Origin of the sequence: Phenylobacterium koreense, from assembly GCF_040545335.1 — a bacterium.
Taxonomy (GTDB): domain Bacteria; phylum Pseudomonadota; class Alphaproteobacteria; order Caulobacterales; family Caulobacteraceae; genus Phenylobacterium; species Phenylobacterium koreense.
Window position 1 is genome coordinate 2,279,173 of record NZ_JBEPLU010000001.1, and the last position, 56,860, is coordinate 2,336,032.

The following is a 56,860-nucleotide window of genomic DNA, read 5'->3' on the forward strand; positions in this document are numbered from 1 at the left end:
TCGAGGTTTGCCGCCGTCTGCGCCAGCGCTCGGAAAGCCGCAACGTCCCGATCATCATGCTGACCGCCCGCGGCGAAGAGAGCGACCGCATCCGGGGCCTGGACACCGGCGCCGACGACTACATCGTCAAGCCGTTCGCCATGAGCGAGCTGTCGGCGCGTATCCGCGCGGTGCTGCGGCGGATCCGGCCGGGCCTGGCCGAGGATCGCGTCCACATCGGCGATCTGACCATCGACCGCGTCGCTCACCGGGTGAAGCGCGGCGGCAAGGAAATCCATCTCGGCCCGACCGAATTCCGCCTGCTGGACTACCTGATGCAGCACCCCGGCCGGGTGTTCTCGCGCGAGCAACTGCTGGACGCGGTCTGGGGCTCGGATGTCTATGTCGAGGCGCGCACCGTGGACGTCCACGTCGGCCGCCTGCGCAAGGCGCTGAACAAGGACGACACCACGGTCGACCCGATCCGCACCGTGCGATCCGCCGGCTACTCCCTGGACATGGACGCCTGACGATCCGGCGGCCGCTCGACGAACCGGCCGAACGTGTGCGGCGGCGCATCGACGGGGGCCGATCCCTCCAGTTCGACCGCCGCTCCGCCCCAGGCGCAGGCGTGCTCCAGAGCGCGCTGAATCGGCGCGCCTGCCAGGAGAGCATCGAGCAGTCCCGCGGCGAAGATGTCGCCTGCGCCCGTCGCGTCGCGCATGGTCCTGGGCTGGCCGGCCACCGTGATGGCGTTGGCAGGGCCGTGGGCGACCGCACCGGCTGCGCCGTGCGTGACCACCAGCCATTGCAGTCTCGGGCCAAGCCTCGCCCTCGCCGCCTCGTAGGTTAGGGCGCTCGCTTCAAGGTCGTCGGCGGAGGCCACGACCACGTCCGCTTGGCCATTGTAGGCCCGCGTGGGCCAGTGCAGGACCACCGGCCCTTGAGTCGCTTGCGCCCAATCGGCGGCGCCACCGTAGGCGGCGCGGATGAACAGGCCGTCTGGCCGTACGTCGGGCCACGCCGAGGGGGCGGCGATTGGCGACGGTCCACCTTGCGCCGGTTCGTCGAGCCCGATGATGGTTCGCTCGCCGCCCGGGTCGATGAAGATGAGGGTCCTGGAACTGGCGCCCGGCCGCAGACTGGTGAAGCGGAGATCGAGGCCGGCGGCTTCCGCGAGGCGGCGCGCCTCCAAACCGTCCGCGTCGTCGCTCAAGCTCGAGGCCACCAGCACCTGGTGGCCCGCCGAGCGCAGGGCGCAGCCGGCGTTCGAGCCGCTGCCGCCGAGCCTTCCGCCTAGCATCCTGCCCTGCGAAACGCCCCGCGCGCGGCCGCCCGAGCGGACCGGTCGGTCGAGCCGGATCGGACGATCGAGCGCCACCGCGCCAATGACGAGAACGAGAGCCATGGGATGCTTTTCACAGGATAGCGAGGCGGCGTGACGGTCAGGCCGCATGCGATGTGGACTGCGGGGCGACAAATCCGCTGCTTGTGCCGGGAGCCGCTTCGTCCCGGTTGTTTTCGCGGCCCCGTGCGATCAAGCAAAGAGAAGGCGACGACGACGCTTGGCCCCGGCCAAGGACCCGTCTATGTTCCGCGCCCGGCCGCGTCGTGCGCAGGCCGTTTGCGGGCGTAGCTCAGGGGTAGAGCGTCAGCTTCCCAAGCTGAATGTCGTGGGTTCGAATCCCATCGCCCGCTCCAATTTTTCAATGACTTAGCCGACCACCAGGCACTCCATTTTGGAGCATTTGGGAGTCCGTTTTGCAAAACGGTTCGCGGGGCGTTCTGGGGCGATGTGCGATCCGCGAGCCAGGCGCATGTGCGTGCAGGTCTCCTCGTGGCGTCCAGGTATCTGCCTTAATCCTGGGGGCAGCCTGGATTGGGCTCGGAGAGCTTCCGGGCATCTAGCCCGGCAGCGGTGGCTCCAGCGTCGACGACGCTCCGGCCCCACGATCAGCATCGAGTACGCCATGCTGCTAGCATCGCTCCTAACCATGGTGCTAGCACTGAAGCCTCAACGACAGCTCCGGAACGGCCCCCTCACCGGAGGGACACGATATATCGCGGAGAGATCGATCTGCTGGTTCGGCGGATCGACGTCTGTGATCGGTTTCAGATTGATGCTAACGCGCCGGGCCGGCACAACGATTGACCGCGCTGTCACTACTGGCTGTTACTACTGCGCTGCAGCTCGCACGGCGCTCACAAGGCTCGCGGTGCCCTTACCTGCGGCATAGACGGGATCGCGACCGTCCAGCGCGTCCTTGACGCAGAAGAACGCCTGGTGACTGCTGCTACGCCAAGCAAAAACGAAGATGTCCGATGTTCGGGCGAGGTTCGTGAGCGCTGATGTGCAGACCGTGTCGGAATTGACCTCGACTGTGCAGGTCGGGAACAGCTCTTCTAATGCCGCCTTCGCGCGCGCTCCCGCCGCTCCGGTCAATGTGTAGATGCCAATGGTCTTGCCGCTGAGTGTGGCGACGGCGTCGCCGGGGGCCGCCGTTGTCGCGGCCGGGCGAAGGTCAGCGATCGCAGATGGATCGACACCGTAGTCCTGCGCCAGGAACTCGATCGGCAGGAAGTCATGGTCGCCGAGCCGATGGGCAAACGCCCGAGACTGGCTGATGACTTTGAGGAAGAATCTCAACCTGGCGGCCCCCGCCTCCTCTGACGGGCTCGGGGAAATCGCCAGCAGTTCGCAAACATCCAATGCCCACGCGAGGTTGGCGTAGGACGTCACGCGGTCTTGGACTGCCTCGACGTCAGCGATGGTGGTTAGATAGTCGTGGGTACTGAGGCCGAGATCGAGAAGCACGGAGACGACCGCGCTCAAGATATCGAGATCCTCCCGGGCGATGGCTTCGTCCATCGCGATCAAGAGCACGATCACGTTGGCCACGGGTCGAACCGCTTGGGTCGGTGGCTCTTCCTCAGGGAAAAGAGCCGCCACGATCAAGGGCAAGCAGCGCCGGGCGACGTCCGCGGCCGCGCCCGTCAGGTTCCCGATGAGGTCTGCAAATTCCGCGCAGGCCTGGGTGTTCCGACGTAATGCCGCAGCATCCCAGGTCGAACGATCATTGAGCACCTCGGTTTCGGCGTCTTCGACTGAGGACCCTTCCGCTAGTCGTCTCGCCCACCGCATCCACCCAGGCGGGTCGTCTGCTGTTTCATCGGACCTAGGCGCGAGGGGCACGGTTTCGCGCAGCGCTTCCAGCCGGCCGATCAGGGCTCCAGGCAGGGTAGGGTGGGTGGACGAGCAGCCGTCGAAGGCGTCGATGAGGCGTGATCGGGCCTCGGTCGTCCCGATGAACTGGGCGCACGACAGGAGCGCGCTCAACGATTTTTTGCTCAGAGGCCGAGTGAGGTAGAGTTCGAATGCGCGGTCGTATTGACCGTCTTCGAACGCCTCCTGGGCCGCATCCTCGTCCTCGACTGAGCCGTCGACCGGCGTCGGAGCGGCGGGGGTCGCGGGCGCGACGGGAGGCGCAACCGGCGGAGCATCAGGCCTCGTCAGGAAGGCCTCAGCCCAGGCTGCGTCTTCAGCCGGGAGGAGACTCAACAATCCGTCGAGGATCTCGGCGTTGGGCTTGGGTTGTTGGCTCTCGTAAAGGCAGAAGGCCTTGATCACCCGCGGGGTGCGCACGCCGTGACGCGAGGCGAACAAGCGCGGGAAGGGCTGGGCGATGCGATCGGCAAAGACCCGCTGAACCGAGGCGGCATCGCCTGAGGCCTCAGCCGCGTCGAGATAGACCCGGTAGAGCGCCTCGACGAGGTCCGCCAGGGTCTGAGGCGGCAAGGGCAAGTCGGCCAGGGTTTTGATCGTCCAGTGGTCTCGGGCGATCTGCTCCCACTGTCCGAGGCCAGCCTTCAACCGGATGTCGAGGAACCGCAGGTTCTCTTCGTTCAAACGGCCGGAAGCGCGCAACTCGCCGATAAGCGCCAACGCGCCGGCTTCGTCCCGAGCCAGCAAAGCCCGTTCCAATTCAAATCGAAGTCGACCGACGGGCCGCGGTTCGGAGGGTCCTATCTGAGGACGCGCACTCGCCAATCTCGCAAAAAGGGCAAGGCGTTCGGCGATCTTCGCGCGGTCCGGACCTCGGAATGCCAAGACCTGCCGCCCGAAGCGCGCCCGCATGGCCTCCGCCGTGGCGTTTCCTGGGTCGGCGCTCTGCAGGTGCGACAGGTACGAGGGGCCAAACCAGGCGCGAATGGTCGCGCGCAGCCGATGCTCACCTTCGGCGGTCGAGGCAGTGGCGTACCAGCCGGCGACCACGCCGTTGCGGTAGTAGGGCAGGATGATGGGCGCATCCGATGCGAGGTCCCGTAGGCGGGACAACCAGGGCGCTAGGGCTTCAAGCCTGTCGGCGGCGGCAGCGCCCGACTCGATATCGGCCCACGCGAGTTCATTCGGAGCCCCGAAGAACCGCTCAAGCCACGGCCTCTCCGTCTCGGGCAGGTCGGCGATCATGCGTCCAACCGTCCGTAGGACTCAAAGTTCAGGCGCGCTTCGGCGATCGTCTGTGTCGCCGTGTCGTACACCACCGTTTCGTCATTGAGTTCGAGACCGCGGTAGGTGAGGTTCATGGATCCCGTGAGGAGCCCGCGTTTGAGCAGGATACCCTTCACGTGGAGATGCTGGCGTCGAACGATCTGCAGCCGGTCCGAGAGTCCAGCCTCCTCAGCGCCGACTTTCAGGGCACCGAGAAAAACGTCGTTGTGCTCGTCGAAGTTGGTGGCCACGCCAAGGCGGGTTCCGCGCGCCATGAGGTACAGCGCGACTTCGATCAGCCGCACTTCACGGGCGCCCCACTCCGGATTGACGGCGCTGAAGCCGCCGGCGCGATTGTCGAAGAGGACGACGTTGCTGATCCATGGGCTGACCAGCCAAGCGCGCTGTCCACCCGGTGACGTCAACTCCCCCAACATCATCATCTGGAGCAGTTCACGCACCAGGTTCTGGCTGGTCGCCAAGCTTTTGAAGATGCGACGGCTCTGGAACGTCACTGCACGGCCTCCGCGATGTCGAGATCAACCTCGAAGGCGTTTTCGACACGGCGCACTGCCTGTACGCGCGCGTAGACGGACAGATAGCCGGTCTGGACCGGGTTGGTCGCCAGGAAGCTAAACGCATCGGCGAGGTCAGACGCGGCGCTCATGGGGCAGGCCAGGGTCGCGGCGCCGTCGCGGGCGAGTCGGTCCAGGCAACGGTCCTGCCAACCCGGCGACTCAATGCTGATGACTTCAAGCCCTCGGCCTAAGTGAGGTTTGAGCAGAAGCGGTTCGGGGAGCGGGAAGTCCAAGAACGGCGAGTAGAGGTTGAGGCCGGACCTACGGATGTGGGCGCCTCGAGGCCACAGTAAGCTGTAGATGACCGCGAAGCGCCACTGATCCGGATTGATCGTCGGCACGTCGATACCCGCGCCCAGGAGCGCCGCGTCGATGTCGTCCCGTCGCGACAGTCGATAGGCGATGACCCGCGCGTCCAACTCGACGCCCAGACGCGCTTCCTCCGCCGACCATCGCGTCAACCCGTCTAGCAGGAAGCTGTCGCTGGCCGGCCCAGACCCCGGCCGCAAGATCCTGTTCGCGATGGCTACGATGAAGGCGTGGAAGGTGACATAGCCATCTTCAGCAAGCGCCTGCCTCAGCGCGGTGAACCGGTGATGGCTCTCCAAGGCGCCGTAGGCAGCGCGGTATTGTGCTGTCGCTTCGGCGATATCCCCGCTGGGGCGGGCGTCCAGTTCTTCCAGGAATCGGACCATCTGGAAGTCGCTCAGGAGGAAGTCGTTATCGCGGAGCGCCGCGGTCATCAGGCTGAAAAACCGCCTTGGGTCGTCGGCATACTGCTTCAGAACCTCCTCGATCAGGCCGTTGCCGCCGGGAGAAAGCTCGCTGATCCAGACCTCGAGTGCAGGTGCCTCCGCGATTTCATCAACAGCTTCGCGGGGCCCGGGATCGATGTCAGCGACCAAGCTGTCGACGTCGATTTCCGGGCAGAGACTGGCGATCGCATTGGTCGCCGCTGCGGCGACCGTCGCTGCAAAGCGCCGCTGGAGCCAGGGCTCCCAATCCTCAGTCACCGGGTTCCAAAGGATGGCCGCCAAGCGGTGCAAGTCGGATACGACGGCGGTGTCGGCGAGGTGGTTCGAGAGAGCCTGGCGCAGTTTGTCCTGCGTGTTGCCGTGGGCGTCGGCGTCATCGACGATGGCCGACTGAAACAGGATAGTGAGTGTCTGGTCGAGCGACAGATCAGCCCGGCCGGAGGCGAGATTGTCGGCGGCCTCGCGTAGGGAGATCGACTTCGCCATCGCCTCGTTCGACAGCGCCGCGAGCAGGAGATGGGCGAGCCACTCACGAGCAAACGCGTTATCGACGTTGGCCAGATACGGGCCGCTCCTGGCCTGGTCGTGGAAGCGCGCCGTGCGAACTGCGCGATGAAGGGCGCTGTCTTCGGGCCCCAGCGCAGCCCACAGCGCCTCGGGAAGAGCGAGCTTCAGGCAAAGCGCATCGGTGCTCAGGCTGAACCCGATCGCCGCCGGCCTGCCGGCCTCGTCAAAGGTGAAGGTCTTTTGGGTCGCGCTGCCGTCCTTGAACCGTATTTCGGCGGCGCTCGCGACGGCAAAGCGCCGAACCTCGACGGGGGCTAGGTTCTGGTGGGTGAAGAACCGCACTTCGGAAAACAGATCGGCCCACGGGTCCCGCTGAGGCATCTCCAAGGCTAAGCCGGCCGCTCGCGCCACAATCTGGGACCGCCAGTCCAAGCGCGCCTGCGACGTGTCGAGGACATTGAAGGGCGTCTGGTCGGTGTTGATGCGCAACGGGCGATAGACGGGGTAGCGGTAGACGCCTGCCGGCGTGTTCACGGCCCAGTCGCCGAGCAGGTCCGTTTCCATGATCGCGGCAAGGCTAATGGCCTGCCGCGGATTGGCGTCCAAGGCTGGGCAAACCCAGTGGCGTTCAGCGGCATGGCTCAAGGCGAACCGTCGCGAGACGCGCCCAGGCGCGAAATCGCGCATCGCCTGGAGGATAGGCATGACCTGCGGTGGCGGTGTCTGGCCGCCGCGGGCTGGTAGGCCGATGAAGACCTCCGGCAGGTTCAAGTCGCTGAATAGATTGGCGGGCGCGAACTCCGGCAGCGGTGAGTTGGCGACCACGGTGTCGCCGGCCGCGCCTTGGCTCCCCCAGCCTGTCTCAAGCCGCCTAAGCGCTGTCGGCAGCACTTCCGTCAGCAAAGGTCGGGGGTAGTCCCAGAGGAGGAGCTCAATTTCCCGTTCTTCAAGTCGCAGCACGCGGCCCAAGAACGTGGCATACCGATCGCGTTCTGCCGGTTCGCTAAGAATCCGCATGATGGCCCGGGCCATTCGGCTTTGGCGATCTTGGTCCGGACGCCAATCGGTCGGACCGCTGAGATTTCTCCACACGCTGCCGTCGGGGGCGGCGTTAAGTTGCTGACCTAGGTAGTCGAGGGTGGCGTAAACGGACTGGATCCGGCGGACGTATCGGTTCCCCGTCGGAAGGCTCCGCACCGCTAGTTCCGGGTCGAAGAGTAGATCGTAGCCTTGATAGGCGATGCGATCGCGGCCGTAGTCCGAGAGCACCACGATTGTCCAAGGGCGCATTTTGCGGGACCGTCCAGCGCGCCCCTTCCGTTGCAGGAATTGGGCGACGTCGCGAGGCGCCTTGTGCTGGATCACCGCGCCCACGAGAGGATCGTTGAACCCGACCTCGAGGGTGGCCGTCGCCACCACGATGTCGAGGTTTTGCCCAACCCCCGGATCTGAGGACATGACCCTCCCAACCGCCTTGCGGTCTGTGCTGTCGAGGGGGTGGCCGATGTCCAGCGGGGCCTGCCAGTCCTGTCCGTGCAGCTTGCGCAGAAGGCTGGCCGACGGCCTGCGCAGTATGGCTAGGCCTCCTTGGGGGTGGTTTTGGGCGTCGAAGTTCCCCCACGAGTTTCGACCCTCGGCGTCCAACATCGCAAAATACATGCGATTGGTGACGTCGAGGTCGTCCGTGAACAGGAACAGCCGCTCGCCGAAGGCACCGCGGCTCTTGCGCTCACGGGGGCTGTCCAATAGTCGCGAGATGAGCATCGCGGCCTGGATCGTCGTCGACATTAGCGCGGTTTGCGAAACCGGGTCACCGCGCAAGGCGAGCATGTACTCCGCCCCTTCGTCGATCATGTCCGAGTTCGCCGGGGTGACCTCGACGGCGCTCTGCTCAGGCAGGCCGGTTAGCTGAGCCAGGAACTTGGCGCCGTCGCGAAGCGTCGCCGACAGCCCAACGAAACTCACGGACTTCTTCAACAACGTGCGCCAGCGCCGCAGGAGGAAGGCGACCTGGGCACCCGATCGCCCGGCGTAGGTGTGGACCTCGTCCAACAGCATGATTTCGACTGGACGCTCGGCCTTGGCCCCGAGACCGAAGAGATGTTGCGTCTCGGAGTCCGACATCCGTTGGTTCAACATCTCCGTCGTGGTGAACAGGATGTCCGGGGCGTTGGACTTCAGGCGCTCGCGGGTAAGAACGACTTCGTCTTCGAGGATGCGATGCCCACACGCGTCGCACCGCAGCCGTTCTACGTTCCGCTGCCGATCCTCGTGCAACCACACCAGGTTGCCTTGGCAGTCTTCGGTCGGGCAGCGGATGGACTCACAGATGATCCCGTCTCGGTGATCAGGCCATTTCCCACGCTTCTCATCGCCAAAACCCTGTTCTGCGGCCCTCGCGTTCGCCGGGGTCGGCCCGAAAAACGTGGCGATCAGGATTTTGCGTCTGCCCTGCGCCGCCAGGGTCGCATCGAGCGCACGCGCTTGGGCGTAAACCTCGGCGAATTGATCTTTCAGAAGTTCATTGCGCGGGTAGAGGGCGAGCACCTTCACCCAGCGGCTGCTGGGCTTGTCGCGACGGATGTGGGCGGCGATCCGCGCCATCGCCGGCAGGTAGAAGGCCAAGGTCTTGCCGCTGCCGGTTCCCGCGCTCACCAGGGTGGCTTGCGACGTGCCGCGGCCGAGCCCGGTCAGAATCCGTTTCGTTGCCGCGACCTGGAACTTCGCAAGCGTGAATGTAGGCCCGAAACCCCGCACGAGGACCTCCAGGGCGTTTCTCGCGTCGAGATCGCTGACGGCTTCGCCAATATCCTGGATCGCCGCATCGGCGGAGATGGACCGCCGCGGATACCGGCGGCGGCGCCAGATGAACCGAAAATCGGCGACGAGCGTGGGGGCATCCTGCCAGCCGATCGGGCCGGCATGCTTGGGGAAAAGTTGGCGCAGGCGAAACATCAACCTGACGCCTTCGGCCATTCTTGACCGGAAGCGTTCTCCCGGCTGGTCGCCGACTTCGAAAATCAAGGTCCGATCCAGGAGCGCGTGAACGACATCCTGTGCGTGGAGCAGGGTCAACCCGTCGAAGGAGGGGACCGCGTTCAGTGCATCATCGACGATTTCGTGGAGTTCAGCATGGGTCAGAAAAGCGTCGACAAGACCCCACGACAGTAGGCGCGCCTCACGCTGCTCGACCTGGTCGAGGACTTGGATCAGCAAAGCGTCATCTGGACTCATGGGCGGCCCAAGGCACGGATCGAATAGCCATCCATAGCCTTGTTATCGGCCAGCCAGGTCAAGACTTCCGCGGTCAGAAGGGTAAGAGGCGCGCCGCCACCTTGCACGGCGGCCAGGAAGCGCTTCACCTCGTCGCTGACGGCAAAGTCGAACTTCCCGGAGATCGTCGCCAACTCCCGCGCAAGCGTCTTCGCTTCCACCACAGCCGACCCGCCGGTCGGCAGAGTCTGGAAAAGCGCTGAAAACTGGGCGTAGGCTCGTTGATACTCCGCCAGCGCTTGGAGGTTTTGCGGCGTTCGCGCGATGCGTTTTTCGATCGTCGTTGGTGCGTCGCCCGCATAGACGGCCGCCCGAAACTCCTTCCAGCCTGTCAGTAGTGCGGTCTCGACATCCTTGGCGGCGTTCCCGCCTTCGGTGATCAGATTAGTCCAACCAGTTCCCTTTGTGAGCGTGGCGGACTTCCTATCGACCCGGAACCTGTCCCTCAGCGTGGTGGCGCGCTTGCGAACCTGCCCAAAGCTGGCCGGAGGTCTCACGTCGACCCCCTGTTGGGCGAAGGCGGCCCGCTGCTTCTCGAGCGATGCGAGGGTCTGGGCCAGGGGCGCCAACTCGCGCTGCAGCGCGGCCAAGGCGCTGGCCTCCTTGGCGTTGGCGGCCAGACCTTGGAGCCGCTCAAGCTTTTCCCGAAGGCCTTTGACGCGGACGGGTAGCGCGTCTTTCATTGGATCGCGCCTTCCACCACAGCGGGCGAGCCCTCGTCGGCCAACGCAGTCAACAAGGCGTCGATCTCTCCGGCGATTTTGCCCGGGTTGGCCTGCTCGTGATTGGAATAGACCCGATCGACCGTCTGCTCCGCACCGGTGATAATCTGATCCACCATACTGAGGAATGACACCGTCCGCTCGACCGACGAGAGGTCCAGCGCGCCCAGGGCGTTCAGAACCTTTGGCAGCTGTTCCGCGTTGGCTTCGTCCACCAGCGACGCCTTTTTCACTAGGTCTATAATCGGCGTTGCTCTGAAATCGACGAGACGCCGCTCGAACTCTTTCAGGCTGATATCGCTTCGAGTCCAATTTCCGGTCGAAGACAACAGTGAGGCGACGGCCTCGAGTTCAGCGATGAACGCCGTCTTGTCGAAATCAGCGTCGATGTAGTCACTCAGTTCAGTGCGGAACGTCCGTAACTTCGCGATGACGCCCTGGATCTGCGCCCACAACCGCTTGGCGTTGAGCGGGTTGAGGTAGCCGCGCGTCTCGGCGCCAAGCTCATCCGGCAGCGACGTCTCGCTCTCGTCGTCCTTGTCGCCAGCGGCCAAGGCGTCGAGCAGCCGAACGCCATCGAGGCCAAAGAGCACGGAGCCGGCGCCCTGGAATGCGCCCAATAAGTCCCGCAAATCGTCCTGAAGCGTCTTGCGCGCCGCCACACCGCCGGTCTCCGCCCAGACCGAGGCACGAACCTTTTCCCACCCGTCGTCGAAGGCCTGGTTCTCCATCGCCGGCAACGGCGAAAATGCGGCGGACAACGCCGTCTGCACGTTGCTCAACTTCACCGGCGGCGCGAGGCCGGCGATGCGGGCCTGCGTCACGAGCCCCCGTGCAATGGCATTGATCTGGCGATTGGCCTCATCGAGCAGCATGGGCGTTAGTTGCGCGATCAGGCGATCGACCAGGTTGGTCGCCGCGACGTAATCGTCGGCGGCTTGGTCGTAGGTCCAACGTTGTTGGTTTCGCGCGAACCGCAGAGCGCCGAGCATGCCCGCCCGGATGCGCCCGTCGCTGTCTTCGTGACTCTCACATACCTGGATCACGCGTTTGGCCGGCGTGTTGCCTTTGGCGTTGGCGATGTGAATGGCGCCGGGGCGAATGGGCTGGGGGCGAAGGCGCAAGGCTGGCCAATTGATCGCGTCTTTGATCATGCCGGCCAGCGCAGAGCGGATGGCGTTGGCTTCGGCCTGCCCCAGCGGAGTCCCACCCGTCCAGGCCTCCAGCTTCGCTTGCTGCTCGGCGAACCAAGGGTCCGGAGCCGAAGGTTCAGGCGTCACGGGCGAGGGCGCGCGCTCCGCGCTCGGGGCGGATGGCTTCGTCGGCGCGACAGGCGCGATCGGCTGCGCCGGTGGAACGAACGTAATATTGGCCAGGTCCGCGGGCGTCGGCAGTCCGAAACCGGTGAAGATGCCCGGCGCGACGTTCGCGATTCCTTCCTCGGTGGTCGGGTTGCCGCCCCAGATCGCGAGCAAGGGGCCAAGACGCCGGCGATTGGCTTCAGACTGCCCGGCGCGCCTCACCCAACCGGCCAGCCACGCATTGGGGAGCACGGCTCTCTGGTCTGCCGATGGGAAGGCGTTGGTCGTGTAATCCCCCCGCAAAAGCAACGTGTTCCGCAGGATGGAATTGATGACCTTCCGCGGATTAAGGACTAGCTGGCCGTTCTTGACGAGATGCGCGTCCACCATCGCAGCGATGGCCGCACGGTTGAAAGGGAAGAGGGGATGGCCGGCGTTCGACGAGCCGAAGGCGCGCAACATCCCCTGCGCGTCATCATCGTCCTCGTCTCTCCAGCTCTCAAGCCAGGCGCTGGACGGTCGTCCTTCGGATCCGGCGAATTTCCGCTTTAAGGCGTCGTCGCCCCAACGGGCGGCGTTGAGGTAGGCGCCGACCATTTCCACGGCCGACGTCCTGATTTCGTCGTCTGACAACGCTCTTCCGCCGACCACCCATTCGCGCTGCGCGCGGGTGTAGATCGTCTCGCGGAACGACAGGACCCCATCGGTGAGGGCGATAGCGGTCCGCATCGTCGCGCGCACGCGCTGGCCGTCGCGTTCCCCTTCCTGGATGCAGACCTTCAGCAGGACATCTTGAATGCCTGAGAGGGCCGCAAAATCCTCGACGAGCAGGACCAGGTCCTTGCCCTCGTCGAGGAGCGTCTTGCGGACTGCCAGGATGATGTCCTGCAGCGTGATGCCGCCGGTGGATTGCTGGAGTTGGAAGACGTTTCCGATCGCGGGATCGATTGCTTGGTTCAATATCTCGACAGCGGGTGCGACGCGCGCCCGGTCGCTGCTGGCGATCACGGTCGTGTAGTACTGGCGAACCGGCATTGAGGCGTCCGCAAGGTTCACCGTAGGCGGCAACACCAGATCGTCGGTGGTGAACTGGGTCTGGTCGTCCTCCTCCTCATCGGTCTCGGATCGCCCACGCAGCGCGCGCGACACGACCCTCGACAGGACCGTGTCGATGAAGTGCTGGGACAGGGCAGGGTCGGAAAAAAGCTTCGGCAGGTCCCGCGCATGCCCGATCTTCGGTCGTAAGGCGGCCGCCCGCTCAGGGTGTTGCTGAACCTCGACTTCCAGTTTCTTGCGGATCTCCGCGAGGGCGTTCTCGAGGTGCGCGCGGAATGTAACCGCGGCTGTCCCGACGTCGACTTCGGCAACGGCCCTTTTGAGGTCTTCGGTAGCGTCCTTGTAGCGCGGGTTGTCTTTCAGCGGCTCGAGGATCAACTCGACGACCGTCCGTAGGCTGGCACTCTTCGGGATTCGGATGATGTGCAGTTGTTCGCGCTTCGCCGAGCGCTGCAGTTGTGCGTCGAGCCAGCGGATGATGTGCGACTTCCCGGCGCCCGATGCGCCGGTGATCGGGAAAAGCAACGTTCCGCCAGGAACGTTGTCGGTCAGAAAGGCCTCGAGAAGATCGTCCTCGCTGACGGGCGTTGCCGCGCCCGAGCCAACGTCGATGGTTGTGAGCGCCGACGGCTGGTGGACCGCCAGGAGGACGGCGACATCGGCCGTCTCCGCCTCATTCTTGATGCAGGCGTTTACCTGCGCTTCCTTGGGCCAATAGTTCTGCAGCATCAGACGACGTCCAGCCGAACAGGGCCACGGCGGATGTAGGGGAAGCTCCGCCAGCGGCGGCCACCCACGCCGGTCATCTGCAACCCTTCCTCGTTGTCGTCACGCTGGTCGAATTCGAGCTCGCCTGTGTCCACCAACCGCTCGATCGCTCTGGATAGCGAGGAAGACAAAACGCCTTCGGCTGCAGGCTCCCACGCTGAGTCCTTCAAGGTGTCCTCGACCCGGACACGATAGAGCCCAGTATCCAGCACCGGCAGTCGCTCCGACAGCTTGGATAGGAACACCCGCGCCGGCAACGACGCTCCGCTATCGAACAGATCGTCGATGACGCCGCGTAGGGCGACCGTTGGGTCGACGACGAAGAGCGCGCCCTCGCGGCCGAAGCCGAGGTATGACATCCACGACTTGAGCGTATTGTAGCGCGTGTCGTTCTGGAGCATCCGCTTCGTCAGGTCTTTCACCTGAAGCGCTTCCAAGTCCTCGATGGCCTTATGGTTGGACGTGTCTAGCGTATAGACGTCCTGCGCCAGCATCCACGAGAGCCCACGGCTCAGGTCGGCGCTCTTCGAGTTCTTCTGTTCCCAGAACCGGGCATTATTCTCCGGCAACAAGGCGATCTCGCGGGCAATCCCCGGTAGTCGCGCTTCAGCCTTGGCGACATCGTTGCCCAGGCGCGACCGATAAGGTTCGCTCAACGCTGTGAGGTCGCCGATCGTCTCGAACAGACCCAAGTCGGACCAGGTCAGGAATGAGCCATTTAGCTTCGCCTTGTCGACGGCCTCCAGGTCGGCGCCGCACATGCCAAGAAGGTCGGCACGAGATCGTGGTCCAAACCGAACCGAGGTCCTCACGAGCATGATCAAGGTGTTCACTTGGCCGTCGCTCGCCTGGTTCAATACCGTCATTGGCGCGCTCCCGATCGAAACTGCTCCAAGCTGAGCGTGTTTGTGCCGACGTCGCCCAGGCGGCGACCCGGATGGTATGGATCGGCGAGGGAGGCGCGCGCAACGATCAGATGGAGCGGTCGCGCGAGTTCAAACACGTGCGCCGGCGCCGCTTGCTCCGACAGGATGCTGAGGCGGAGTAGGGGCGTGTTGGTCGGGCTTCGCGCTTCGTCCTCCAGCGTCTCCAGCAGGACGATGCCGCTGCTCGATCTCTTGTGCAGCTGATTTAGCGTCGGGGATGCCGTCCGCAATCGACGCGACACGGCGACCTCGCTGAAGTTGAACGCGGCGACCGCGTCGGCCGCGACGGAGAGGGCTGTCCCATCGTCCCACGCCTCCGGCAGGGTCAAGACGATCGGGGCCGCAAGCGAAAGGTGGGGAAACCGAGCCGTCCAAGCTGACAGATCTTGGGGCACGATCCTGTCGATCCCCGTCACGGCCGGCTGGGAATATTCCGTGCTCGCGCCACCATCTCGACGGTGAACAGGGCAACCGCCGCACGCTCGCGACACGATCATCGCGCGGCCCGGCTCGTAGCTCTGATAAAGTCCGTGAAGCAGTTCTCCGACTTCATAGCTGCCCGTGATCAGCGACTTCAGCAGGCGGCTGTTTTCCTCAGCCGCGACGAAAGCGCGCGACCGCTCAGCCGAAATCACCTTGGAGAACGCGTCGTTGTCGGAATGACCCCCAAAATTCACGTCGACAACACATTGGGTGTAGTACGTCGACCAGAACTCTTCGGCGCGCTGATCGAACGCTTCCTCAGTTTCCTCTGGGCTTTGCTCTAGGGTTGGCGGCGCCTCCGCATCGAGGTCCAAGAGGCCGGCCCTGGCCATCATGATCAGGGTCCGCATATTCCATGCCTGATTGTAATCGGTTTGCCGGCGCAGTTTTGGCGGCACGGTCGCTATATCGAGGCGAAAGCGGCGCCCCAGCGCGTCCAATTGCGTCGCGCCGCTGTACATGGCCTTCCATCGATCGAACGCCAGTTCATCGCTGATAAGCGATGGCGAGGCGATGGCTTCGGCGACATCGACGTCCGCGGCTCCATACACCAGGAGCGAGCCGGCTGGCGCGCCGTCGCGACCGCCTCGGCCGACCTCCTGGTAGAATCGGTCGACGGTTTCAGGGACGGCGGCGTGTATGACCGCTCGCACGTCGCTTTTGTCGATGCCGACCCCGAACGCTGACGTCGCGACGATGACGTCGATCCGATCTTCGGACCAGTCCGCGATGATCTTGAGTCTTTGGCTGTCCGGCGTTTCGCCGTGGAAGATGGCCACACGCTCGAACCCCGCCGCCTGAAGGCGCGCGCCCCAGGATCGAGCGTCATCCCGCTTGGTGACATATAGAATAACCGGGCGAGGCGCATGACGGATCGCCTCGAGGATCTTCGCATCCTTCGCCGCGACATCGTTGTCCTGGTGGATCCAGTACTGTGGCTCTGGGCGTAGATGGACGGCAGCTGTCAGTTGCACGCCCGGGCCAAAGAGGGTGTCGAAGGTCGCGATGGCCTCGGGCGTCAGCGTGGCGGACATCAAGATTGTCCGAAAGGGCTGGTGGCGGCACGCCCGTAGTAACCCGCGCCTGACCCCTGCAATCATCTGGAAGGCGGGGCGGAACGCGTCCCCCCACTGGCTCAGCAGGTGGGCTTCGTCCACGATGAGGTAGTCCAACAGTCCAGATCGAGCGGCGTCGTACAAGGACGGGAGTAGGGTGCCGATGACCGCTTCCGGCGAGCAGAAGAGGACGCCTTGGCGCCCTTGCCGCACGGCCGTCTTGATGGCGACTTTTTCCTCGACGGTGAGACCTGCGTGCCAGGCGAGATGAAGTTCGCCTGCGCCGTTGCGGCTTCGTCCGGCCAAACGCTCCGACATCTGACGCGCCTGATCCAGGGCCAGGGCGGTGGTCGGTACGATGCACACGGTCAATCCGCCTTCGAGGCCTTTGACCAAGACAGGTGCCTGGGCGACGAAACTTTTCCCTGAGCCGGTCGGAAGACACACGACAAGGGTGTCTCCGGGGCGCATCAGGAAGGCGCTGCGGACCGCTTCGCGTTGGCCCGGCGAAACGTAGGTGTCGAATCCACTGGGTTGGGCCAAAAACGGATCGATGGCTGTCGTCCAATCCTGGCGAACCGGCCGTTGCCCGAAGGCGTCGTCGAAGACCGGCGTGTCAGTAGAGGCGAGCCACGCTGGCGCCCAGGGAAGGGCCTCAATCAGGCAGGTTCGGCCGGCCGGACTATGAGCGCTGACGCCATAGTGGGCCCACTCCCTTTGGTCAGGCCACTGACCGCCATACGGGACACGAAACTGCGCCGTCGTCGCTGTCCTCAACGACTCACGCCGCAGGATGTGTTTCAGCAAGGGAGCCAGGTCGGCGATCGGCAATACCGACTGATGGCTCATCGTGCTCAGGACCTGGCGCGCCCTTTCAAACAGGCCGTCGATCCCAACGGCTGGCGCCGGCTGCTCGGGCCAGTTCGCAAGGAACTCGTGGAGGCGGTCGAAATCCAATGCGGGTTCGGTCCTCATGCGCGCGCCAGTGCGGCGGCGATGGTCTGGTTCTCGCCGATGAACGACGCGGTGACTGCGTCCAAGTAGATGCGGGGCTTCCGGATCCCGGCGATCAGTTCACGGGAGAGATCTCGCTCAAGGTCGAGATCATTCAAGTCGTTGGCATCCGTGCGGAGCGCCCGCGCCTGGAGAAGGCCAAGACGCATGTCATCCGCCGCCTCAGCGCGCCGGGCGGCTTCCTCTAGCCCACGATTCAAGGCCGGCAGAGCCCTGAGGCATTCTTCCGCTCGCTCGCGGGCCCGGCGACAGACCTCCGGCCATTCCTCGAGGAATGGCAACTTCATTTCCCGCAGGATCCGCCAGCGCCTAGGGTTGAGGTTGAAATCGCGGCCGCCCCGGTCGTTGGCTTCGACTGCGTAGGGCCTGGAAAGCGCAGCCAGCAGGCCGGGGTCGACGATCTCCTCGAAATCGCCATCGAGCCAGACCGTGTGAAAGAATGGCGGGAGCCCCATGTCGCCGCGGCGCCCAAGAGAGGACAACGCGGCGGAGGTAACTTCGCCGGCAAAAGCCAGCGCGCGGGCTGCACCATGGCTGTCCGCCTCGACGATGAAGTCGAATCGAAAATGGACGCCCCCCGCGCCTGCCGGCGCGCCAAGGCCATGTCTCCACACCCCTGTGGACCGGCCGCGTTCGTCCCGCCCGGTGATCTCCTGGAGACCAGTCAGGAGCGGATCGCCATAGCGTAGAACGCGAGAACCTAGGCTCCGGCCCAGCCGAGAGAGAGCGGTCGGTCGCCGATATGAGTAGGGCGTGGTCCAGACGTCGCGGGATCCCCGGGCCTTATTGTCGACGTCGATCGCCGGCCTGCAACTCTGCACGAACGCGTCCAGAGGGATCAGGGTGTGGCGGTCGCCTGTCAGATATTTGTAGCGGAACAGGCCCCCCACGGGGGGCGGGGAGTTGCTGAGCCCCCTCGATGCGGGTTCTTCTGCACGGTCGAACTGCAGCGTCGTTCTCACCCACCCATCGACCGCTGTCTCGATCTCCCGCCACTGGTCGTCAGCGTCCGACAAGGCATCCGGGGTCTCCGCCGGCGGGGCACCCAGGGCGTCGAGGGCGTCCTGGTCGTCGATGTTCTTGATCTCACGGGAGATACGACCAGCTTCGCCGCCGTCGTGTTCGAGGAGATCGTCGATCCCCTCAGCCCCTTCGTCGAGCAACAGGCGCGGCAGGGCCGAGACGGTCTGTTCGATAAGGTATTGGAGGCTGGCGACCGAGCGGTCGAAGACCTGGAGCCCCTCGTCCAGGTAGCGGCACCAGGCACCTTCGAGCGGATCATCGGTGCAGCAAAACGCGAGAGATTTGACAGCCCGACCGGAGCCGTATCGATCCGCCCGGCCGAGCCGTTGTTCGACGCGGTTGGGGTTCAGGGGAAGATCGAAGTGGACGACGATCTTCTCACCGCCTTGAAGATTGAGGCCTTCCTCCGCTCGGCGATCGCAGACGAGGACCTGTCGACTCGGATCATCGTTGAATGCTCGCCACGCCTCGTCCGACGGATCGTGGCGATCGACCTTGATCCCGAGCGCCGTCGCCAGGCTTGGGGCAAGCGCATCAGCAGTGGCGGGGTCCGAGCAGAAGACGAGAAACTGGACCTTCGGGGCCGCTCGCGCTGCAATGGCGGCGACCAAGGCGGCGACGCGATCATGCAGCCTTTCAGGATCCGACAGAGCGGCTTCGGCTTCACCACGTAGGCGCGCGCCTTCCGGCTCCTCCCATGCCTCGACAACGCTCGGCTCAGATCGCTGGCGATAGTCGAGTCGCCGCTCCGCCAGTCGGAGGGCCGCCTGCTGGGCTTGAGTATTGGATGAAGCCGACGACGCCGCCACGGAAAGTCGCCAATCCTCGTTCAGGTCGGCTGCTTTCGAGCTGGCGGCCGAGCCATAGCGAACGATTTCGAGGCCTGCACGATCAGGGGTAATGCCGGCGACGCTCCTCCGGCGGTGGCGCAAAATGCGCCGATGAAGGCGATAGACCTCGCTCAAGTGGTCGCGGACGCTTGCGATGGCCTCGACGAGATCGGGGTCATCGTCTGCCGGCATGGCCGTCAGCAGGCCCCTCAGTCGTGCCACTTCCTCGTCGAGGCGCGCATCATCCGGAAACAGCACGCTCAGCTGATCCAAAGCGTAGTCTAGGTAGAGCGAGTTCTCCGGAGTCAGCGTCGCGACAATTTCAGCCAACGCTTGGCGGTTCTCGATGCGACGCTTGAAGGCCTCTTCGCCGTCTAGTGGGTAACCTGCCGGATCCAAGAGGTGCAGCATGCGCAGGAACCCTCGCTCGTTGTGTAGAGCCGGCGTCGCGGACAGAAGCAGCACGCGCTCAATTTCGTGGGCCCTGGCGTTGATGACCGCGTACAGGGCCTCGGAGTCAGGCGCTTCTGTGGTGATGTGATGCGCTTCGTCCACGACGAGCATGGTCGCTTTCTCGAGCAAGCCAGCAACGCCCTCTCGACTTGAAAATGGCTCGACGAATACGGTTCGATCCAGCAGGTCGCCCAAGAAGAATTTGACTGTTAGCTCTGATCGCCACTGAGAGACCAATGCGTCTGGAACCAGAACCACAACGAATGCCATGTCGTGATCGTCGAGGACGCATTGGCGGATCAGAACCCCTGCCTCGACAGTCTTCCCCAAGCCCACTTCGTCTGCCAGCAAGTAGCGCTGGATCGGGTCCTGCAGCACCCTGCGGACGACTTCGACCTGATGCGCCTCAAGCTCGATGGCCGCAGAAAGAAGCGCTGACATCCCGAGGGAAGCCGATCGCTGTTGAAGCAACGTACGCACAAACGGGCCGCGCCCATCCGCGAACCGTGGCGTCTCGGTCAGACCTGCCGCAAGAAAGGTCGTTGGATCCTCGATTGGGCGGTCCCAGCGCACGAATACGTTGGCGACAGGCAAGTGCAGCGTCTTGCCATTTGGAAACTTCACCAGCTGACTGTCGCCATGGTCGTCGAGAACGCGTCCGATCTCCCACGCGCCAATGGCGCTATCAAACGCATAGACTCTGGTCTGCGCGGGTATAGAGATCGATCCCAGCTCTGAAGAGAGGCATTCCCTCAGAATGGGCTCAGAAACCGGCGCGTCGAAATACTCGACAATGCAGGCTGCTCCCGTTCGAGAAAGCAACTTTCCGACGCCCCAGCTGGCGAGTTCACCGGAGATCGCTTTTACGAACACGCGAATCTTCTGAACGTGTACGGCGCGCCGTGAGCGCTGGTCCGTCCCGTTGTCTCGCCCCGCCCTGGAATCATCGACCTCCGCCCTCCCAGGACGAACTAGACCACTCGCGCCCCGGTGGTGCAAACTGCCGTGGTAGTGTTCGGCGAAGTTTTTGGGGACGGGAATGTCAGGCCAACTCATCGCCGTCGCGGCAGCGCTGCCGAACCTTCACGGCAAGGCGCTGGCGACCATCGCAGGGCGATCTCCGTGCCCCGTGGCCACTTACCGCAGCATTGCAACGGGCGTGGCGTCGCTTGACCTTCGCCACGAAGAGGCCGAGCCGTTGCGACGCCGGTTCAACGCCTACTACGGTGTCCGACGCAACGTGGCCTGGAGGGCATCTTTCTACGAGCGGTTTGAGGCTGCAAAGAATGGCCCTGCGGGGAGCATCGACCTCTTCGCGGATATCGTCCGCAGTTTGTCGGCCGAGACCGGGCGAGTCGAGGCGTCGTTCGTGAGCAAGCTCGTTGCCACGATCGACCCCGAATACCCGATCATCGACAGCGTCGTGCGCAAGTGGCTCGGCTCACTGACCGAGACACCGCCATTCAAAGGTGGTGTTGATGTCGTCACTGCGTACTACGTGTGGCTGACGAAGTTCATGCGCGAGATCGTTCGGACTCCCGAGGCGCAAGCCTGGTCGAAAGCCTTCGAGGCCACGTTTCCCTTACTACCGGGCGAACAGCCGATCTCGCAGATGAAGCAAATCGACTTCCTGATCTGGGCTGGAGCAGATCGCTAGGCCACTGTGCTCCATACTTCAAAACCGCCTGCGCGAAGCTCGCAGGCGGGGCAGGTCCCGCAGCCGTAGCCCCAGGCGTGGCGATGCTCGCGATCGCCCTGGTAGCAGGTGTGAGAGTGCTCCACGATCAGTTCGACGAGGGCTTGGCCGCCCAGGTCGTTGGCGAGCGCCCAGGTCGCGGCCTTGTCGATCCACATCAGCGGCGTGTCGATCACGAACCGCTTTTCGGTGCCGAGGTTCAAGGCGACTTGGAGCGCTTTGATCGTGTCGTCTCGGCAGTCCGGATAGCCCGAATAGTCGGTCTCGCAGACCCCGGTGACGAGGTGCTTTATCTCCCGCCGGTAGGCGATGGCGCTGGCGTAGGTCAGGAACAGGAGGTTTCGGCCTGGCACGAAGGTGTTCGGCAGGCCGCTGCCCGCAAAGGCGATGGCCGCGCCGGTGGTCAGGGCGGTGTCGCTGATCCGACCCAACGAGGTCAGGTCAAGGAGATGATCTTCGCCGAGGCGGGACCCCCACTGCGGAAAGGCGCTCCTGAGTTCGGCCAGGAAGCGCGAGCGCACATCCAATTCGATCCTGTGGCGCTGGCCGTAGTCGAAGCCGATGGTCTCGACCCGCTTGAAGCGGTCCAACGCCCAGGCCAAGCAGGTGGCCGAGTCCTGGCCGCCGGAGAACAGGACGAGCGCCGCTTCACCGGGCATCAGGCCGCCTCCCCCCCGAAGTAGCTGCAGGCTCCATTGTCGCTGTCGCGCCGCACCGTCACGCGCCAGAGGTTGGGGCACACCGGCTGCAGCTTGCGCCAGATCCAGCTCGACAAGTTCTCCATCGTGGCCGGGCCAAGGTCGTTGATCTCGTCGAGAAACCGGTGATCGAGGCCGTCGCGCGCCTCTTCCATGGCCCGTTCGAGCAGCCCCAGATCGACAACCATGCCGCTTTCCGGGTCGGCTCTGCCGCGGACGACGACCTCGGCGCGGTAGGAGTGGCCGTGGATACGGCGGCTTGGCTCGACATCGACGGAGCGATGCAGCGTGTGCGCCGCGTCAAAGCGAAATTCCTTGCTGAGTTCGTGCATCAGCGGATGCCCATGAATTTGTGCGTCTGTAGCGATAGCCGCCACTGAGGGTGCTGCAGGCAGTAGGCAATGGCGGCTTGTGTATTTGCCTCGAGATCCGGCCCGTCCATCGGCTGCAGCAGGTAGTGATGAAAGGCGAGTCTCTCGAAGGCGCTAGGGTCGAGGCCATCCTGCGGGAAGACCAGCTTCAGTTCGTCGCCCGAGGTCTGTTCGAGCTTGGTCGAACCTTTGGGGCTAACCGTCAGCCAGTCGATCAAGCCCGGCGATGCGATCGTGCCGTTGGTTTCGGCAGCCACCTCGAATCCTCTTTCCCGAAGGGCCGAGATCAGGGCGTCATCGACTTGAAGGAAGGGCTCGCCCCCGGTCAGTACGGCGTACCGTTTGCCGCCTTGGCCTGCCCACATCGCTTCGATCGCGTCGGCGAGCGCGCTTGGCGTTTTGAACCGTCCGCCCCCCACGCCATCGACACCGACGAAATCCGTGTCGCAAAACCGGCAGTCCGCTGTGGCCCGGTCCCGCTCGCGGCCGCTCCAAAGATTGCAGCCGGCGAAGCGACAAAACACTGCGGGGCGGCCGGTGTGCCGGCCTTCCCCCTGCAATGAGTAGAACATCTCCTTGACGGAGTAGGTCATGTCAGGCGGCTCGCTCTTGGGCGGCGAGCGCGTTCTTGATCACCTCAAGGAGGTAGAAGGTCAGCTGGCGGACGTCGGCGGGGACGTTCTGCAGGCCATTCCAGCGACGGCGTTCGTCGCGGAAATGCCATTCGCCGGACGACCAGGCGGTCTTGCCTTTCAGGAGCCGAAGGCCGCGGGCGAACTCATCGCGCGTTTCAGCGCCGGTGACAGCGTTCAGATAATCCATGACGTAGCCCAGGGCGATGATCCCCGTGCCGTGGATCAGGCGGGAATCCTTAGGCGTCTTGCCGTCGTAGTCGGCGGCGAAGACCGTCTGCACGGCGTGCCAATATTCGCTGATCAGCTCGCCGCCATTGGTAAGTAGCAAGGCGTCGTCGCCGGCGTAGAGGCGCAAGGCGCCGTCGCTCAGCGAGTTCATGATCACCCGCTGCAGCACCGTGTCCCGGATCACGCCCTTCGGGTTGGTCTGCTGCTTGATCAAGCCCTTTAGCGCCGAGCCCGCGCGGTAGTTCAGCGCCTCGGTGAGCAGGGCGGCTTGCGACCGGCTCGACATCCGGAGTGGAAGGTCGGCGACCTGCGGGAGCAGCTCATAGACGAGGGCCTTGGGGAGGGGGCGGGTGTTGTTGATCAGAATGAACTGCTTTTGCAGCTCCTCCTCGGTGTCACAGAGGAAGCCTGAGACGAGGACCTCGAACTCGCGACCGTAAAGCTCGGAGAGGGCGGTGAACCGCTGCTGGCCATCGACGATCCAGCCGGGCGGGCCATCGCTGATATCGATCTTCAAGCGCCTCGGTCCGATTGCGCCTTTCGTGGGCTCCAGCTCGGCCTTGCCGAGGAACGCCACGACGATCGGATTCGGAAGGATCGCGTTGGGCTTTTCCAGATAGTCGCGGATCTCCCGAATATGGGCGGCGATCTGCGGGCGCTGGAAGCCTTGCAGCATGCCGTCGGAGGCTCGACCTGCGCGTTCAATCCGAGCGATCTGAGCGATGTCGGCCGCCTTGGCGACGAAGCTGAACACGGTCGCGGTCTCGCTCTGAACCGGCACCAGGGCGTCAAACGTGAGGTGGGTCTGGTTCATACCGGTTCCTGGCGAAATTCGTTCAGATGCGTGTGGAAGACGTGGAGGTTATGGATGCCGCGCCGCTTGTTGCGGTTCGACGTGCGGAAGATGAGCGCCTCGACTCCGCTCTCGCGGCAGACCCGGCACCCGCAGTCCTCCCACGGGCGGGCGGCCAGGGTGGTGGCGTAGACCTTTCGCTGACGTGCGGCCGCTTCCGCGCGGCGCGTCGGAGACGTCTCTTCGTCCCAATTGAGCGCCGACCAGTACTCCATGACTGCGTCGAGGCCTTGATCGAGGGAGACCTCGCGAGCCGAGTAGGCTCGAACGCCCTTGAGAGCGGCGTCCTCGAGCCGGCGGGCCGTTTCCTGATTAAGGCTGCCTTCAAGCGCCTTGTGCTTGAGCTTGTTGTTCTCGGTCGCCTGCGGGATGCGGATCGCCGTATAGTAGGTGAGGTCGCCGTTTGAGGCGCGGGCCCAATAGTTCTTCTTGGCGTCCTTGAAGGCCCGAAGCAGAGGCGAGGTGGTGTCGAAGCTCGTGACCCCGAACTCCTCCAGCGAGCGGAGTTCCTCGATCTTGCCGAAGCCCAGCAGATGCAGGCGCACCGAGTGGGGAAGGGCGCCCCGGACGGCCGCCAGTACGCGTCGGATCTGGTCGATCTTCAGCGGGACGGTGCCGCCGATCGCCAGGTAGTCAAAGCCCATCGCCGCCAACTTTTGGGCGGCCTCCGCCATGCTCTTGGTCGACCAGCCCTGGATCACGCCCATAGGCGTGAAGGCAGGACCCAAGCGCCGCGCCTCGGCGTAGAACTCCGACCCGTTCTGCAAGGTGATTTCGTAGCGGTTGCGCACGTCCTCCGGCACATCCGCCAAGGCGCGCTCGACGCCGACTTCGTCGAAGTCGAAGATCAGGTGGTCGGGCGCGCAGCCGTGGGTGAAGCCGCCGTCCGCGTAGAACTCCGCCGTGTCGGCGGCGCGGTAGGGCGGCTCAGGCAGGTTGCGATAGGTGAAGGCCCCGCAGTCGCCCATCATCATGCTGTCGGGAAAGCGCTCCAGCGGGTAGCGCAGAAACCGCCTGGCGCCCTCGCGCCGAAACCGCATGAGCTGCGCTTCGGAGTATTTTCCGGGATAGCGCGCATCGCCAACGATCCCCCGCGACACCAGGATGCCGTCGTAGGGCGCCTGCTCCAGGAACTCGTGGGGATACTGATCGTCACGGTGAACTGTGCGGCCCGCGCCGTTTCGATCCGCCACGAAGTCGTAGGCGGGGTCGATCGTGTCCAGACTGTCGGCAAAGATGAACTTCACGACGCCACCTTGGCGAAGGCGTAGAGGTGATCGAGGCGCGCCAGATGGCCGGACAGCAGCTTGATGTCCCGGGACACGTTCTGGAGTTCGTTCCAATCCCGCTGCAGTTCGTTCCAGCGCCCTGAGGTCCAGCGGCAGTGCGGCGCGATCCGGCTCAGCGCCTCATAGGCATGGGCGTGTAGGTCGGTGCCGGGGGCGGCGCGCGACATCACCCGGTCCATCAACAGGCTCATCGCCTCGACGCCCGCCGAGTGCATTAGCCGGCTTTCCGTCACTGGGCGTCCCCAAGCGTCGGGGAAGGCGACCTTCGCTGCACCCCAGAACGCCACGAGGATGCGGTACATGCCGTCCACGTCGGCCGCGTGCCCGGCGCTGGCCTTCAGCGGCCCAAGGGCGCCGAGCCCGCTGGCGATGCTCTGCCGGATGCCCTTGATGAGCGCCGAGTCGATGATGACGCCACGGCCTTCGTCCTCCGAAACCCGACGGATCAGGCCCTGCAATGGGGAATCCGGCGAGGTCTGAAGGCGGTGAACGAGCAGGCTCGGTATCTTGCGCGCCGCCAGGTCCCTCGGGAAATGGGCGTCGACCTCGGGCAGAAGCTCGTTGATCAGCCGGGGATCGAGCGGCTTGGCCTTGTTGACCAGAATGAACTGCTCGCGATGGACGGACAATTCCTCCGAGGCGAAGGCGACGACCGGCACGGGGAAGCCTTGGTCCTTGGCCTGGGACAGCGCCAGAGAGCGCTGCTGGCCGTCGACGATCCAGGCGGCGCGGCTCCCGTCCTTCGGCATCGGAATGCGCAGGGTGCCCGCCTCGGCCACCCTCAGATCGCCCGACGGACGCTCGCCGCGCGCAGCGGTGAACCGTGCGCGCGGCGAGATCGCGAGGATGATGGAGTTAGGGAAGAGCACCGGCCCCTGATCGAGGAACTCGGTGATCGCCTGGACGTGGCTCTTGATCCCCTTGCGCTGGAAGCCCTGAAGCCCGCCTTCCGCATCGCGGCGCACTCGCGAGATGTCCGCGATCTTGAGGAGGTCCGCGCCGGCGAGGAAGAAGGCGTAGACCGCCTTGTCCGCCTGGAAGGTCCGGACCGCACGGATGGCGAGTGTAGGCTCGCTCGATTTCTTAGGGCGCGTCATGGGCAGCGCCCTCTATCTGGGCTTGGCGGAAGAGCCTGGCGAAGCGGCCTTGCTCGCACGCCATCTGATCCTCATCGCGAAGCTGGCGGAGCAGTCGGCTCGCGCTCGCTCGCGGGCTTAGCCGGGAACGGATCAGGGTCAGCAGAGTCTCATCGGTGACCGCGCGCCGCTCCGGCCGCGGGGGCGCCTTTGTCGCCGCCAGTAATGCGCGCACCCGCGCCGCGTCTGTGGAGTAGTCGCCGTCGGTTGAGGCGACGTTCTGCACAAAGTGGACGAGGCCGCGCTGGGCGAAGTCCGACCGGGTCCCCGGGAACAGGCTGTCCAGGCGGTCGTCGTAGGGCAGCAAATAGGGTTTGAGGGGCGCCGGCAGCACGGTACCCAGGCCCGCCCCGAACAGGCGCAGTCGACGCAAATCGCTGGCGGGCAGTTTCGCCAAGGTCGGCGTCGCCATCTCCGCATAGGGCTTCGTCAGCGCCACGAGAACGCGACCGTCGCCCTCGGAGAATACGTCCTTCCACGCGACCGAGTAGGGGCCATCGGTGAGAGCCTCGAACCAGGTGGCGGGATCGAATGGGCCGACCGCCTTTCTTTGTATGGAGTCTTCATCGTGGCGCGCCACGGTCAGGCTGTAGGCGGGGAGCTTCTGGCTGCCCGGGACCAGGCCAAATCCCGCGGACACGACGAACAGTTTCGTCCCGGCGGCGGCCGCGACGTCCCGCGCTAGGCCGAACGCCCGTCCGCCATACAGGTCTGTCGCGGCAGCCACCGGCGCGGTCGCGCCGACCAGGTCGAGCCAGGTCGAAACCAGTGTCGCTTGAGGCGCGGGGGCGAGGGTGGCGGGCGTGCTGTTCGGCCCCGGCCTGAACCGCTTCTGGTTGGCGCAGATGGTGACGATCGCGGACACGGGTGCGACAAAAACCTCTGAGGCCGGCTCAATAACTGCGTGATGCCGCATCAAATAACTGCGCCCCAAACCTCTGGCCATTCGACTGGCGCGCCGCCGACGTCCACAACATATAGCGGTGCTGACCGGATCGACCACAAGGTGTGGACCCTACCATAATTGCGATTCCGCAGCTAGGCCTACAGGGCATGTTTCTGAAAATTGTAGATGCTATTGCGGCCGTGTCGTCTCGGTCGTGAATCTGAAGGGCGCAGTTATTGGTGCCGAGTTCGATAAGAAATTCCGTGGGACCGGTGCACTCTGTTGCTCAAGGCTCGTCCGCCAGGCGTCGGCATTCTGGAGGGAAGTCAAGGTCCGTTGTGGCGCCGAGCGGTCGTCCGTCAGCCCTAGCAGTCTCCGCTGGGTGGTTAGCTGCCTGTCACCTCGGCGAGGTCGCCCGTTTTCGCCCGCTTTGCAGCGGACGAGGCGCTTCTGTTCCCTCCGGCGGCTCCACAAAAAACTCCACCAGAGGCACTTCGAGAACGCGTGCTAGGCGATCAAGCAGCGGGAGCGACGGGTTTCCGCGCTGACGTTCCAGTTCGCTGATGTAGGCGCGATCCACGCCGGAATCGGCGGCGAGCCGTTCCTGCGACACACCTCGCTCCGCGCGGAGTCGTCTGAGATTCCACGCCAAGAGCGCGAGCCCGTCCATGCGGACAAGCGACCGATTCAACCCGCGTTAATCCACGGGCTAATAGCCTACATATTAATTGGAAGGCGGAGGTCGATATGTCCCATCGCGTGTTTTGTACGTCCTGCGGCAGCGTGGGTAAGCCGCGCGTCCGCAATCGCGGCAGCAGTGCAATCGAGATCTTGCTCTGGCTGTTCCTCATCGTCCCGGGCCTTTGCTACAGCCTGTGGCGGATGGGGCGTAAGGACAGCTATTGCCGGACCTGCGGCGCGGCGACGGTGATCCCGGCGGACTCGCCGATGGCCCAGCGATACCTGGCGGGAACGGCCCGATGAGAGTTTGGGTTGGGGGCGCCGCGGCGGCCGGCCTGCTCCTCCTCGCGGGCTTGGCTCAGGCGCAGGACACCGTTCGATCGTATCGCTTCAAAACGCCCCTCGGCGACGAAGTCCGATGCACGATTTATCGCGAGGGCGGGCGTGAGAGGCAGGAGGTGCTGCAAACCTTCTATAACGGCTCGTTCGTACTGGACCGTGACGCGACACAGGCGAGCTGGGCCGCGTCCGGCTGCATGCAGCACGTCGCGAACCAATCGCGGTCGGTGTCGGCTGAAGAGCAGCAGCGACGGTTCGACGAAATTCGACGCGGCCCGAGGTGCGAGGGGCCGGGCGGACTTCGTGAGCAGATCGTCGACCTGATGTGCTCCGACCCCAAGAACGCCGGCAGCGACGAGTGCCGGCGTCGCGGTGCGCGGTAGTTGGGGGAGCGAAAACCCCATCGACCTGCGATGAGGTTCCCCGCCGGGGAACACTACCGCTTAAGCTTCACCTGGAGTGAGCGGGGCGGCAGATGGATGCCGTTCTGCCCCGACGACTGAGTCAGGAGGAGCGCTCCGAAATAGAGCAACTGATCGCCGTCGAAGATGCCCAGGTGCCGGACGGGGGCGATCTGTTGGGCCGCGAGATCGAAAACGGCGCCCGTTGTCGCGATGAACCGATCCGTTCCGGTCTGCTCAAGCTGCACCATCTGGCGCGCATAGCCGTCGCAGTCCAGTTCGCGCCACCGGTCGCCCTCCGGCATGGGCGGTTGGATCAGGAGGCCGATCGCCGTCGGGCCGAGCGGCGGCGGCCACCGGCTCCCGAGCCAGGTCGGGCCGAGCCGAGCGCCGTAGACACCCGGGCTGGTCCGACGCTCAAGAACTCGAGAAGGCGCGAGGGGCGGTCCTCCGCCGTCGATCATTCCGGTACTGGTCATGATGTTCTCCATAGTGGGCGCGGCATGCGCCAGATTTTCAGGTCAGGATTGCCGCCGCGCGGCGGACTTCGCCCGGATGCGTTCGGCGAAGTCGCGGACCACGTCGTCAGTGTCGACGTAGAGCGCCAACAGGCGTTCGACGCGCGCTTCGGTCCAGCCCAGGATGTCGGCGATTTCCGACGCCGTGGCCCCGGCCTTGCGCAGGCGCGTGGCGAAACTGCCGCGGCAGTCATGCAAGTGCTTGTCGATGCCGAGCTTCTGCTTGGTCTCCAGCACCTGGTGCTCGGCGCCGTCCTTGGTCCAGGCGCGCCCGCGGGTGTTGCTGAGCACGGTGTGCGGTTTGGGTGGCGCGGACGTGCCCTTATGCATCGCCGCCCCGGCGAGTTCGGTCCAGCGACGCTCTTGCTGCTCCTTGATCTCCTTCAGCAGGGCGAGCGTTTCGTCGAGCAGGGGCACGATGACGCGCCGGGGTTGGCGGCGCCGACTGGTCTTCAGCGGCGTCAGCTGGATCGCGACGTCGCTGATGTGCGCCCATTCGAGCCGCAGCAGATCCGCGCGCCGAAGGCCCGTCAGTGCCGCCAAGCGCACGATGAAGCCCACCTCAAGCCATGTGAGGTTCGCCACTTCGCGGTTCTTGAGGTTTAGTTCCAGCGGCGACCGGCAGCCTTCGGTGATTGCGGTGGCCTGACCTGGAGCTTGGCGCGCGCCCTTCCACCAGATTGGTCGATCGAGACAAGCGAGAGTCGCCGGAGGCGAAGTTGGCAGGCTGGCCTTGGACATGGTGAGGGGCTGTTCACGTAGTTGATTTTGGTGCCCTGGCTGCCGATGCAGGCGTTCCCATGCTGGGTCGGGCAAAAGAAGCGGCGTTTGCGATTGTACGTGCGCTCATTCCTGTGGAGCGACGGCGGCAAGAGGCGTGCAACGGATCCTATTCGCGCGGCCGCGGATTGAAGAATGTCTCGGGGCGCCTGACGTTACGCCCGTTTGTCCACGCCTCTAGGTCGAGGAGGCTGTCGTTCACCTGATTGCGCAGAGACGCCTTCTCGGCCTCGGTGAATTCCGGCAGGGCAGTGATGCGCGCACTGATGTCCGCCGCCCACTGACCTCGGTTCAATGGGTCGAGGTCCTTCGGGTCGATTGTGCAAGCCTGTAGGGTTCTGACCCGCTCCAGCTCGCGCCCGAACCCCTCCGCATCACTGATGGGGCTCCCGAAGCGCTGGCTGATCTCGGCTCGAAGCTGCTCGGCGCGCTGTCGAATTTCCTTTCCCAAGGTACCCGTAGTCTCGCGGGCGAGATCCCAGCTGATCAGTCGATCGATCTCTCCCCGAAGGCGTGGGTTCGACGCCTCGGGCGCGCCGGCCTCAACAAGCAACTGCTCTACCTCCTGCGCCAGATCCAGAAGCTCGCGGCGAGAAAATGCCGTGCCGAGGCGGCCGAGGCGTGGGGCTGCGGTCAGCATTGTCGTTGACAGGACGCCGAGCAGATCGCGCGTCCGTTCGACCAATTCGGCGGCCTCCTTCTGCTTGTCCTCCCAGAGTTCGGCTTCAAAGCCGAGACCTTTGAATGCCTTGAAGCGGGAGAGTTGGAGGAAGGCGAGGAGCAGCAGGCCGAGGGCGCCGCACAATGCGCCGCCTGTGGGCTTATCCATGAAGGCGAGCGCCATCGCCAAGGTGAGGCCAGTGAAGGCGAGCAGCGCGAGCAGTGCGAGGCCGATCTGCTCGCGGTGCTTCCAGATGTTCATGGCAGCAGGCTAGGCGGATGGTCGACTCTTTTACAACGGTGCAGCTTCGTTGTATTGCGCCGGCGGTGCCGTTCTAAGAATGTCGATTTCGGCCCTGTCGCGCATGATCGGCGCGTCCATTTCGAAGTTCCCTTCGCGCCCATGCGCGCCAAGGAGCAACGCCGTTTACTTTGTAAATCTTTGGGATCTAACCGGCGGGTTCCGTTGGTTTAGGACCAGCTTCCCAAGCTGAATGTCGTGGGTTCGAATCCCATCGCCCGCTCCAATAATCTATAAAAATCAAACGACTAGATGGGGCGTCGGGCTCGCTGCTCGCTCTGGCGTTCTTCCGAGAAATGGCGTTTTTTGGAAATGCCATCTCGTAAGTCGTTGAAATTGCAGAGCAGAGAGTCAGCTTTTCCGGCTGACGCCCTCGTGGGTCGTACTGTCGGTGCAGCAACTGCGGCGACGAGCGGGGTCCATCGCGCGTCTGAAGCAAAATCCCGATTTCGATCAGCCCATCGCCCAGTGAGGCTCGCGATCGGTCCAGTCCAGAAGCCGAGGTATTTCCGGCCTAAGGGGCGCTGTCTCTGCAAAACGTAATCAGTTTTACGTATGGATGACGCGCCCTGGCGTAAACGTGCTAATATCAAATTGATCAAGGGCGTCCAAGGCGGCGCATTCTCCCGGATAGATACGCGCTGCGTATCTCCAGAGAGATCGTGAAAGCTCATACATGGGCGATTTATTGAAGCTGAAAACAATAGAAGAGGAGCCGGGATATTGGGCGGTCGAGATCCGAATGGCGGATGCATCGGCGCAAGGGACGCGATATCTGTGTCATGCCGCGAACGACCGCGCCGCCTGCAACATGGCCGGGCGGTTGATGAGCTCGTCGCGCGCGGTGATCGGCTTTGATAGCTTCTGGATAAACGAGAGGCTGCTGGAGAAGAGGCGGTCCTTCCTGCCTGACCTCGGCGGCCACCAAAGAGTGGCCGGCAAACGGGAGTGGGCGAGGCTAATCGGCGCTCACCAGGCTTCCGAAACCGCCGATCTCGGTCGAAGGCGATCGGCGGCGGCTTTGCGGCCGGATCCTCGGTGAGCGGATGCCGTCACTTTTCATAGCGTCCGCACTGCTGGTCGTCGGGGCGCTGTTGCTGCCCAAGATATTCGCCCTCCTGGGCTGGAGGGCGGTGCGGTGAACCCGGTCCATCTGGAAGACCTCGTACGGCAGAACGCCTATCTGCGTCAGAGGAACGCCCAGCTTCAGGAAGACGTCACCGAGCTTGCAGCCGAGGCGGAGCGCCTGCGGCAGATGCTCGAGCGGCTGCATGGCCGACGGCCGGCCGCCCCGCCCAATCCTCTCAGCGGCGGCCAATGAGCAGACGTCGCTCCCAACTTGGGACCAGTTCATGCGCAATCTGAATATGGCGGCCGGATCGACGATCAGCCTCGCCGTGACTGCACGCGCCGATGCGGGCCTGCATCGATGGAGCGTTCACCTGCGCCCCGTTGGCGCCGCGGCGTCCGCGCTGCCGCGCCTGGCCTATGGCTCCAGGGTGGGGAACCGAGACTGTGAGCAGCGGATAGAGATCCCGGCCCAGGACGTCGACTGCTGGCTGGAAGTCTGGGGAAGCCACGCCGCTGCTGGGGGAGCCTGGGTCGATGATCGGCTCACTGTCATCGACGATACGCCGAACCGGCTGGAGATTGGCTTTTCCAATCCGCTTCGGTCTGACGCCCTGCCGAACGAGGTCGTGCTCAGCTTCGCCGTCACCAACCCTCTGGCCGACGGGCCCCCCCATGGCCAAGGGCCAGAAACGATCTAACCGCGACCGCCGAAAAGCCGACGGCAGGAATACGGCTGCTTAGACCTCCCACGCCCCGTGGCGCTCTCGACCCCATTCCGCCGTCAAATCCAGGAAGGTTCATCTGATGCTCAAGAGCCAGATCGCGGCAGCCGACTACCGGCGGCGTGCTGCCGACGCTCTTGACGCGGCGGCGGACGCCGCGCTCGCACATGTCCGAGGCAAGTTACACTCTGCCGCCCAGGCCTGGACTATCCTGGCGGAAGCGGAAGACCGCCGAGCGCTGCATGCTCTGGAAGTCGCTCGCCGCGTAGCCGCTCGCGATATGGTCGGGGATGCAGCCGGGGGCGACTGAGTCCGCGCGCTAGCCTCTCCAGTTCGGCGCTTCGCCCGACACCCTCACTTCGCAGGGCCGTCCGCCGTCGACGAGTCGCCGAGCGTGACGATGAGCGGCCGCTCTTGCGATCTCCTTGTCCGGGCTGTGACCAAAGGCCTGCCCCTCGTCGTCGACCGACCAAAGCCAGTCATGCTTTGAGACATTGACGATAGTTCTGATGAGAGTTGTGCGCATGGCGCCCGGACGTAGCATCTAGCCACAAAAATTTCGCGATCTAAAATATTCCTATGGTCGCGCGAATAAGTGTGCGATATTTGCCTATCAAATACTCGCGCTGGTTCGCAAAATTCCGAAAAAGAGTCCCGCTCTAGATTTCGGGAAAACCTACGATCCTCTTCGAAAAATTTGATCTTCTCGCTCATTTCGAGCGCGAGAACTCATACCCGAAAGGGAAAAAACTATGCAAACCGGCACCGTAAAGTGGTTCAACGGCCAAAAGGGCTTTGGCTTCATCCAGCCCGAGAATGGCGGCAGCGATGTGTTCGTGCACATCTCGGCCGTGGAGCGCGCAGGCCTGGCGTCGCTACATGAAGGCCAGAAGCTGAGCTTCGAATTGGAACGCGACAGCCGCAGCGGCAAGACCGCGGCTGGACAGCTGCAGACGGCCTAGGCCTAAGAGGCCGTGGCGTTCACGGGTCACGGCCGCGCCGTCCCATGGCCGCGCAATTCGACCTCAGGCGGGACGCCGCTGGCTGGGCTGTCTTCGACCGGTGGACCGGCAAGACAGTCATCGTCGAGCGCGTGCTCCAGGAGGGGCTGACCTGGGAGGAAGCCTCAGACGTCGTGCGCCGATTGCAATCGCGCAGCGACGACGGAGATCGAAGGATCCTGCAATGAGCCCCGACCAACAGCACCGTTGCGTCGTTCACGCAAAGTCCGACGGCTCGCCATTCCTCGCCTTCGAGCGGAGCGACGGCGAAGCGTCGTCGTACAGCAACTCGCTCTTTACGCTCGACCTGCGCGCAGACTGCGACATCGCAGCAGCCGAGGCCCTGGCTGAACAGATCAACAGGCTGGTCTGGGGCGTATCGACCACGGTCTTCTGACGACCGCCGATCCGGCTGCGCGCAACAGGCGCTCGCCAGCATCACGCAAATTCATCGAGGTGGAAGCCTCGCAACATCCAGGAGTCACATGAGTTTCACAACCGTCTTGCGGCGTCGACGTCGCCCCCTCGACAAGATCTCCCGTCCGCCGGCTGCGACGCCGCGTACGCCCGCGAGCGCCAGCCGGCCTATCCTGCATCTCAAGCCGCCCTCCGCCGCCTAAGACGCCTGCCGATGCGCGAGCCGCAACGCCCATGCTCGCGCTTGCTCAAGCTAAGCACTGCCGGAACGCCTCACAGCCGGGATAACCGGCGCAGGACGTCATGAAGACCAGATGAAGCCATTGCCCGGCTCGAATGCGATGATGGCCTTGACGTTGGGGCTCTTGATCGCCATCAGCCAGCCTGGACCACCGCCCTGGGGGTGGGTGAACAGAACCGCCGGCCCCATCCTGGCCAGCAGCGCGCCCATGCGGCCAAGGAACAGCGCCGTTTGCCCCGTAAATCTTTGGGATCTAATCAACCGATTCCATTGGTTTAGGACCAGCTTCCCAAGCTGAATGTCGTGGGTTCGAATCCCATCGCCCGCTCCAAATTCCAAGCAGTTGTCTGGCTGGCCGGTTCTTCGCGCGCGCCACCGCTATGGCACAAGCACCGCCGCGCCGGTGAAGCGGCCATGTCTGAGGTCATCGAGCGCCGTATTGGCTTCGCTCAGGGGATAGGCGGTCGTATGCGGGCGAACCCCAGCCTTGGCGGCGAGCGGGAGATAGGCCTGGGCGTCGGCGCGAGTCAGGTTCGCCACCGAAACCAGCCGCCGCTCCTGCCACAGGAGCGAATATGGCAGGCTGGGAATCTGGCTCATGTGGATGCCGCCGCAGACCACGACCCCGCCTTTCCGGACCGCGCTGAGGGCCTGGGGCACGAGTTCGCCGACAGGCGCGAAGATGATGGCTGCGTCAAGTTCCACCGGCGGGCGTTCGTCGGAGCCGCCGGCCCACCGGCATCCCAACTCCACAGCCAGCCTTTGCGCGGCCTCGTCGCCAGGCCGAGTGAAGGCCAGAACCTCCTGCCCTTGCGAGAGCGCCAGTTGGGCGAGGAGATGAGCGGCGGCTCCAAAGCCATAGAGGCCGAGCGTCGTCACCGGGCGGCCTTCGCAGGCCTTTCGCCAGCACCGGTATCCGATCAGCCCGGCGCACATCAGCGGCGCGGCCTCGACATCGCTGTATTGCGAGGGAATGGGGAAGCAGAAGTTCGCGTCGGCGACGATGATGTCGGCATAGCCGCCATCACGGCTCCAGCCGGTGAACTGCGGCGTGTCGCAAAGATTCTCAGATCCCTCGCGGCAGTAGGCGCATGCTCCGCAGGTTCGCCCCAGCCAAGGCACGCCGACGCGATCGCCGATCTCAAAGCCATTCACACCAGGTCCCATGGCTTCCACCCGCCCCACGACCTCATGTCCTGGCACGACAGGCCGTCTGATCGGCAGGTCGCCGTCCAGCAGATGGAGGTCGGTCCGACAGACGCCGCAGGCAAGCACCTTCAGCCTGATCTCGCCGGGCCCAGGCTCAGGGTCTGGGCGTGTGACCGCCTCAAGCGGCGCGCCGGCGCTCGACAGCAACATGGCGTACATGGCTACGAGGTCTCCGAGGCTCAGCTCATTGGAGCATGAAGCCTCCGACTTACTCCCCGCCACGCATTGATCAAGGGCAAGACAAGGCCATCCGTCGGGGCCGAGCCTATCGGCTCGGAAGGTTGCCCTAAGCTCCCTTAGTCGCGGACTTGGGGGCGTTCCTGGAAGTCAGCGGCGCCAGGATTAGGCGCCAGGGTAAGCTGACCACGGCGATCCGCTACGGCCGGCTGGGACGGGACGCCTTGAGCCGCATTTTCAGCGATGGACACCTGGAGATATTGACGCCAGGGCGCGCCATTCTGCGTCAGCCAGCGCACGGCTCTGTGAAGAAATCTCATCTGCAAAGCCTCCAAACGTTAAAACCTTGGTGGCGGCGCCCTCATGCGAGCGCTGGGAGCGGGTAGCGCCATCCCGCCTGGCCTGCGTTTTCGGCCTCGAATTGGCGGGCGACGAAGGTCCAGTCGACGAGGTTGTCCCACCAAGCCGACAGGAAGCCCGCACGGTCACCCTGATGGTCGAGATAGTAGGCGTGCTCCCAGAGGTCGCAGGCCAGCAGCGGCGTGGATCCATTCCAGACCAGCGGGGTGCCGGCATTGTGCGTCGAGGCCACGGACAACCCGCCGCGTTCGGCCACCAGCCAGACCCATCCAGAGCCGAAGTGGGCGGCGGCCTCCGTGAGGAAGGACGCCCGCAGACCCTCGAGGCTGCCAAACGCCGATACCACGGCCTGGGCGAAACGCCCCTCGAGCGCGCTGCCGCCGGGCCGCATGCAATTCCAGAAGAAGCCGTGATTCCAGGCCTGCGCGGCGTTGTCGAACAGCTTGCGTTGGCCGGTTCGGAACGCCTCGACGACAACTTCCTCGAGCGTCTCAACTACGTAGCCGCGCGTGCTCAGAAGTTCGTTGGTGACCTGGACATGACGCGCCTGGTGTCGCCCGTGGTGGGCGCGCAACGTGCGAGCGGAGATAATCGGGGCAAGGGCGTCGTCGTCATAGGGGAGGGCGGGAAACGGGAACATCGTCAGGACGCCTTGAGATCGGGATTGCGCTGACTGCATGCAGGGCGCGGTCGAGGTCGGCGAGCAGATCGCCCCGATGTTCGACGCAGGTCGTCGCTCATGAAACCTGCACCATCCGCAGATAAGGCTTCAGCGTGGTCCAGCCCTGCGGGAAGCGCTCTCTGGCGGCCTCGTCAGAGAGGCTGGGAGGGATGATCGCCGGCTCGCTCGGCAGCCAGTCGGCCGGGGTCGCGACCTTCTCTGCGTCGGTCAGTTGCAGGGCGTCGATGACCCGCAGAATCTCCTGGAAGTTTCGGCCGGTGCTCGGCGGATAGGTCAAGGACATCCGAATGGTCTTGGCGGGGTCGATGACATAGACCGCCCTGACGGTCAGCAACGGGTCGCTCAGCGGGTGGATCATGTCGTAAATCTGCGCGACCTTCCGATCGGTATCGGCCAGCACCGGATAGTTGAGCGTCTGGCCCTGCGTCTCGGCGATGTCTCCCGCCCAGGCCCTGTGCGCATCCACTGGATCCACCGAAAGCGCGATCGGCTTGACGTTGCGCCGGCTCCATTCCGGCTTGAGGCGGGCGACGGCGCCGAGCTCCGTCGTGCAGACTGGCGTGAAGTCCTTCGGATGGCTGAACAGCACTCCCCAGGCATCACCAAGCCAAGCGTGGAAGCTGATCGGTCCTTCTGTGCTGTCTTGTTCGAAGTCCGGGGCCTTTTGCCCCAGTTGCAGCGACATGGTGGTCTCCGTTCGTGGTCCGCGACGGCCCTCCAGGCGGCCGTGCAACGCCAGTTTGCGACCTTCGAAATATGCAAGCAAATGAATGCTATTGCCGGTTAAAATGAAAAATGTTGCACTAACGCGATGGATATCGGCCTTGCCAAAACCTTCCTGGAGATCGTCGCCACCGGGAGCTTCGTCGGGGCGGCCGAGCGGCTCCATCTGACTCAGACCGCTGTCAGCGCCCGCGTGCGCCTGCTGGAAGACCAGGTCGGTCGGCGACTGTTCGTGCGCAACCGGGCAGGCGCCCGGCTCACGCCTGCCGGCGACCGCTTCGTGCACCATGCCACCACCCTCGTGCAGGTCTGGGAGCGGGCGCGCCAACAGATCGCGCTGCCCCCGGGGCGGGCCAACCTCGTCGGGATCGGCGGCGAGTTCAGCCTGTGGAGCCCGCTGATGGAGGACTGGATGCTGTGGATGCGTGACCATCAGCCGGACGTCGCGGTTCGGGCCGAGGTGGGGAGCGTGTCCCAACTACTGGATCGCGTGCAGGACGGGTCGCTGGACGTTGCGGTGCTCTACAGTCCGCCGCAGCGGCCCGAACTGGTGCTCGAACTGCTGGCTGAAGAGAAGCTCGTGCTTGTCACGACAGCCAAGGATGGAGCTGTGCGGTCGGACGACTACATCTTCGTCGATTGGGGCGAACCCTTCCGGACGAGCCACGCCACCGCCTTTCCGGAACTGGCCAATCCGGCGGTGGCGATTTCGCTCGGCCCTCTCGCCCTGAGCTATCTGCTCACCGTTGGCGGGGCAGGGTATTTCCGGCGCGCAGCGATCCTTCCCTATGTCGAAAGCGGGCAGGTCCGCCTTGTCGAGCGGGCGCCGGAGTTCGCCTATTCGATCTATGCCGTCTATTCGGCCCGAAGCGCGGCGGATCTGATCGCCACGGCGCGCGAGGGGCTAAGGGCCTGCGCCGCAGCCAGGCTGATCTAGAGCATTTTCTGAAGCGGGCGTCGGTTTGGTGTGGAAGGCGCCTTAATTTCTGAGCCGGTCCGTTTCCTCGCCGCGGCTGGCGGCGAGGCCGAGCTGAAGACTCTGGCCGATCATTTCCGACTTGGCGATGAACAACTCGGCCGCCGCTGGTGGGCAGACGGCGTGAGCAGTCTGAGCGAATAGATGCAGCCAGCGTGCGAAATGCGTGCTGCGGATTTCGGGTATGCGCGCATGAGCGGCCATGGGCGAGCCCTTGAAGCGCCCGGTCATCAGTAGCACCGAGGACCAGAAGTCGCACATCTTCGCCAGGTGGCCGTCCCAATCGTCGATGGCCCGGTCGAAGATCGGGCCTAGCGCCGGATCGTGGCGGACTGTGGCGTAGAACGTGTGGACCTGCCGGTGGATGACCTCCTCGGTGACGCCGACCTCGACGCCCGGGCCGATCCTTGGGGCCACGCCACGCGGGAGCTTCGCCATCATCGTCTCCTTTTTATAACCAGTATACGCAATATTGCTTAAGAGGCAAAAAAGAGTATGGAGAATGCATCTTTGGGCGGAGGACGACCAAATGGACGATGTCGCCGGATCTGTGGGACAAGCGATCGGCACGGTGGAGGATGGAAGATCCGGGTTCGTCGCCCGATGGCTTTTCTCCACTAATCACAAGGATATAGGTGTCCTATACCTGATCTTCGCGATCATCGCCGGCGTGATCGGTGGGGCGTTGTCAGGACTGATGCGTTGGGAGCTCTACGAGCCCGGCCTGCAGATCTTCGCGGAAGGCTCATGGCTGTCCCAATTGGGCGTGTTCACCGGCAAACATGGCTTCAACGTAGCGGTCACGGGCCACGCGTTGGTCATGGTGTTCTTCGTCGTGATGCCGGCGCAGATGGGGGCTTTCGGAAACTACTTCGTCCCCTTGATGATCGGGGCGCCGGACATGGCGTTCCCGCGAATGAACAACATCTCCTTTTGGCTTCTGGTGGCCGCATTCAGCCTCCTGATGCTGTCGTTGTTCGTGGATGGAGGGCCAGGACTCGGCGCGGGCACCGGCTGGACGCTCTATCCTCCGCTGTCGACCAGCGGCCATCCCGGCCCCTCAGTGGATCTCGTCATCTTGTCGATCCACCTTGCAGGTGCGTCCTCGATTCTCGGGGCGATCAACTTCATCACCACGATCTTCAACATGCGCGCGCCCGGCATGACCCTGGGACGCATGCCGCTGTTTGCTTGGTCGGTGCTGATCACCGCCTTCATGCTGCTGACGACCCTGCCGGTCTTGGCCGGCGCGATCACGATGCTGCTCACCGACCGCAACTTCAACACCCACTTCTTCGATGCGGCCGGCGGCGGCGACCCGGTGATGTACCAGCACCTGTTCTGGTTCTTCGGTCACCCGGAAGTCTACATCATGATCCTGCCAGGCTTCGGCGTGATCAGCCATGTGGTGGCGACCTTCTCGAAGAAGCCGATCTTCGGTTACATGGGTATGGTCGCGGCCATGGCCGCCATCGCATTCCTCGGCTCGATCGTCTGGGCCCACCACATGTTCACGGTGGGGATGAGCCTCGGCCTGACCATCTATTTCTCGGCCGCCTCGATGGTCATCGGGGTTCCGACCGGCATCAAGGTATTCTCTTGGGTCGCGACGATGTGGGGTGGTTCGGTTGAGTTCAAGGCGCCGATGCTATGGGCCATGGGCTTCATCTTCGTGTTCACCCTTGGGGGCGTCACGGGCATCGCCCTGGCCAGCGCCGGACTGGATAGGACCTTCCACGACACCTATTACGTCGTGGCGCACTTCCACTACGTGCTGTCGCTCGGCGCGATTTTCAGCATCTTCGCGGCCTTCTACTACTGGTTCGAGAAGATGTCGGGCCCGCAGTACAACGAAACCCTGGCGCGCATCCATTTCTGGGTGTTCTTCATCGGCACGAACCTGATCTTCTTTCCGCAGCACTTCCTGGGCATGCAGGGGATGCCCCGCCGCTATGCCGATTATCCGGAGGCTTTCACGCTGTGGAACAAGGTCTCTTCCATCGGATATGTGATCATGGCTGCGAGCATCGTCGTGTTCTTCGTGACGGTCGCCGAGGCGTTCGCGCGCGGCCGACGCGGTCGCGCCAACCCCTGGGGCGAAGGGGCGACAACTCTGGAATGGACGTTGTCCTCGCCGCCGCCGTTCCACCAATTCGCCGAGTTGCCTCGGATCGGCGACCGCCATTGATCTGAATGCCGCCATGTGGACGCCTTGAGGGGCGGGCGGATAAATGACCCGCCCTGCCAACGGATATCCGCGCCATGCGTCTGACCGTCTACACCGACTACGCGCTCCGCGTGCTGATGTATGTCGCCGTCCGCCCCGAGCCCCTGCCGACGATTGGCGAGATCGCCGACAGCTATCAGATCTCGCGCAATCACCTGATGAAGGTGGTCTACGAGCTTGGCCAGGCCGGCTATCTCGACACGGTGCGAGGAAAGGGGGGCGGATTGCGGTTGGCCCGCTCGCCCGAGGAGATCAATCTTGGTCAGCTTGTTCGGCACACCGAACCGGACATGGCGCTAATGCCCTGCTTCGACCCGGTGAACGCCACTTGTGCGATCTCGCCGGTCTGTCGCCTCCGCCACGCGCTGGCTGAGGCCCAACTGGCGTTCCTGAACGTCCTCGACGGCTACACGCTCGCAGATCTTGTGGAGAATTCGGCGCCCTTGAAGGCGTTGTTGACCTCTGTGGCTTTGCGCTGAGGCATTAAGGACCTGGCCACGCTGGTGGGCGTCGACAGCTCTAGCCTGGTGCGCCTGATCGACATTCTCTCTCGGCAAGGCCTGGGGGAGCGGAGGGCCGACACCGCGGACGTACGTGCGCGTGTGGTTCATCTCACCGCCGCCGGCCAGCAGCGGGTCGCCGAGATCCGCCGGGAGCTGGCCAAGAGGGAAGCGGAGATGCTGGCCGAGTTCTCGGACACGGAGATCGCCGTCATGCTGGCGCAGTTCGAGTGGCTCGACCAGCGGTTGCGGCCCTGTGCTCGACGCTGAACGACAGCAGCCATCTGGCCCGCCGCCATGCCGCACGCGCTGGCCTCCAGCCGCGCCGAACCTAGCCGGCCGGGCGTTCCGTACACGCGGATTTGCAGGCGCAGGCTTAGCCGATGGGTTGGATTCGACCGCGGGTTGTTCGATGAAGCATCCGCTTGGCGGGCGGCCTCTAAGGTCCCCGCGCGATTTGGAGGAGGACGCCTTGGTCGGCATCGACGAGAAACTTGAGCCTGTGCTCGCCGAAGTGCTGAGCCGCAATGCCGGCGAGGGTGAGTTCCATCAGGCGGTCCGCGAGGTGCTGGAGAGCCTGGGCCGTGTGGTCGCCAAGCATCCCGAATATGCGGATCATGCGCTGATCGAGCGGATCTGCGAGCCTGAGCGCCAGATCATCTTCCGGGTTCCGTGGGTCGACGACGCGGGCCAAGTCCAGATCAACCGCGGCTTCCGGGTGCAGTTCAACTCCGCGCTCGGTCCCTACAAGGGCGGGTTGCGGTTCCATCCCTCGGTCAATCTCGGGATCATCAAGTTCCTGGGCTTCGAGCAGACCTTCAAGAACGCCCTGACCGGCATGCCGATCGGCGGCGGGAAGGGCGGCTCCGACTTCAACCCGCGCGGACGCTCCGACGGCGAGATCATGCGCTTCTGCCAATCCTTCATGCTGGAACTGCATCGGCACATCGGCGAGTACGTGGACGTGCCGGCTGGCGACATCGGGGTGGGCGGGCGCGAGATCGGCTATCTGTTCGGCCAGTACACGCGTCTGACCAACCGCTACGAGGCGGGGGTGCTGACCGGCAAGGGCTTGGTCTATGGCGGTTCGCGCGCGCGGCGCGAGGCCACCGGATACGGCGCCGTATATTTCGTCGAGCGGATGCTGGCCACGAAGGGCGCCTCGTTCGATGGTCGCCGGGTGGTAGTGTCCGGATCGGGCAATGTCGCGATCTACACCATGGAAAAGGTTGAGCAGTTCGGCGGACGGGTCGTCGCCTGCTCGGACTCCAATGGCTATGTCGTGGACGAGGCCGGTATCGACCTTGAGCTCCTCAAGGAGGTCAAGGAGGTCCGCCGGGGTCGGGTGGCGGACTACGCCGCCCTGCGCGGAAAGGGCGCCTACTACGTGGACGAGGGCTCGGTGTGGGACGTGCCCTGCGACGTCGCCATGCCCTCGGCGACCCAGAACGAGCTGACCGGCAAGGACGCGCGGACCCTGATCGCCGCCGGCGTCATTGCGGTGGGCGAGGGCGCCAACATGCCCTCTACGCCGGAGGCGGTCCGCCTCTTCCAGGAGGCCGGCGTGCTGTTTGCGCCCGGCAAGGCGGCCAATGCAGGCGGCGTGGCGACCTCGGCCCTGGAAATGCAGCAGAACGCTTCGCGCGATAGCTGGTCGTTCGAACAGACCGAAGCGCGGCTGGCCGAGATCATGGCCAATATCCACGACACCTGTGCAGCCACCGCGGAGGAATACGGCGCGCCCGGCGACTACGTCCTCGGCGCCAATGTCGCGGGCTTCGTGCGCGTGGCCGAGGCCATGACGGCGCTGGGGGTGATCTAGCCCGCCAGGGCCGCCGCGACCGCTGCGGCGAGGTCGCCCTTCGGGGCGACTTCGACCCGGTCCAGGGCGAGCCAGCCAGCCATGAGTTTCAGTTCGCCAGCCAGCCGGGCGGCGGTTTGGCCGTTGGCGCCCGGCTCGGCGTGGGCCGCCTGGACCAGCAGCACGCCCTTCCTGCGTTCGGCCTTCAGGTCGACCCTGGCGGTGATCGCCTCGTCCTGCAGGAAAGGCAGGACGTAGTAGCCGTGCACCCGCTTGTGCGCGGGGGTGTAGATCTCCAGCCGAATCCTAGTCCCGAAAAGCCGTTCGGTCCGCTCGCGGAACCAGATGAGGTTGTCGAAGGGGGAGAGCAGGGCGCTGGCCACGACCTTCCGGGGACGCCTGGCGTCGCGATGCAGATAAGCGCCGTTGTCCCAGCCCTCGACCTTCACGGGGACCAGTTCGCCGGTCTCGACCAGCTCGGCGATGCGCGCCTTGGTCTCTGTGACGCCCATGCGGAAATAGTCGCGGAGGTCGCGTTCGGTCGCCACGCCCTGAGCGCGGGCGGCGATGCGCAGGAGCTGGCGCTGGGCCTCGTCGCGCGGCGGCGGCTCGGTTCGCGCCTGCGCGGGAAGCACATCGTTGGGCACGCCATAGACACGCTCGAACGTGCTGCGACGGGTGGCGGTGGCGAGGTCGCCGATCCAGAAGAGGGATTCCAGAGCACGCTTGCCTTCACCCCAGCCCCACCAACTGCCTGCGCCCTTGGCGCCGATGCTGAGCTCCGAAGCCGACAAGGGCCCGCGCGTTTCGATCTCCTTGAGCGCCTTGGCGATGAAGTCCTCGTGAGAGCGGAGGAACTTGGCTATGCCCCTCCAGACGCCGACGCCCGCGCGTGCGTCGTCCATGCGCCATTGCAGCAGGGGACGGGTCGTCGGGAGGGTCAGCGAGGCCTCGTGGGCCCAGTATTCGACGAGAGCCGGCTTGCGGCCCCAGGCGATCTCTTCCAGCAACGGTCTCGGATAGGCGCCGAGGCGCGAGAAGAACGGTAGGTAATGGGTGCGCGAGACGACATTCACCGAGTCGATCTGCACGACGCCGAGGCGCTCGACGGTCTTCAGCAGATGCCGCCGGCCCGGCGCCGCAGGCCGCTTGTCCGCAAAACCCTGAGCGGCCAGCGCGATGCGCCGGGCGGCCGCGGCCGAAATATGCTCCACCCCGACCTCGCTACTTGTTCAGCCGGCCTTGGGCGATGGCGTCGATCTCAAACCGGAAGAGGACGTCGGGGTCCGGCCTGTGGGCGTTCTCGGCGATTTCGTGTGGCGTGATCGTCTTGATGAGGTGGCGCATCACGTTGATCCGGGCGGTCTTCTTTTCGTCGGTGACGACGCAGACCCAGGGGCTCACCTCGGTGTGGGTGCGCGTCAGCATCTCGTCGCGCGCGGCGCTGTACTCGGCCCACTTTTCCTGAGCGACGTCGTCCATAGCGCTGACCTTGAGCGCTTTCAGCGGATCTTCCCGCCGATCCTTGAGGCGCTCGCGTTGCTCCTTGCGGCTGATGTCGAGCCAGATCTTCACGAGCTTGAGCCCGCTCTCCACCAGCATCATCTCGAAATGGGAGACGTCGCGCAGGAAGGTCTCCTGCTCGGCGGGTGTGGAAAAGCCCATGACTCGCTCGACGCCGGCCCGGTTGTACCACGAGCGGTTGAAGATCACGACCTGACCGGCGCCGGGCAGGTGCGCCGCATAGCGCTGGAAATACCACTGGGTGATTTCCTGCTCCGTCGGCTTGGGCAGGGCGACCACGCGGGTCGCGCGGACCGACATATGCTCGGTGATGCGTCGGATGACGCCGTCCTTCCCGGCGGCGTCCCGGCCCTCGAAGATAATCAACACCTTGTCGCCGCTGGTCATGGCGCGCTGCTGATACTTCACAAGGCTGAGCTGCAGATGGGCGAGCTCGGCCTCGTATTCGTCGTCATTGTCCGGCTTTGACATGGCGTCGAGCCTAGTCCTGATCAGCCGGTCGGCGCTAGAACCTCGTTCCATGATCAGATTGTTCGTTTCCGCAGATCTCGCCCAGGGCGTGGCGCTCGCCCTTGATCATGGGCAAAGCCACTATCTGACCTCCGTGATGCGGCGCGACGTCGGGGACGAGGTGCTGGTGTTCAACGGCCGTGACGGAGAGTGGCGCACCGCGATCGAGGTGGCGGGAAAGCGCGGCGTCATCCTGCGTCCGCTCGCCCTCGAACGTCCGCAGGCCTTCGGTCCGGACGTCGATCTCATCGTCGCCCTGGTCAAGCGCTCGCGGATCGAGACGATCGTGGAAAAGGCCGCCGAACTGGGCGCGCGGCGGGTGCGCCTGGCGATCACCGAGCGGACCAACGCCGAGCGTACGCGGGTGGATCGCCTCAGCGCCATCGCCGCCGAAGCCGCCGAGCAGACCGGCCGTCTGGACGTGCCGGAAATCATCGAGCCGGTGAAGCTGGGAAAGCTGATCGACGGCTGGGAGGCCTCGCGCCGGCTGCTGTTCTGCGACGAGGCGGGCGACGCCAGACCGGTGCTGGACGCCCTCGCAGGCGCGGCGTCGGCCCCCTGGGCCATCCTGATCGGGCCGGAAGGCGGATTTTCGCCGGCCGAGCGCGAGCGGTTGCGGAACCTTCCCTATGCGACGCCCGCTTCGCTTGGACCAAGGATCCTGCGGGCCGACACCGCCGCGATCAGCGCGCTTACTCTTTGGCAAGCTGCGCAGGGCGATTGGCGAGGCCTTGAGGTTTCCTGAATTGCGCCCAGGTGTCTGAACGGCGTAAAGATCGCGCCGCTTTGGCTGGACTGGGCTGGGAGAACGAGATGGCCGGCGTCGTGACGGACGAACGACCCCTCACGCTGGAGGACCTGGTCCGCTGGTTTGAGGCGGGTGAGAAGCCCGCCAGCGAATGGCGCGTGGGGGCCGAACACGAGAAGTTCGTCTTCCGCCTGGGGACTTATGACCCGATCCCCTATGAGGGACCGGCCGGGATCAAGGCGCTGCTTGAGGGCCTCACCCGCTTCGGGTGGAAGGGCGTCTATGAGGGCGAGCACATCATCGCCCTGGAGCGCGGCAAGGCCAATGTCAGCCTCGAGCCCGGCGGCCAGTTCGAGCTTTCCGGCGCGCCCCTCGAGACCATGCACGAGATCTGCGAGGAAACCGGCCAGCACCTCACCGAGGTGAAGGCCGTGGCCGACGAACTGGGGCTAGGCTTCCTGGGCCTCGGCTTCACGCCGATCTGGCGGCGCGACGAGATCCCGGTGATGCCCAAGGGCCGCTACAAGATCATGCGGGAATACATGCCGAAGGTCGGCAATCTCGGCCTCGACATGATGTTCCGCACCTGTACGGTCCAGGCGAACCTCGATTTCGCCTCCGAGGCGGACATGGTCGCCAAATTCCGTGCGAGCCTGGCCTTGCAGCCGATCGCGACCGCCCTGTTCGCCAACTCGCCCTTCATCGAGGGCAAGCCATCCGGCTTCCTGTCGAGCAGGGCCAATGTCTGGACCGACACCGATCCTGATCGGACGGGGATGCTGGATTTCGTCTTCGCCGACGGCTTCGGCTACGAGACCTACGCCAACTACGTCCTCGACGTGCCGATGTACTTCGCCAAGCGCGACGACAAGTACCTCGACCTCTCGGGCCGGTCCTTCCGCAAGTTCATGGCCGGTGAGCTGGCCGAGCTGCCGGGCGAACGCCCGACCATCAAGGACTGGGCCGACCATACGACCACCGCTTTCCCGGAGGTCCGCCTGAAGCAGTATCTGGAGATGCGCGGCGCCGACTCCGGCTCCTGGAGCCGGCTTTGCGCGCTTCCCGCGCTCTGGGCGGGCATCTTCTACGATCAGGCCGCCCTGGCGGCCGCCTGGGACCTCTGCAAGGACTGGCGGGTCGAGGACCACGAGCGGCTGCGGGCCGATGTCGCCCGCCTGGGCCTCAAGGCGCAAGTCAACGGCCGCAGCGTCCAGGATGTCGCCAAGGACATGGTCGCCATCGCCAGGCAAGGGCTCAAGAACCGCAACCGGCTCAGCGCCGGCATGGTGGACGAGAGCAACTATCTGAGCGAGCTTGAAGAGATCGCCGACAGCGGCCTGACGCCGGCCGAACGCCTGCTCGAACTCTATCACGGGCCATGGAAAGGCGACGTGCGGCGGGCCTTCGAGGACTTCGCCTACTGAATGGCGGTCAGACGACCCCTCCGTCGCGAGGGGCGCTGACATTCGGCGGCCAATGGTCGCGCTGGCTCGAGCCGGCGCCGCTGTCGGTATGCTGCACGATCTCGTCGATCGCCGCATGGGGATGACGCGGATCGGCCAGCTTGTCTTCCACGGCGTAGATCTCGACCTTGTCTGGATAGAAGGCCAGGCGGCTGCGGATCTGCTCCATGGCCGGATAGGGCTCTTCGTAGGTCCACACCGTGTTCTCGGCCATGCGGCCGTCCATCAGGAGCGTGTAGTACGAGGCCTCCCCCTTGTACGGGCAGTGGGTCTTGTGATCCGTCCGCGCCAGGTACTCCATCGAGACGTCGGCGCGGGGAAAGTAGACGACGGGGGGGTAGTCGGCTTCCTGCAGCACGAGAGCATCGCCGCTATCTGCGATCACGTGCTCTCCGTACATCACCCGCCAGTAGGTCTTCGCGGGCTTGATGTCGATCGGGTGGTCGGGGCCGGGGGTCAGCATGAAACGCGTCTCCTTCATCTGCTCCAACGTCCCAGACGGGCTCGGGCTCCCCGGAACGAGCTGGTGACGGGCGCCCGATTGCTTGTGCTTGGCCCGTCAGCGTGATCTTCTCCCGCCAAATCTGGCCGGTGGGGAGGAAACGTTCCCCGGAGAGAGCCGGCCGACAAGGAATCGGAACACCGCCCTCATGAATATCGTAGTCCTATTGGGGATCGTCATTACCTTGGCGACAGGGATCCCCGTACTTCTGCAACTGCGAAAGCAGCATCCGCGCGGACTGATCATCCTGTTTTTCGCCGAGATGTGGGAGCGGTTCTCCTACTACGGGATGCGCGCCATCCTGATCTTCTACCTGACGCAGCATCTGCTGTTCGACGACGCCACGGCCGGCGCGCAGTACGGTTCCTACACCAGCCTGGTCTACCTCCTGCCGCTGATCGGCGGCCTGCTGGCCGACCGTTACCTCGGAACGCGAAAGGCCGTGGCCTTCGGTGCGCTGCTGCTGGTCGCCGGCCACCTCACCATGGCCGTGGAGGGAACGCCGTCGACCCAGCAACTGGTCTATGGCGGCCAGAGGTACGAAGTGGTGGCCGAGGGCCGCATGGAATCGCGCACGGTCCAGATCAAGGTCGACGACAGGCTCTACGACTTCGGTGCGCACAAGGACGGCGGCCTGGAGATCAAGGGCCTGGCTCCCGGCGGCGCGCTGCCGACCGTCCTGCCGAGCGGCAGCTTCTCCATGGAGAAGCAAAGTGATCCGTTCGGCGTGAACGCCTTCTACCTGGCGGTTTCGCTGATCATCATGGGCGTCGGCTTCCTGAAGCCGAACATTTCCACGATCGTCGGCCAGCTCTATCCGCAGGGCGACCCGCGCCGGGACGCCGGCTTCACCCTCTACTATTACGGCATCAACCTCGGCGCTTTCTGGGCGTCCGTCCTCTGCGGCCTGCTAGGCCAGACCGTCGGCTGGTGGGCCGGCTTCGGCCTGGCCGGCGTCGGCATGGCGCTGGGCTGGGTGGTCTTCGTCCTCGGCAAGCCGCTGCTGCAGGGCAAGGGCGAGCCGCCCAATCCCGAACAGCTCAAAGCTCGCGTGGCCGGGCCGATCAACCGCGAATGGCTGATCTACATCGCCGGCCTGTTGGGTGTCATTCCGGTCTGGCTGCTGGTGCAGAGCAACCAACTGGTCGGCTGGGCGCTGGGGATTTCCACCATCGCTGCGATTATCTTCATCGCCTACTTCCTCATCGCCAAGTGCGGGAAGATCGAGCGTGAGCGGATGATGCTGGCCCTGGTGCTGATCTTCGGCTCGGTGGTGTTCTTCACCCTGTTCGAACAGGCGGGCACCTCGCTCAACCTGTTCGCCGCCCGCAACGTCGACCTGATGGGCATTTCGGCGGCTCAGACCCAGTCGTTCAACGCCGGCTTCATCCTGATCTTCGCGCCGATCTTCGCGGCCATGTGGGCCTGGCTCGGCGCGCGGCGGCGTGACCCAAATCCGGTCCTGAAGTTCGGCCTCGGCCTGCTGCAGGTCGGGCTGGGCTTCCTGGTCGTGGTCTGGGCCCAAGGTCTGGCGGACGCCAACTACCGCCTGCCGCTGATCATGCTGGCCCTGCTCTATATGCTGCACACCACCGGCGAGCTCTTCCTGTCGCCGGTCGGCCTTTCGGAGATCACCAAGCTTTCCGTGGCCTCGGTCGTGTCCTTCATGATGGCGGTGTGGTTCCTCTCCTCCTCGATCGCCCAGTACGTCGGCGGCATCATCGCCGGCGCCATGGGAACCGAGACCGTGGGCGGGCAGGTGCTGGACCCGGCCGCGGCTCTGGCCACCTCGATCGACGGCTTCAACAAGCTCGGATGGGCCGGCGTCGGGGTTGGCGTGGTCTTCATCGTCCTCAGCGTCTTCATCAAGCACTGGGCGCACGGGGCCAACGATCCGGTACGCGCCCAGCCCGAGCCGATCGCACCGGTGCTCGACGGCGAGCGTGGGGCGGTCAGCCCAGCGGCCGTCCGGGCCGACCGGAAGAACTAAAGGCCAAGGCCGGACGTCTCAGGCGTCCGGCCTTTTTCTTGCCCGTCCTCAGGAGCCGAAGGTCTTGCGGATCCGGAACCAGTACATCGGGCCGACCTGGATATCCCGGTCGTTGATGAAGGCGACGGGGCTGGTGTCGCGAGGGCCGTCATAGACGACGCGCGTGTGGCGGAATCCCCGCGACGTCACGTTCTGGATTTCGGCCCGCAGGACGATGTCGCGCCGCGGCTTCCACTCCGCGAACGGCACGACATAAGTCTTCAGCTTGTCGGTCGAGATCTCATTGAAGCGGTAGTAGGTCTCGCGCCAACCGCCGAAGACGTCCACGCCCCAGTTGAAGCGATAGGCCGGAAGGTCGTGGGTCAGGTGAGCCTCCCACTCCACGGGGCGCAGGCCGGAGATTTCGCGTTCCTCGCCGGTGGTCGGGTCGGTGGTTTCCGAATGGCGCCAGGTGGCCTGGCCGCGCAAGGTCACCCCTCGCAACCCGACTGGATCGAACGGCAGCGTCGCCGTCAGCAGCAGTTCGTCCTTGGTCCCGTCGCCGATATTGCTCGGCGCGTCGAACACGCCGGTCGGCAGGAAGACCGGGGCGCGGTCGATGACGTCGTCGATCAGGGAGCGCCGGGCGGTGACGACCACCACCGCGCCGCCCGGGAAGCGCTGCTCGATCGCCGCCTCAGCGACCCAGGCCTGTTCGGGCACGAGGTCGGGATTGCCCGCAGTCACCACCCCGGTGTTGAGCGAGGAGTCCGCAACGAAGTCGTCGAAGTCGAGCTGATCGACCACCCTTTCGAACCGAAACCGAAGCTGGGTGGACCTGGTGGTCGCCCAGGTCACGGCGAGCCTCGGCTTCGCATAGTAGAGCGTCTTCTCCAGGCCTACGTCGCCGCTCGATTCGATAGCCGAAGCCTCATAGCGAAGCCCGCCTTCGAAGGTCCACTTCGGGTTTGCGCGCCAGGTCGCTTTCACGAAGGCCTCGCCGCGCCGCTCTTCAACCCGCACGTTCGCCGCCGGCAGGTCCACCGGCACGTCGTCCTCCGCATAGCTGGTCCGGCTTTTCAGGACGTTCAGCGCCGCTTCGCCGCCGAGTTCGAACGAAAGCCGGTCGCTTGGACGGTGCTTGATGACGCCGCGGCCGATGCTTTCGCTGGTGCGCCGGTCCAGGGCGAAGGCGGCCTTCCCGGCCGCGGCTGCGAAGTCCTCGGTGATGTCGATCTGCGCGTCCTGCCGGATCGCGACCAGCTCCAGCGAGGTCTTGGGGCCGAAGTCGCGCAGGAAGTTGCCGCCCAGTTCGGTCTGGAACTCGTCCTGGTGAAGGATCGTCGTTTCGAACGCCGGCGACGGGAAGGTGATCGTGTTCGACTCGTCGAACTTGAAATTGTCGTTGAAGAGGCGGCCGTTGACCTTGGCGCGGCCGCCCAGGAGGGGCGCCGAGTACGAGGCGGTCAGTATCTCCTGTAGGGTGTCGCCCTCGCTATCCACGTCCGAGAGCCGCAGAGACGCGCCGTCAGGACCGAGACGGACCTCCGGACCCTCGCCGGCGCCGTCGTCGACGCCGCTGCCCACGACAGCCGAAGCGTCCCAGGTCCGGTCGTTGGCCCCGCCCGAAAGCTCGATCCGGCCGCTCAGATTGCCCCGGCCGTCATAGACGGAGCGGGCGGAGAGGGCGGCCAGCCCACGGAAGCCGGCGCCCGGCTTGCGCACCACATTGGCCAGGATCGCCTTGCCCTGCATGTCGACACCCGGTGCGCCGCCCCGGATCAGGTCGATGCGCGCCACTTGCGAGGCCGGGATACGCCGCAGGATCTCCTCGAGGCTGTCGGTCTTGGTCGCGGGCCGTTGGCCGTCGATCAGCACGTTGCCGGCGGCGCCCTCGAAACCACGAACGTCCTCGCCAAGGTCGAGATTGAAGCCGGGCAGGCGCAGCAGCATCTCCTCCGCGTTCGCTGGCTGGGCGGCTGCGAAGAACCCAGGAGGATAGCTGATGACGCCGGCGGCGGATGCGCCTGCAGTCGGTGCTGGCGGTGCGGCGAGGGCCAATGCGGAGGCCAGGGCCGGAACGATCATGTAACAATGCTCCCCGAAACGCTGGCAAGTGACCAGCGTCCGGGGGGACAGGCCAATTAAATCCCTGAAATGTGGATTAAATCGGCGACATGTTGTGGACGGCGGGCCTCAGATGTTCGTTCCGCCCACGGTCAGACCGGTGATCTTCAGCGAGGGCTGGCCCACGCCCACTGGCACGCTCTGGCCCGACTTGCCACAGACCCCGACGCCGGGATCGAAGTCGAAGTCGTCGCCGATCATGGTGACCCGCGTCAGGGCCGAGGGACCATCGCCGATCAGGGTGGCGCCCTTGACCGGCGTGGTGATCTTGCCGTCCTCGATCAGATAGGCCTCGGTGCACTGGAAGACGAACTTGCCGTTGGTGATGTCCACCTGGCCGCCGCCGAAGTTCGCGCAATAGAGGCCGCGCTTGGTGGAGGCGATCATCTCCTCCTGCTTGTGGACGCCGGCCATCATGGCGGTGTTGGTCATCCGTGGCATGGGCATGTGGGCGTAGGACTGCCGACGCCCGTTGCCGGTGGCGGTCAGGCCCATCAGCCGCGCGCTCATCCGGTCGTGCATGTAGCCCACCAGGATGCCGTCCTCGATCAGTATGGTGCGTTCGGTCGGGGTGCCCTCGTCGTCGACGGTCAGCGAGCCCCGGCGGCCGGCCAGCGTGCCATCGTCGAAGACCGTGACGCCGGGGGCGGCCACTCGCTCGCCGATGCGGCCGGAGAAGGCGGAGGTGCCCTTGCGGTTGAAGTCGCCTTCCAGGCCATGGCCGACCGCCTCGTGCAGCAGCACGCCGTTCCAGCCCGGCCCGAGCACCACGTCCATCTCACCGGCGGGGCAGGGGACGGCGTCGAGGTTCACCAGGGCCTGGCGCAGCGCCTCCTCGGCCTGGGCTTGCCACTTGTCCGGAGAAATCCAAGCCTCGAAGCCGGCTCGACCGCCGGCGCCGGAAAAGCCATTCTCCCGCTTGCCGTCCTTTTCCACGGTGACCTGGACGTTGACCCGGCATAGCGGGCGGACGTCGCGGATCAGCCGCCCGTCCGCGCGGAGAATCTCGACGATCCGCCGCTCGCCCGCCAGGCTGGCCATGACCTGAACGACACGCGGATCCCGGGCCCGGGCCCAGGCGTCGATTTCCTGCAGCAGCGCCACCTTGTCCGAAAAGTCGGGTGAGGCCGTCGGATCCTCCTCGCCATAGAGCTTGGCGTTCGTCGCCCGAGGGCCATCGGCCGAAACGCCGGAATAGCCGCGCTTGGCCAGAGCCGAGGACTGGGCCGCGCGTTGGATCGCGGCCTCGGAGACCTCGCTGGAATGCGAATACCCCGCAGTCTCGCCGGCGACGACACGCAGGCCGAAGCCCTCCGACGAATCATAGGAGGCGGACTTCAGTCGTCCGTCGTCGAACAGAAAGGCCTCGCTCTCCGAGCGTTCGACGAAAAGTTCGCCATCATCAGCTCCGGCCAGGGCCTGGCCGAGGATTTCACGCGCCCGGCTAGGGGCGACACCGGCGGACTCGAGGATCGAAGCGGCGGGGGCGTGGGCGTTCATCGGCGATCTGCTTTCAAAGACTTCGATTTTGAAAAATAGGAGTTCGCCCGCGCCACGTCACCCCAGGGGCGGCGGCAAGGAGCTTTCGAGTCACAGGTATGGGCCCTCGCGCGGCCGGAATGATCGTCTGCGACGCTCACGTCGGGCCTTCGTTTTCGTGGGGCTAGCCCCTATCCGTCGCCGGTTTTCCGACGACCGCGAACGGAAAGATCGCCGGTCGGACGGCAGAGTTCGCGCCATAGGAAGTCTTAGCGCCTTGGCAAGCCCCGGGAGAGCGCGTATGGACCCCCACTTAAGGGCGGGCCCCCGCGTTTGCGTGGCGGTTCGTCTTGATTCCAGTCGGCGGGGGCGATCGTCTTTCGCGAGGCGCGGCCGGCCAAGCAGACCGAGGGGACATGAAGTCTAGGGTTCAGGGCATGCGGACGTGGGTGGCGGCAGCCACTGCGGGCGCGACGTCGGCGTTCTGGGGCGTCCAGGCGTTCGCTGAAGAATTGATGGGGCAGCCGACGCCCGGCGGCATAGGGCTGCAGCCGGCCGCTTCGCCGCTGAAGCACGCTGCGCACAATTTCCACGATTTTATCCTGCTGCCGATCATCACGATCATCAGCCTGTTCGTGCTGGCCCTGCTGGTCTGGGTGGCCGTGCGCTATAACAAGCGCGCGAACCCCGTGCCGGCGAAGTGGAGCCACAACACGGTGATCGAAGTGATCTGGACGGTCGTGCCGGTCCTGATCCTGATGTTCATCGCGATCTTCTCGTTCCGTCTGCTGTTCGCCTATCACGACATGCCCAAGCCGGACCTGACCGTTAAGGCCACCGGCTATCAGTGGTACTGGGGCTATGAATTGCCCGATCAGAAGGTCAGCGAGTTCGTTTCGAACATGCTGCCGGAAGACGAAGCCAAGCAGCGCAACGTTCCGTTCCGCCTGGCGTCCACTGATCCGCTGGTGGTTCCGGTGGACAAGACGGTCCGTGTGCTGGTGACCGGCGCGGACGTCATCCACTCCCTCGCGCTCCCGGCCTTCGGCCTGAAGATGGACGCCGTCCCGGGACGGGTTAACGAGACCTGGTTCAAGGCCGAGAAGGTCGGGACCTACTATGGTCAGTGCTCGGAGCTTTGCGGCGTCGACCACGCCTTCATGCCGATCGAGATCAAGGTCGTGACCCAGCCCGAGTTCGAAGCCTGGGTGGCTTCGAAGGGCGGCTCGACGACGGCGCCGGCCGCTGAAGCCGCGCCGGCTGCGACCGCTGCTCCGGCTGCCGCCGCGCCTGCCGCTGAGACCCCGGCCGCTCCGGCGGCTGGCGCCGCGCCGGCCCCGACCACCACGCCTGCTGCGCCCGCCGCGCAGCCGGCTGCGAAATGAGCTTAGGACAGAGTAAGATGGCACACGCCGCAGCTCACGATCACCACGAAGCCGAACACAAGCCCGGCTTCATCGCTCGCTGGTTCTTCTCCACGAACCACAAGGACATCGGCACCCTCTACCTGTTGTTCGCCATTATGACGGGCCTCATCGGCGGGGCCCTTTCGGGCCTCATCCGTTGGGAGCTCGCCGAGCCGGGCATCCAGATCTTCCGCGATGGTAGCTGGCTCGCCCAGACCGGGCTGATCGACGCGTCCAAGCATGGCTATAACGCTGTGGTCACGGCCCACGCCCTGATCATGGTGTTCTTCGTGGTCATGCCGGCCACCATGGGCGGCTTCGGCAACTGGTTCGTGCCGCTGATGATCGGCGCGCCGGACATGGCCTTCCCGCGGATGAACAACATTTCGTTCTGGCTGGTCGTCGCCGCGTTCCTCCTGCTGGTCCTGTCGATGTTCGTGGACGGTGGTCCTGGTCGCGGCTTCGGCGGCGGCTGGACGGCCTATCCGCCGCTCTCCACCTCCGGCCACACCGGTCCGTCGATGGACCTGGCGATCCTCTCGCTTCACCTCGCGGGCGCCAGCTCGATCCTCGGTTCGATCAACTTCATCACGACCATCTTCAACATGCGCGCACCGGGCATGACCCTGCACCGGATGCCGCTGTTCGCCTGGGGCGTGCTGATCACCGCCTTCCTGCTGCTGCTCTCGCTGCCCGTCCTGGCCGGCGCGATCACGATGCTGCTCACCGACCGCAACTTCAACACCCACTTCTTCGATGCGGCCGGCGGCGGCGACCCGGTGATGTACCAGCACCTGTTCTGGTTCTTCGGTCACCCGGAAGTCTACATCATGATCCTGCCGGGCTTCGGCGTGATCAGCCACATCATCTCGACCTTCTCGCGCAAGCCCATCTTCGGCTATCTCGCCATGGCCTACGCCATGGTCGCCATCGGCTTCATCGGCTTCATCGTGTGGGCCCACCACATGTACACGGTGGGCATGAGCATCAATCTCCGCGCCTACTTCGTCGCGGCGACGATGGTCATCGCGGTGCCGACCGGCGTGAAGATCTTCTCCTGGATCGCCACGATGTGGGGCGGCTCCATCGACTTCAAGACGCCGATGCTCTGGGCGATCGGCTTCATCTTCCTCTTCACCGTGGGCGGCGTCACCGGCGTGGTCCTGGCCAATGCCGGCATCGACTACAGCCTGCACGACACCTACTACGTGGTCGCCCACTTCCACTACGTGCTGTCGCTGGGCGCGGTCTTCGCCATCTTCGCGGGCTTCTACTACTGGTTCGAGAAGATGTTCGGCGTGAAATACCGCGAGTGGCTCGGCCAACTGCACTTCTGGGTCATGTTCATCGGCGTGAACCTGATCTTCTTCCCGCAGCACTTCCTGGGCCTGCAAGGCATGCCGCGCCGCTACATCGACTATCCCGAGGCGTTCACCCTCTGGAACCACGTCTCGTCGATGGGCTACGCCGTGACCCTGGTCGGTGTGGGGATCTTCCTGGTCGTCCTGATCGACGCGATGATCTTCCGCCGCAAGGCCGAGGCCAATCCGTGGGGCGAAGGTGCGACGACGCTGGAGTGGACCCTGTCCTCGCCGCCGCCGTTCCACCAGTTCAACGAACTGCCCGTGGTGAAGCCGGACCTGCACTAGGTCCAGCTCGCCGGAAACCATCGGGGGGCGCGGGCTGGGACATTCCAGCGCGCGCCCTCTGATCGTTTTGAGAGTATCCTGATGACCATGTCGCCAGCCATGTCTCGCAGCAGCGCGCCCCCGCGGTGGCAGGACTACGTCCAGCTACTGAAGCCGCGCGTCATGTCGCTGGTCATCTTCACGGCGATCACCGGCCTGATCTGCGCCGACGCGGGGATGAACCCGATCCTGGCGGCCGTGGCCATATTCTGTATCGCCGTCGGGGCCGGCGCCTCGGCCGCGTTCAACATGTGGTACGACGCCGACATCGACGCGAAGATGCGCCGCACCCGCGGACGTCCGGTGCCCGCCGGCAAGGTCCAGGGCGCCGACGCCCTCGCCATGGGCGGTGTGCTGTCCCTCTTTTCGGTGATGCTGCTCGGCATGACGGCCAACTGGCTGGCGGCCGGACTGCTCGCCTTCACCATCTTCTTCTACGCGGTCGTCTATACGATGTGGCTGAAGCGCTCGACGCCCCAGAACATCGTCATCGGCGGCCTGGCGGGCGCCTTGCCGCCGGTGATCGGCTGGGCCGCGGCGACAGGCACGACGCCGCTGAACGCCTGGTTGCTTTGCGCCATCATCTTCATGTGGACGCCGCCGCACTTCTGGGCGCTCTCCCTCTACACGAGCGAGGACTACCAGAAGGCCGG

General features: G+C 64.8%; 51 protein-coding genes and 2 tRNA genes (2 of these 53 running past the window's edge). 23 read left to right on the top strand and 30 right to left on the bottom strand.

Features of this window, described 5'->3' with window-relative positions:
- Positions 1–509: the 3' portion of a phosphate regulon transcriptional regulator PhoB gene (phoB, locus tag ABID41_RS11370; protein ID WP_331931352.1), read on the top strand. It extends 184 nt beyond the left edge of the window; 509 of the gene's 693 nt are visible here — the last part of the coding sequence; its start codon lies beyond the left edge, outside the window; its stop codon occupies positions 507–509.
- Here the strand turns inward: phoB and ABID41_RS11375 are convergent.
- Complete coding sequence (locus ABID41_RS11375) at positions 485–1,387, bottom strand: PfkB family carbohydrate kinase (RefSeq protein ID WP_354297670.1); 903 nt, start codon at positions 1,385–1,387, stop codon at positions 485–487. The genes phoB and ABID41_RS11375 overlap by 25 nt on opposite strands.
- 218 nt (positions 1,388–1,605) lie before the next feature.
- Here ABID41_RS11375 and ABID41_RS11380 point away from each other — a divergent pair.
- A tRNA-Gly gene (locus ABID41_RS11380) sits at positions 1,606–1,680 on the top strand.
- 475 nt (positions 1,681–2,155) lie between these two features.
- Here ABID41_RS11380 and dpdD read toward each other — a convergent pair.
- Genes dpdD through dpdE form a run of 8 tightly spaced genes read right to left on the bottom strand, consistent with a single transcriptional unit; the run spans position 2,156 to position 20,085 of the window.
- Positions 2,156–4,447, bottom strand: a complete 2,292-nt coding sequence (gene dpdD, locus ABID41_RS11385) for a protein DpdD (RefSeq protein WP_354297671.1) — start codon at positions 4,445–4,447, stop codon at positions 2,156–2,158.
- On the bottom strand, positions 4,444–4,983 hold the full coding sequence (gene dpdK, locus ABID41_RS11390; RefSeq protein WP_354297672.1) for a phospholipase D-like domain-containing protein DpdK: 540 nt from the start codon (positions 4,981–4,983) through the stop codon (positions 4,444–4,446). The genes dpdD and dpdK overlap by 4 nt, the downstream gene beginning before the upstream one ends.
- A complete protein-coding gene (gene dpdJ, locus ABID41_RS11395; RefSeq protein ID WP_354297673.1) occupies positions 4,980–9,524 on the bottom strand; it encodes a protein DpdJ in 4,545 nt (1,514 codons plus the stop codon). The genes dpdK and dpdJ overlap by 4 nt, the downstream gene beginning before the upstream one ends.
- A 14-nt stretch (positions 9,525–9,538) precedes the next feature.
- Positions 9,539–10,264: a hypothetical protein gene (locus ABID41_RS11400; protein ID WP_354297674.1), complete on the bottom strand. Its 726-nt coding sequence runs from the start codon at positions 10,262–10,264 to the stop codon at positions 9,539–9,541.
- Positions 10,261–13,389, bottom strand: coding sequence for a protein DpdH (gene dpdH / locus ABID41_RS11405; RefSeq protein ID WP_354297675.1), 3,129 nt, complete (start codon positions 13,387–13,389; stop codon positions 10,261–10,263). Before dpdH ends, ABID41_RS11400 begins: the two co-directional genes overlap by 4 nt.
- Entirely contained in the window at positions 13,389–14,294 is a 906-nt protein-coding gene (dpdG, locus tag ABID41_RS11410; RefSeq protein WP_354297676.1) for a protein DpdG, read from the bottom strand. The genes dpdH and dpdG overlap by 1 nt, the downstream gene beginning before the upstream one ends.
- Positions 14,291–16,867, bottom strand: a complete 2,577-nt coding sequence (gene dpdF / locus ABID41_RS11415) for a protein DpdF (RefSeq protein ID WP_354297677.1) — start codon at positions 16,865–16,867, stop codon at positions 14,291–14,293. The genes dpdG and dpdF overlap by 4 nt, the downstream gene beginning before the upstream one ends.
- A complete protein-coding gene (dpdE, locus tag ABID41_RS11420) occupies positions 16,864–20,085 on the bottom strand; it encodes a protein DpdE (RefSeq protein WP_354297678.1) in 3,222 nt (1,073 codons plus the stop codon). The genes dpdF and dpdE overlap by 4 nt, the downstream gene beginning before the upstream one ends.
- A 166-nt stretch (positions 20,086–20,251) precedes the next feature.
- On the opposite strand from dpdE, the gene ABID41_RS11425 reads away from it, so the two are divergent.
- Positions 20,252–20,869, top strand: coding sequence for a hypothetical protein (locus ABID41_RS11425; RefSeq protein WP_354297679.1), 618 nt, complete (start codon positions 20,252–20,254; stop codon positions 20,867–20,869).
- Here ABID41_RS11425 and queC read toward each other — a convergent pair.
- From queC to ABID41_RS11465, 8 genes are all read right to left on the bottom strand, one after another.
- The gene (gene queC, locus ABID41_RS11430) at positions 20,866–21,567 is read right to left on the bottom strand and encodes a 7-cyano-7-deazaguanine synthase QueC (RefSeq protein ID WP_354297680.1); all 702 of its coding nucleotides are present in this window, start codon (positions 21,565–21,567) and stop codon (positions 20,866–20,868) included. The genes ABID41_RS11425 and queC overlap by 4 nt on opposite strands.
- Complete coding sequence (locus ABID41_RS11435) at positions 21,567–21,938, bottom strand: 6-pyruvoyl trahydropterin synthase family protein (RefSeq protein ID WP_354297681.1); 372 nt, start codon at positions 21,936–21,938, stop codon at positions 21,567–21,569. Before ABID41_RS11435 ends, queC begins: the two co-directional genes overlap by 1 nt.
- A complete protein-coding gene (queE, locus tag ABID41_RS11440) occupies positions 21,938–22,570 on the bottom strand; it encodes a 7-carboxy-7-deazaguanine synthase (protein ID WP_354297682.1) in 633 nt (210 codons plus the stop codon). Before queE ends, ABID41_RS11435 begins: the two co-directional genes overlap by 1 nt.
- 1 nt (position 22,571) lies before the next feature.
- Positions 22,572–23,654: a DGQHR domain-containing protein DpdB gene (dbpB, locus tag ABID41_RS11445; protein WP_354297683.1), complete on the bottom strand. Its 1,083-nt coding sequence runs from the start codon at positions 23,652–23,654 to the stop codon at positions 22,572–22,574.
- Positions 23,651–24,940, bottom strand: a complete 1,290-nt coding sequence (dpdA, locus tag ABID41_RS11450; RefSeq protein ID WP_354297684.1) for a tRNA-guanine transglycosylase DpdA — start codon at positions 24,938–24,940, stop codon at positions 23,651–23,653. The genes dbpB (ABID41_RS11445) and dpdA overlap by 4 nt, the downstream gene beginning before the upstream one ends.
- Complete coding sequence (gene dbpB / locus ABID41_RS11455) at positions 24,937–26,079, bottom strand: DGQHR domain-containing protein DpdB (protein ID WP_354297685.1); 1,143 nt, start codon at positions 26,077–26,079, stop codon at positions 24,937–24,939. Before dbpB (ABID41_RS11455) ends, dpdA begins: the two co-directional genes overlap by 4 nt.
- Positions 26,066–26,983 (bottom strand): hypothetical protein, encoded by a 918-nt coding sequence (locus ABID41_RS11460; protein WP_354297686.1) that lies wholly within the window; start codon positions 26,981–26,983, stop codon positions 26,066–26,068. Before ABID41_RS11460 ends, dbpB (ABID41_RS11455) begins: the two co-directional genes overlap by 14 nt.
- Positions 26,984–27,401: 418 nt before the next feature.
- Entirely contained in the window at positions 27,402–27,674 is a 273-nt protein-coding gene (locus ABID41_RS11465) for a helix-turn-helix transcriptional regulator (RefSeq protein WP_354297687.1), read from the bottom strand.
- A 77-nt stretch (positions 27,675–27,751) separates the two neighbouring features.
- On the opposite strand from ABID41_RS11465, the gene ABID41_RS11470 reads away from it, so the two are divergent.
- Positions 27,752–27,988, top strand: coding sequence for a hypothetical protein (locus ABID41_RS11470; RefSeq protein WP_354297688.1), 237 nt, complete (start codon positions 27,752–27,754; stop codon positions 27,986–27,988).
- Positions 27,985–28,407, top strand: coding sequence for a hypothetical protein (locus tag ABID41_RS11475; protein WP_354297689.1), 423 nt, complete (start codon positions 27,985–27,987; stop codon positions 28,405–28,407). Before ABID41_RS11470 ends, ABID41_RS11475 begins: the two co-directional genes overlap by 4 nt.
- A gap of 53 nt (positions 28,408–28,460) precedes the next feature.
- On the opposite strand, the gene ABID41_RS11480 is transcribed toward ABID41_RS11475, so the two are convergent.
- The 3 genes from ABID41_RS11480 to ABID41_RS11490 all read right to left on the bottom strand — a co-directional run bounded on the left by ABID41_RS11480 (position 28,461) and on the right by ABID41_RS11490 (position 30,645).
- Positions 28,461–28,904 carry a hypothetical protein gene (locus ABID41_RS11480; RefSeq protein WP_354297690.1) on the bottom strand — a complete coding sequence of 148 codons (444 nt, stop codon included), beginning with the start codon at positions 28,902–28,904 and terminating at the stop codon, positions 28,461–28,463.
- Positions 28,905–28,946: 42 nt separating this feature from the next.
- Positions 28,947–29,684: a tyrosine-type recombinase/integrase gene (locus ABID41_RS11485; protein ID WP_354297691.1), complete on the bottom strand. Its 738-nt coding sequence runs from the start codon at positions 29,682–29,684 to the stop codon at positions 28,947–28,949.
- 148 nt (positions 29,685–29,832) lie between these two features.
- Positions 29,833–30,645, bottom strand: coding sequence for a hypothetical protein (locus ABID41_RS11490; RefSeq protein ID WP_354297692.1), 813 nt, complete (start codon positions 30,643–30,645; stop codon positions 29,833–29,835).
- Positions 30,646–30,839: 194 nt separating this feature from the next.
- Between ABID41_RS11490 and ABID41_RS11495 the strand changes: the two genes are divergently transcribed.
- From ABID41_RS11495 to ABID41_RS11525, 7 genes are all read left to right on the top strand, one after another.
- Positions 30,840–30,910, top strand: a tRNA-Gly gene (locus ABID41_RS11495).
- 450 nt (positions 30,911–31,360) lie between these two features.
- Positions 31,361–31,726: a hypothetical protein gene (locus tag ABID41_RS11500; RefSeq protein ID WP_354297693.1), complete on the top strand. Its 366-nt coding sequence runs from the start codon at positions 31,361–31,363 to the stop codon at positions 31,724–31,726.
- Positions 31,727–31,822: 96 nt separating this feature from the next.
- Complete coding sequence (locus tag ABID41_RS11505; protein WP_354297694.1) at positions 31,823–32,005, top strand: hypothetical protein; 183 nt, start codon at positions 31,823–31,825, stop codon at positions 32,003–32,005.
- A gap of 31 nt (positions 32,006–32,036) precedes the next feature.
- Positions 32,037–32,453, top strand: coding sequence for a hypothetical protein (locus ABID41_RS11510; protein WP_354297695.1), 417 nt, complete (start codon positions 32,037–32,039; stop codon positions 32,451–32,453).
- A 776-nt stretch (positions 32,454–33,229) separates the two neighbouring features.
- Complete coding sequence (locus ABID41_RS11515) at positions 33,230–33,439, top strand: cold-shock protein (protein WP_354297696.1); 210 nt, start codon at positions 33,230–33,232, stop codon at positions 33,437–33,439.
- 44 nt (positions 33,440–33,483) lie between these two features.
- Positions 33,484–33,666 (top strand): hypothetical protein, encoded by a 183-nt coding sequence (locus ABID41_RS11520; protein WP_354297697.1) that lies wholly within the window; start codon positions 33,484–33,486, stop codon positions 33,664–33,666.
- Positions 33,663–33,875 (top strand): hypothetical protein, encoded by a 213-nt coding sequence (locus ABID41_RS11525; protein WP_354297698.1) that lies wholly within the window; start codon positions 33,663–33,665, stop codon positions 33,873–33,875. Before ABID41_RS11520 ends, ABID41_RS11525 begins: the two co-directional genes overlap by 4 nt.
- Before the next feature lie 321 nt (positions 33,876–34,196).
- Here ABID41_RS11525 and ABID41_RS11530 read toward each other — a convergent pair whose 3' ends face one another.
- The 4 genes from ABID41_RS11530 to ABID41_RS11545 all read right to left on the bottom strand — a co-directional run bounded on the left by ABID41_RS11530 (position 34,197) and on the right by ABID41_RS11545 (position 37,573).
- Positions 34,197–34,346: a hypothetical protein gene (locus ABID41_RS11530; RefSeq protein WP_354297699.1), complete on the bottom strand. Its 150-nt coding sequence runs from the start codon at positions 34,344–34,346 to the stop codon at positions 34,197–34,199.
- A gap of 168 nt (positions 34,347–34,514) precedes the next feature.
- Positions 34,515–35,504, bottom strand: a complete 990-nt coding sequence (locus tag ABID41_RS11535; protein ID WP_354297700.1) for a zinc-dependent alcohol dehydrogenase family protein — start codon at positions 35,502–35,504, stop codon at positions 34,515–34,517.
- Between the two features lie 379 nt (positions 35,505–35,883).
- Positions 35,884–36,522 carry a superoxide dismutase gene (locus ABID41_RS11540; RefSeq protein ID WP_354297701.1) on the bottom strand — a complete coding sequence of 213 codons (639 nt, stop codon included), beginning with the start codon at positions 36,520–36,522 and terminating at the stop codon, positions 35,884–35,886.
- 97 nt (positions 36,523–36,619) lie between these two features.
- Entirely contained in the window at positions 36,620–37,573 is a 954-nt protein-coding gene (locus tag ABID41_RS11545) for a peroxiredoxin (protein ID WP_435530007.1), read from the bottom strand.
- On the opposite strand from ABID41_RS11545, the gene ABID41_RS11555 reads away from it, so the two are divergent.
- Entirely contained in the window at positions 37,454–38,224 is a 771-nt protein-coding gene (locus tag ABID41_RS11555; protein WP_435530008.1) for a LysR family transcriptional regulator, read from the top strand. The two genes, ABID41_RS11545 and ABID41_RS11555, sit on opposite strands and share 120 nt — an antisense overlap.
- Before the next feature lie 42 nt (positions 38,225–38,266).
- Here ABID41_RS11555 and ABID41_RS11560 read toward each other — a convergent pair whose 3' ends face one another.
- A complete protein-coding gene (locus ABID41_RS11560) occupies positions 38,267–38,701 on the bottom strand; it encodes a group III truncated hemoglobin (RefSeq protein WP_354297703.1) in 435 nt (144 codons plus the stop codon).
- 91 nt (positions 38,702–38,792) lie between these two features.
- On the opposite strand from ABID41_RS11560, the gene ctaD (ABID41_RS11565) reads away from it, so the two are divergent.
- From ctaD (ABID41_RS11565) to gdhA, 4 genes are all read left to right on the top strand, one after another.
- On the top strand, positions 38,793–40,451 hold the full coding sequence (ctaD, locus tag ABID41_RS11565; RefSeq protein ID WP_354297704.1) for a cytochrome c oxidase subunit I: 1,659 nt from the start codon (positions 38,793–38,795) through the stop codon (positions 40,449–40,451).
- Between the two features lie 74 nt (positions 40,452–40,525).
- The gene (locus ABID41_RS11570) at positions 40,526–40,969 is read left to right on the top strand and encodes an RrF2 family transcriptional regulator (protein ID WP_331933045.1); all 444 of its coding nucleotides are present in this window, start codon (positions 40,526–40,528) and stop codon (positions 40,967–40,969) included.
- 123 nt (positions 40,970–41,092) lie between these two features.
- Positions 41,093–41,260 carry a hypothetical protein gene (locus ABID41_RS11575; RefSeq protein WP_354297705.1) on the top strand — a complete coding sequence of 56 codons (168 nt, stop codon included), beginning with the start codon at positions 41,093–41,095 and terminating at the stop codon, positions 41,258–41,260.
- A 202-nt stretch (positions 41,261–41,462) separates the two neighbouring features.
- Positions 41,463–42,812, top strand: coding sequence for an NADP-specific glutamate dehydrogenase (gdhA, locus tag ABID41_RS11580; RefSeq protein ID WP_354297706.1), 1,350 nt, complete (start codon positions 41,463–41,465; stop codon positions 42,810–42,812).
- Here gdhA and ABID41_RS11585 read toward each other — a convergent pair.
- Entirely contained in the window at positions 42,809–44,005 is a 1,197-nt protein-coding gene (locus ABID41_RS11585) for a winged helix-turn-helix domain-containing protein (RefSeq protein WP_354297707.1), read from the bottom strand. The two genes, gdhA and ABID41_RS11585, sit on opposite strands and share 4 nt — an antisense overlap.
- 10 nt (positions 44,006–44,015) lie before the next feature.
- On the bottom strand, positions 44,016–44,786 hold the full coding sequence (gene ppk2 / locus ABID41_RS11590) for a polyphosphate kinase 2 (protein WP_354297708.1): 771 nt from the start codon (positions 44,784–44,786) through the stop codon (positions 44,016–44,018).
- 49 nt (positions 44,787–44,835) lie between these two features.
- On the opposite strand from ppk2, the gene ABID41_RS11595 reads away from it, so the two are divergent.
- Positions 44,836–45,570 (top strand): 16S rRNA (uracil(1498)-N(3))-methyltransferase, encoded by a 735-nt coding sequence (locus tag ABID41_RS11595; protein ID WP_354297709.1) that lies wholly within the window; start codon positions 44,836–44,838, stop codon positions 45,568–45,570.
- A 68-nt stretch (positions 45,571–45,638) separates the two neighbouring features.
- Complete coding sequence (locus ABID41_RS11600; protein ID WP_354297710.1) at positions 45,639–46,997, top strand: glutamate--cysteine ligase; 1,359 nt, start codon at positions 45,639–45,641, stop codon at positions 46,995–46,997.
- A gap of 7 nt (positions 46,998–47,004) precedes the next feature.
- Here the strand turns inward: ABID41_RS11600 and ABID41_RS11605 are convergent, their stop codons facing one another.
- Complete coding sequence (locus ABID41_RS11605) at positions 47,005–47,499, bottom strand: DUF427 domain-containing protein (protein ID WP_354297711.1); 495 nt, start codon at positions 47,497–47,499, stop codon at positions 47,005–47,007.
- 187 nt (positions 47,500–47,686) lie between these two features.
- On the opposite strand from ABID41_RS11605, the gene ABID41_RS11610 reads away from it, so the two are divergent.
- Positions 47,687–49,528, top strand: coding sequence for a peptide MFS transporter (locus ABID41_RS11610; protein WP_331933053.1), 1,842 nt, complete (start codon positions 47,687–47,689; stop codon positions 49,526–49,528).
- Between the two features lie 48 nt (positions 49,529–49,576).
- Here ABID41_RS11610 and ABID41_RS11615 read toward each other — a convergent pair whose 3' ends face one another.
- The gene (locus ABID41_RS11615) at positions 49,577–51,595 is read right to left on the bottom strand and encodes a TonB-dependent receptor plug domain-containing protein (RefSeq protein ID WP_354297712.1); all 2,019 of its coding nucleotides are present in this window, start codon (positions 51,593–51,595) and stop codon (positions 49,577–49,579) included.
- Positions 51,596–51,703: 108 nt separating this feature from the next.
- Positions 51,704–53,134 (bottom strand): metalloprotease TldD, encoded by a 1,431-nt coding sequence (gene tldD / locus ABID41_RS11620; protein WP_354297713.1) that lies wholly within the window; start codon positions 53,132–53,134, stop codon positions 51,704–51,706.
- Positions 53,135–53,529: 395 nt separating this feature from the next.
- On the opposite strand from tldD, the gene coxB reads away from it, so the two are divergent.
- The 3 genes from coxB to cyoE all read left to right on the top strand — a co-directional run.
- The gene (coxB, locus tag ABID41_RS11625; protein ID WP_354297714.1) at positions 53,530–54,498 is read left to right on the top strand and encodes a cytochrome c oxidase subunit II; all 969 of its coding nucleotides are present in this window, start codon (positions 53,530–53,532) and stop codon (positions 54,496–54,498) included.
- Positions 54,499–54,515: 17 nt separating this feature from the next.
- Positions 54,516–56,168, top strand: coding sequence for a cytochrome c oxidase subunit I (gene ctaD, locus ABID41_RS11630; RefSeq protein ID WP_354297715.1), 1,653 nt, complete (start codon positions 54,516–54,518; stop codon positions 56,166–56,168).
- Between the two features lie 81 nt (positions 56,169–56,249).
- Positions 56,250–56,860 carry the 5' portion of a heme o synthase gene (gene cyoE, locus ABID41_RS11635; RefSeq protein WP_331928499.1) on the top strand. Its footprint extends 361 nt past the window's final position, so 611 of the gene's 972 nt are visible here — the first part of the coding sequence; the start codon lies at positions 56,250–56,252; its stop codon lies beyond the right edge, outside the window.

Coding starts and splice junctions, on each gene's coding strand:
- tldD (WP_354297713.1), bottom strand. CDS start 53,134: ATGAACGCCCACGCCCCCGCCGCTTCGATCCTCGAGTCCGCCGGTGTC.
- ABID41_RS11560 (WP_354297703.1), bottom strand. CDS start 38,701: ATGGCGAAGCTCCCGCGTGGCGTGGCCCCAAGGATCGGCCCGGGCGTC.
- ABID41_RS11425 (WP_354297679.1), top strand. CDS start 20,252: ATGTCAGGCCAACTCATCGCCGTCGCGGCAGCGCTGCCGAACCTTCAC.
- ABID41_RS11595 (WP_354297709.1), top strand. CDS start 44,836: ATGATCAGATTGTTCGTTTCCGCAGATCTCGCCCAGGGCGTGGCGCTC.
- dpdD (WP_354297671.1), bottom strand. CDS start 4,447: ATGATCGCCGACCTGCCCGAGACGGAGAGGCCGTGGCTTGAGCGGTTC.
- dpdH (WP_354297675.1), bottom strand. CDS start 13,389: ATGCTGCAGAACTATTGGCCCAAGGAAGCGCAGGTAAACGCCTGCATC.
- ABID41_RS11535 (WP_354297700.1), bottom strand. CDS start 35,504: ATGTACGCCATGTTGCTGTCGAGCGCCGGCGCGCCGCTTGAGGCGGTC.
- dpdG (WP_354297676.1), bottom strand. CDS start 14,294: ATGACGGTATTGAACCAGGCGAGCGACGGCCAAGTGAACACCTTGATC.
- ABID41_RS11600 (WP_354297710.1), top strand. CDS start 45,639: ATGGCCGGCGTCGTGACGGACGAACGACCCCTCACGCTGGAGGACCTG.
- ABID41_RS11475 (WP_354297689.1), top strand. CDS start 27,985: ATGAGAGTTTGGGTTGGGGGCGCCGCGGCGGCCGGCCTGCTCCTCCTC.
- ABID41_RS11510 (WP_354297695.1), top strand. CDS start 32,037: ATGCGCAATCTGAATATGGCGGCCGGATCGACGATCAGCCTCGCCGTG.
- ABID41_RS11610 (WP_331933053.1), top strand. CDS start 47,687: ATGAATATCGTAGTCCTATTGGGGATCGTCATTACCTTGGCGACAGGG.
- ABID41_RS11400 (WP_354297674.1), bottom strand. CDS start 10,264: ATGAAAGACGCGCTACCCGTCCGCGTCAAAGGCCTTCGGGAAAAGCTT.
- ABID41_RS11515 (WP_354297696.1), top strand. CDS start 33,230: ATGCAAACCGGCACCGTAAAGTGGTTCAACGGCCAAAAGGGCTTTGGC.
- ABID41_RS11570 (WP_331933045.1), top strand. CDS start 40,526: ATGCGTCTGACCGTCTACACCGACTACGCGCTCCGCGTGCTGATGTAT.
- ABID41_RS11435 (WP_354297681.1), bottom strand. CDS start 21,938: ATGCACGAACTCAGCAAGGAATTTCGCTTTGACGCGGCGCACACGCTG.
- queC (WP_354297680.1), bottom strand. CDS start 21,567: ATGCCCGGTGAAGCGGCGCTCGTCCTGTTCTCCGGCGGCCAGGACTCG.
- ABID41_RS11480 (WP_354297690.1), bottom strand. CDS start 28,904: ATGACCAGTACCGGAATGATCGACGGCGGAGGACCGCCCCTCGCGCCT.
- ppk2 (WP_354297708.1), bottom strand. CDS start 44,786: ATGTCAAAGCCGGACAATGACGACGAATACGAGGCCGAGCTCGCCCAT.
- ABID41_RS11500 (WP_354297693.1), top strand. CDS start 31,361: ATGGGCGATTTATTGAAGCTGAAAACAATAGAAGAGGAGCCGGGATAT.
- ABID41_RS11485 (WP_354297691.1), bottom strand. CDS start 29,684: ATGTCCAAGGCCAGCCTGCCAACTTCGCCTCCGGCGACTCTCGCTTGT.
- coxB (WP_354297714.1), top strand. CDS start 53,530: ATGAAGTCTAGGGTTCAGGGCATGCGGACGTGGGTGGCGGCAGCCACT.
- ABID41_RS11530 (WP_354297699.1), bottom strand. CDS start 34,346: ATGGGCGCGCTGCTGGCCAGGATGGGGCCGGCGGTTCTGTTCACCCAC.
- dpdF (WP_354297677.1), bottom strand. CDS start 16,867: ATGAGGACCGAACCCGCATTGGATTTCGACCGCCTCCACGAGTTCCTT.
- ABID41_RS11605 (WP_354297711.1), bottom strand. CDS start 47,499: ATGCTGACCCCCGGCCCCGACCACCCGATCGACATCAAGCCCGCGAAG.
- queE (WP_354297682.1), bottom strand. CDS start 22,570: ATGACCTACTCCGTCAAGGAGATGTTCTACTCATTGCAGGGGGAAGGC.
- ctaD (WP_354297704.1), top strand. CDS start 38,793: ATGGACGATGTCGCCGGATCTGTGGGACAAGCGATCGGCACGGTGGAG.
- ABID41_RS11540 (WP_354297701.1), bottom strand. CDS start 36,522: ATGTTCCCGTTTCCCGCCCTCCCCTATGACGACGACGCCCTTGCCCCG.
- ABID41_RS11465 (WP_354297687.1), bottom strand. CDS start 27,674: ATGGACGGGCTCGCGCTCTTGGCGTGGAATCTCAGACGACTCCGCGCG.
- ABID41_RS11525 (WP_354297698.1), top strand. CDS start 33,663: ATGAGCCCCGACCAACAGCACCGTTGCGTCGTTCACGCAAAGTCCGAC.
- ABID41_RS11615 (WP_354297712.1), bottom strand. CDS start 51,595: ATGATCGTTCCGGCCCTGGCCTCCGCATTGGCCCTCGCCGCACCGCCA.
- ABID41_RS11490 (WP_354297692.1), bottom strand. CDS start 30,645: ATGAACATCTGGAAGCACCGCGAGCAGATCGGCCTCGCACTGCTCGCG.
- ABID41_RS11375 (WP_354297670.1), bottom strand. CDS start 1,387: ATGGCTCTCGTTCTCGTCATTGGCGCGGTGGCGCTCGATCGTCCGATC.
- ctaD (WP_354297715.1), top strand. CDS start 54,516: ATGGCACACGCCGCAGCTCACGATCACCACGAAGCCGAACACAAGCCC.
- ABID41_RS11470 (WP_354297688.1), top strand. CDS start 27,752: ATGTCCCATCGCGTGTTTTGTACGTCCTGCGGCAGCGTGGGTAAGCCG.
- ABID41_RS11520 (WP_354297697.1), top strand. CDS start 33,484: ATGGCCGCGCAATTCGACCTCAGGCGGGACGCCGCTGGCTGGGCTGTC.
- dbpB (WP_354297685.1), bottom strand. CDS start 26,079: ATGACGCGCCCTAAGAAATCGAGCGAGCCTACACTCGCCATCCGTGCG.
- dbpB (WP_354297683.1), bottom strand. CDS start 23,654: ATGAACCAGACCCACCTCACGTTTGACGCCCTGGTGCCGGTTCAGAGC.